At 71.3% G+C, this 41,725-nt stretch carries 36 protein-coding genes and 1 tRNA gene; 15 read left to right on the top strand and 22 right to left on the bottom strand.

Annotated elements, in window-relative coordinates; translation table 11 throughout:
* The 9 genes from AOK03_RS02710 to galU all read right to left on the bottom strand — a co-directional run.
* Positions 1-956, bottom strand: a 956-nt coding sequence (locus AOK03_RS02710; RefSeq protein ID WP_055563489.1) for a sensor histidine kinase, incomplete at its 3' end; no start/stop codon positions are given.
* Between the two features lie 16 nt (positions 957-972).
* The gene (locus AOK03_RS02705) at positions 973-1,434 is read right to left on the bottom strand and encodes a hypothetical protein (protein WP_157868840.1); all 462 of its coding nucleotides are present in this window, start codon (positions 1,432-1,434) and stop codon (positions 973-975) included.
* A gap of 106 nt (positions 1,435-1,540) precedes the next feature.
* Positions 1,541-1,614, bottom strand: a tRNA-Ala gene (locus AOK03_RS02700).
* A gap of 85 nt (positions 1,615-1,699) precedes the next feature.
* Positions 1,700-2,980 (bottom strand): divisome protein SepX/GlpR, encoded by a 1,281-nt coding sequence (gene sepX, locus AOK03_RS02695; RefSeq protein ID WP_055563487.1) that lies wholly within the window; start codon positions 2,978-2,980, stop codon positions 1,700-1,702.
* Positions 2,981-3,198: 218 nt separating this feature from the next.
* The gene (locus AOK03_RS02690; RefSeq protein WP_279616299.1) at positions 3,199-3,822 is read right to left on the bottom strand and encodes a GNAT family N-acetyltransferase; all 624 of its coding nucleotides are present in this window, start codon (positions 3,820-3,822) and stop codon (positions 3,199-3,201) included.
* Positions 3,819-4,358: a MogA/MoaB family molybdenum cofactor biosynthesis protein gene (locus AOK03_RS02685; protein ID WP_055563485.1), complete on the bottom strand. Its 540-nt coding sequence runs from the start codon at positions 4,356-4,358 to the stop codon at positions 3,819-3,821. The genes AOK03_RS02690 and AOK03_RS02685 overlap by 4 nt, the downstream gene beginning before the upstream one ends.
* Positions 4,355-4,879 carry a cyclic pyranopterin monophosphate synthase MoaC gene (gene moaC, locus AOK03_RS02680; protein WP_055563484.1) on the bottom strand — a complete coding sequence of 175 codons (525 nt, stop codon included), beginning with the start codon at positions 4,877-4,879 and terminating at the stop codon, positions 4,355-4,357. The genes AOK03_RS02685 and moaC overlap by 4 nt, the downstream gene beginning before the upstream one ends.
* Positions 4,880-4,963: 84 nt before the next feature.
* The gene (gene glp / locus AOK03_RS02675) at positions 4,964-6,310 is read right to left on the bottom strand and encodes a molybdotransferase-like divisome protein Glp (protein ID WP_055563483.1); all 1,347 of its coding nucleotides are present in this window, start codon (positions 6,308-6,310) and stop codon (positions 4,964-4,966) included.
* A gap of 4 nt (positions 6,311-6,314) precedes the next feature.
* Positions 6,315-7,226 carry a UTP--glucose-1-phosphate uridylyltransferase GalU gene (galU, locus tag AOK03_RS02670; RefSeq protein ID WP_055563482.1) on the bottom strand — a complete coding sequence of 304 codons (912 nt, stop codon included), beginning with the start codon at positions 7,224-7,226 and terminating at the stop codon, positions 6,315-6,317.
* A gap of 140 nt (positions 7,227-7,366) precedes the next feature.
* Between galU and AOK03_RS02665 the strand changes: the two genes are divergently transcribed.
* Positions 7,367-7,942 carry a 5-formyltetrahydrofolate cyclo-ligase gene (locus AOK03_RS02665; RefSeq protein WP_107097906.1) on the top strand — a complete coding sequence of 192 codons (576 nt, stop codon included), beginning with the start codon at positions 7,367-7,369 and terminating at the stop codon, positions 7,940-7,942.
* A gap of 98 nt (positions 7,943-8,040) precedes the next feature.
* Here AOK03_RS02665 and AOK03_RS02660 read toward each other — a convergent pair whose 3' ends face one another.
* Positions 8,041-10,893 carry a penicillin acylase family protein gene (locus AOK03_RS02660; RefSeq protein WP_055563480.1) on the bottom strand — a complete coding sequence of 951 codons (2,853 nt, stop codon included), beginning with the start codon at positions 10,891-10,893 and terminating at the stop codon, positions 8,041-8,043.
* Positions 10,894-11,131: 238 nt separating this feature from the next.
* Between AOK03_RS02660 and AOK03_RS02655 the strand changes: the two genes are divergently transcribed.
* The 6 genes from AOK03_RS02655 (at position 11,132) to mscL (ending at position 16,958) form a co-directional block, all read left to right on the top strand.
* A complete protein-coding gene (locus AOK03_RS02655) occupies positions 11,132-12,637 on the top strand; it encodes a potassium/proton antiporter (protein ID WP_079074428.1) in 1,506 nt (501 codons plus the stop codon).
* A gap of 224 nt (positions 12,638-12,861) precedes the next feature.
* A complete protein-coding gene (locus tag AOK03_RS02650) occupies positions 12,862-14,133 on the top strand; it encodes an MFS transporter (protein ID WP_055563478.1) in 1,272 nt (423 codons plus the stop codon).
* Positions 14,134-14,200: 67 nt separating this feature from the next.
* On the top strand, positions 14,201-14,548 hold the full coding sequence (locus AOK03_RS02645; protein ID WP_055563477.1) for an FmdB family zinc ribbon protein: 348 nt from the start codon (positions 14,201-14,203) through the stop codon (positions 14,546-14,548).
* Between the two features lie 152 nt (positions 14,549-14,700).
* Positions 14,701-15,555, top strand: a complete 855-nt coding sequence (locus AOK03_RS02640; RefSeq protein WP_055563476.1) for an S-methyl-5'-thioadenosine phosphorylase — start codon at positions 14,701-14,703, stop codon at positions 15,553-15,555.
* Positions 15,556-15,872: 317 nt separating this feature from the next.
* The gene (locus AOK03_RS02635) at positions 15,873-16,343 is read left to right on the top strand and encodes an RcpC/CpaB family pilus assembly protein (protein ID WP_055563475.1); all 471 of its coding nucleotides are present in this window, start codon (positions 15,873-15,875) and stop codon (positions 16,341-16,343) included.
* A gap of 135 nt (positions 16,344-16,478) precedes the next feature.
* Positions 16,479-16,958, top strand: coding sequence for a large conductance mechanosensitive channel protein MscL (gene mscL / locus AOK03_RS02630; RefSeq protein ID WP_055563474.1), 480 nt, complete (start codon positions 16,479-16,481; stop codon positions 16,956-16,958).
* Between the two features lie 7 nt (positions 16,959-16,965).
* On the opposite strand, the gene AOK03_RS02625 is transcribed toward mscL, so the two are convergent.
* The 5 genes from AOK03_RS02625 to nirB form a co-directional block, all read right to left on the bottom strand.
* On the bottom strand, positions 16,966-17,169 hold the full coding sequence (locus AOK03_RS02625) for a hypothetical protein (RefSeq protein WP_055563473.1): 204 nt from the start codon (positions 17,167-17,169) through the stop codon (positions 16,966-16,968).
* Positions 17,170-17,206: 37 nt separating this feature from the next.
* Complete coding sequence (gene pflA, locus AOK03_RS02620; RefSeq protein WP_079074427.1) at positions 17,207-18,028, bottom strand: pyruvate formate-lyase-activating protein; 822 nt, start codon at positions 18,026-18,028, stop codon at positions 17,207-17,209.
* 132 nt (positions 18,029-18,160) lie between these two features.
* Positions 18,161-20,431 carry a formate C-acetyltransferase gene (gene pflB / locus AOK03_RS02615; protein ID WP_055563472.1) on the bottom strand — a complete coding sequence of 757 codons (2,271 nt, stop codon included), beginning with the start codon at positions 20,429-20,431 and terminating at the stop codon, positions 18,161-18,163.
* Between the two features lie 252 nt (positions 20,432-20,683).
* Positions 20,684-22,117: a NarK family nitrate/nitrite MFS transporter gene (locus AOK03_RS02610; RefSeq protein ID WP_079074426.1), complete on the bottom strand. Its 1,434-nt coding sequence runs from the start codon at positions 22,115-22,117 to the stop codon at positions 20,684-20,686.
* A gap of 135 nt (positions 22,118-22,252) precedes the next feature.
* Positions 22,253-25,093 carry a nitrite reductase large subunit NirB gene (gene nirB / locus AOK03_RS02605; RefSeq protein ID WP_079074425.1) on the bottom strand — a complete coding sequence of 947 codons (2,841 nt, stop codon included), beginning with the start codon at positions 25,091-25,093 and terminating at the stop codon, positions 22,253-22,255.
* Between the two features lie 359 nt (positions 25,094-25,452).
* Here nirB and AOK03_RS02600 point away from each other — a divergent pair, with 359 nt between their 5' ends.
* From AOK03_RS02600 to AOK03_RS02580, 5 genes are all read left to right on the top strand, one after another.
* Positions 25,453-26,163, top strand: coding sequence for a sirohydrochlorin chelatase (locus AOK03_RS02600; RefSeq protein WP_167355567.1), 711 nt, complete (start codon positions 25,453-25,455; stop codon positions 26,161-26,163).
* Positions 26,164-26,195: 32 nt separating this feature from the next.
* Complete coding sequence (locus AOK03_RS02595; protein ID WP_079074423.1) at positions 26,196-27,461, top strand: low temperature requirement protein A; 1,266 nt, start codon at positions 26,196-26,198, stop codon at positions 27,459-27,461.
* A 25-nt stretch (positions 27,462-27,486) separates the two neighbouring features.
* Positions 27,487-28,593, top strand: a complete 1,107-nt coding sequence (locus tag AOK03_RS02590) for a P1 family peptidase (protein WP_079074422.1) — start codon at positions 27,487-27,489, stop codon at positions 28,591-28,593.
* 142 nt (positions 28,594-28,735) lie between these two features.
* Positions 28,736-29,968 (top strand): L,D-transpeptidase, encoded by a 1,233-nt coding sequence (locus AOK03_RS02585; protein ID WP_107097904.1) that lies wholly within the window; start codon positions 28,736-28,738, stop codon positions 29,966-29,968.
* A gap of 226 nt (positions 29,969-30,194) precedes the next feature.
* Positions 30,195-30,971, top strand: coding sequence for a DUF6227 family protein (locus AOK03_RS02580; RefSeq protein WP_055563467.1), 777 nt, complete (start codon positions 30,195-30,197; stop codon positions 30,969-30,971).
* 24 nt (positions 30,972-30,995) lie between these two features.
* Here the strand turns inward: AOK03_RS02580 and AOK03_RS02575 are convergent, their stop codons facing one another.
* The 5 genes from AOK03_RS02575 to AOK03_RS02555 all read right to left on the bottom strand — a co-directional run bounded on the left by AOK03_RS02575 (position 30,996) and on the right by AOK03_RS02555 (position 36,062).
* A complete protein-coding gene (locus AOK03_RS02575; protein WP_055563466.1) occupies positions 30,996-31,250 on the bottom strand; it encodes a hypothetical protein in 255 nt (84 codons plus the stop codon).
* Positions 31,251-31,391: 141 nt separating this feature from the next.
* Positions 31,392-33,431, bottom strand: coding sequence for a PTS fructose transporter subunit IIABC (locus AOK03_RS02570; RefSeq protein WP_055563465.1), 2,040 nt, complete (start codon positions 33,429-33,431; stop codon positions 31,392-31,394).
* A gap of 67 nt (positions 33,432-33,498) precedes the next feature.
* Entirely contained in the window at positions 33,499-34,446 is a 948-nt protein-coding gene (gene pfkB, locus AOK03_RS02565) for a 1-phosphofructokinase (RefSeq protein ID WP_055563464.1), read from the bottom strand.
* Positions 34,447-34,469: 23 nt separating this feature from the next.
* Entirely contained in the window at positions 34,470-35,231 is a 762-nt protein-coding gene (locus AOK03_RS02560) for a DeoR/GlpR family DNA-binding transcription regulator (RefSeq protein WP_055563463.1), read from the bottom strand.
* A 174-nt stretch (positions 35,232-35,405) separates the two neighbouring features.
* Positions 35,406-36,062 (bottom strand): TetR/AcrR family transcriptional regulator, encoded by a 657-nt coding sequence (locus AOK03_RS02555; protein WP_055563462.1) that lies wholly within the window; start codon positions 36,060-36,062, stop codon positions 35,406-35,408.
* A 155-nt stretch (positions 36,063-36,217) separates the two neighbouring features.
* Here AOK03_RS02555 and AOK03_RS02550 point away from each other — a divergent pair, with 155 nt between their 5' ends.
* On the top strand, positions 36,218-37,471 hold the full coding sequence (locus AOK03_RS02550; RefSeq protein WP_055563461.1) for an extracellular solute-binding protein: 1,254 nt from the start codon (positions 36,218-36,220) through the stop codon (positions 37,469-37,471).
* A gap of 116 nt (positions 37,472-37,587) precedes the next feature.
* On the opposite strand, the gene AOK03_RS02545 is transcribed toward AOK03_RS02550, so the two are convergent.
* The gene (locus AOK03_RS02545) at positions 37,588-39,117 is read right to left on the bottom strand and encodes an MFS transporter (protein WP_055563460.1); all 1,530 of its coding nucleotides are present in this window, start codon (positions 39,115-39,117) and stop codon (positions 37,588-37,590) included.
* A gap of 62 nt (positions 39,118-39,179) precedes the next feature.
* Here AOK03_RS02545 and AOK03_RS02540 point away from each other — a divergent pair, with 62 nt between their 5' ends.
* Positions 39,180-40,187 (top strand): helix-turn-helix transcriptional regulator, encoded by a 1,008-nt coding sequence (locus AOK03_RS02540; RefSeq protein ID WP_055563459.1) that lies wholly within the window; start codon positions 39,180-39,182, stop codon positions 40,185-40,187.
* 48 nt (positions 40,188-40,235) lie between these two features.
* On the opposite strand, the gene AOK03_RS02535 is transcribed toward AOK03_RS02540, so the two are convergent.
* Positions 40,236-41,237 carry a sigma-70 family RNA polymerase sigma factor gene (locus AOK03_RS02535; protein ID WP_055563458.1) on the bottom strand — a complete coding sequence of 334 codons (1,002 nt, stop codon included), beginning with the start codon at positions 41,235-41,237 and terminating at the stop codon, positions 40,236-40,238.
* Between the two features lie 202 nt (positions 41,238-41,439).
* Between AOK03_RS02535 and AOK03_RS44965 the strand changes: the two genes are divergently transcribed.
* Positions 41,440-41,583: a GNAT family N-acetyltransferase gene (locus AOK03_RS44965; protein WP_157868838.1), complete on the top strand. Its 144-nt coding sequence runs from the start codon at positions 41,440-41,442 to the stop codon at positions 41,581-41,583.
* Positions 41,584-41,725 lie beyond the last annotated feature (142 nt).

The raw sequence follows: 41,725 nt of genomic DNA, 5'->3' as shown, positions 1-41,725 counted from the left end.
GCCCCGTGCCGCAGCGCGTTGCTGACGAGGTTGGCGACCACCCGCTCCACCCGCCGCGGATCCGTCACCACCTCCACGTCCCGCACCACGTCGACCGTCACGCCCGCCGCGCCCGCGGCCCCCGCGGCGGCCGACCTGCGCACCAGCGCGCCCAGTTCGCACGTCTCGGCGGCGACCTGCTCCCCCGCCGCGTCGAGCCGCGCCACCTCTATGACGTCGTCGACGAGCTCCCGCAGCCGCCCCGCGGACTCCCGCACCAGTTCGGCGGGGCGCCCCGGTGGCAGCAGCCCGGCCGCCGTCACCATGCCGGCCACCGGGGTGCGCAGTTCGTGCGCGATGTTCGCCGTCACCTCGCGCTCGGCCTGCAGCCGGGCGGCGAGCGCGTCGGCCATGGTGTTCACGGCGGCGGCGAGCTGGGTGATCTCGTCCTTGCCATGCAGCGGCAGCCGCGCCGTCAGATCCCCGTCCGCGATGCGCTGCGCCGCCCCGGCCTTCGTCCTGAGACGCCGCCCGAGCCGGGTGGCGACGAGCAGCCCGGCCACACAGGCGAGCGCCGTCCCGAAGCCGCCCGAGATCCACAGCACCCGGTCCAGATCCCGTACGGTCGCCACCTCCCTGTCGTACGGCCGCTTCAGCGCGACGATCTCCTTGCCGTACTTGCTCGCCGCCCACAGCTGCGGAATGCGCCCGCTCCGGTCCAGATAGACGCCCCACTGCCCGTTCGCCACGGCCCCGGCGAGCGGCCCCGGCAGATCGACGGGGTCGATGAGAGTGCGGTCCCCGTCGACCCCGGCCGCGTGGTCCTGCACGGCGGTCTGCAGCCGGTCCCCGATCTGACTGCGCGCGCCCGCGTACTGCGCGTCGACGGTGCGATGGTGCACGAGCAGCCCCATCACCACGGACACCAGCGCCGCGGTGCCCGCGATGGCGATACCGATCTTGGTACGCAGTCCCATGCCGCTCCCCGCGCCCTCAGAGATCCGGGACCGACAGCCGGATCCCCTGGAACTGCACGTTCACCGCCGCCGCGGGGAGGTCCGTCGGCTGCTTCGGCTCGACGGTGGCCCGCCGGTAGTACGCCAAGCGCTCCTGCTGCTCCAGGCCGCTGAGCGTCAGCGTCGCGTCGTAGGGCTCGCCGGAGCACTTGGGGCGGCACCACGGGCCGCCGAGCTTCCCGGTGGCCCGCGCGGTCGGCCCGCCCCAGTCCCGCCAGCTCAACTCCGAGAGCACGACGTCCTCGGTGAGCTGCGCCGACGTCGGCTGCTGCAGCGCCAGTCCGGCGGCGTCGGCCAGATAGACGGGCCCGGCCGCCCGCGAGGGCTGCAGCGCGGGCCCCTCCACCCGCAGCCCCCGGGGCTCCGCGGCACACCCGCCCGCCAGCACGGCGGCCAGCACGGCGCCGCAGCACACGGCAACCCTCAACGGAGACGACATAGATCAAATGTATCCAGAGCAGCGCACATCACACATGGAGAGCGACTGCTCGGGCACAGCAAAGATCCCGCCCGGTTCAGTGAACCGGACGGGATCTCATGTGCAGTGGACCTGTGGGGATTTGAACCCCAGACCCCCTCGATGCGAACGAGGTGCGCTACCAGACTGCGCCACAGGCCCTTGCAACGAGTGAAACTCTAGCATCCCGATCGGGGTGCTCGGAAATCCGGTCCTGGCTGGTCAGCCAGGGAGACCTCACGGTCCCTCACTCGTTCGCCGCGCGCGGCCGTCCGCCGTCCTCGTACTGGTCGAAGAGCGGCGTGCGGCCGCGCTCGCGGGCACGCCGCGCGGACGCCGCCCGGCGCTTGTCGCTGCGACCGCCCCCGGCGTCGGCACCCTCGGCCCCGTCGATGTCACCGGAGCCCTCGGCCGACCGTTCCCGCTCGGCCCGCTCGGCCCGCTCGGCCCGCTCGGCCCGCTCGGACACGGGGTCGGCGGTCGGCTCCGCCGTGCTCGACCGCGCCGAGCTCCAGGCGTCGGGCGCGCCCAGGTCGACGCCGCCGGTGGCGCGCGGGGCGACCGGCGCCGTCACGTAGGTCGGCAGCGGGACCGGGACCGGGTCCCAGCTGTCGCCGCGGCCCGGACCGTGCTGCCGCTCGCGCTGCTGGTCGACCCACTCCGCGTGGTCGGTCTGCTCGACGAGGGCGCGGCGGTCGGCGGCGAGCGCGGAGAGCCCGGTCTCCGTCTCGGGCGCGGGGCCCTCTTCCATCGGCTCGTCGGCGACCGGCTCCGCGCTCGCGGGCCTGCGCCGCGGCTGGCGCTCGCGCAGCCGCTGCGCCGCGTCCTCGGCCCTGCGCCGGTCCATCGTGTAGGTGAAGCGGCGCCGTTCCTGGCCGCGCAGATAGACGATGTACGCGCTCAGGAGCACGGCGGGCGCGGCGGGCGCCCACAGGAAGGCGAGCCCGCCGATCGCGGCGACGATCGCGCCGATGGTGAAGGCGACGAAGAGGAGGACCGTCGTACGGCGGCGTCGGGCGAGCACCTTGCTGCGCCGGGCGCGCGCGGCGGCCTCGGCCGACGCGGCGCGCTGCGCGGGCGTCGCATGGGCCGACGGCTTGACCGGTGCCTTGGCGGATGCCTTGCCCGGCACCTTGGCCGCCGCCCTGACCGGCGCCTTGGCCCGGGGAGCGGGCGCGGGGTGGCGTTCCCGTTCCCGGTCGGGTTCGCGCTCCCGTTCGGGCTCGCGCTCCCGCTCGCGTTCGGGTTCGCGCTCGGACGGGGGCGCGACGAAGGACCGGACGTCCACCGAGCCGGTGATGCCGTCCGGGTCGTCGAGCGACTCCCCGTCCTCGGGCGAGCGCGCTTGCAGGTCCTTGGCGTATCGGCGCTCCATGCCCGCCCGTCCGGACAGCAGCCGGATGGCGGTGCTGAAGCGTTCCGTCGGACGGGCTTCGTTCAGCTCGTCCTGCCTACGGAGCCACATCGGCACCAAGTAGGCGGCCCAGGCCCCGACGATGACTGCGTAGATGAGGCCGCTGCTGCTCACGCTCACACGGTAGAGGGGTTTGCGTGAGGCCATCTGCCAATTGGGCCGGTGTGTCGCACGATCTGGCTGATATCTCGAACTTTTTTTGTGACTGGTGCGATCAACGGGCCGCCGAGAGCGTGAATTTAATGCCTGAGACAAGTCTCATACGCGCCTCAGACGGTCGTTCGGTGCTCAATTTCGAACACGTATTTCATTTCCGTGGATCGAGAACCGGCCTAGGCAGTGTTCCGAGGTCGGGCCTGGTGCCAGCGGCGCAACAACCCTTCCGGTACCTCTTCGGTCGTGAGCGCGAAGACGAGATGATCCCGCCACGCCCCGTCGATGTGCAGATACCGCGGGCGAAGCCCCTCCTCGCGGAATCCGAGTTTCTCCACGACCCGTCGGCTCGGCGCGTTCTCGGGACGAATACAGACCTCGATGCGGTGCAGCCCCACCGAGCGGAAGCAGTGGTCGACGGCGAGCGCGACGGCCGTGGGCATGACCCCGCGGCCCGCCACGGACCGGTCGACCCAGTAGCCGACGTGGCCCGAGCACATCGAGCCCCAGGTGATCCCGGCGACCGTCAACTGTCCGACGAGGCGGCCCTGGTACTCGATGACGAAGGGCAGCATCCGGCCCGCGTTGGCCTCCGCGCGCAGATGACGGACCATCTGCCGGTACGTGGGACGGTGCACGATCGGACCGCTCGGGGTGGGCGGCGGGATCGTGGCCTCCCAGGGGCGCAGCCAGTCCCGGTTGCGCCGGTTGACCTCGCGCCAGGCCCGCTGGTCGCGCATCTTTATGGGACGGAGGGCGACATCGCCGTCCGTCAGCTCGACGGGCCAGGAGGAGCCGTTCAGCTCGCACCCCCCGGCGGACCGGGGTGGTCACCGCCGCGCAGCTGGTCGACGGCGTGCCTCAGCAGCGGCTCCAGAACGGCGAGACCGTCGCGTACGCCTCCGGAGGAGCCCGGCAGGTTCACGATGAGGGTCCGGCCCACGACTCCGGCGAGTCCCCGGGAGAGCGCGGCCGTGGGGACCTTGTCCCTGCCGTACGCGCGGATCGCCTCCGCGATGCCCGGCACTTCGTGGCCGATGACGCGGCGGGTGGCCTCGGGGGTGCGGTCGGTGGGCGAGATGCCGGTGCCGCCGGTGGTGAGGATGACGTCGTAGCCCGCCTCGGCGCCCGCGCGCAGGGCCTGTTCGACGGGGTCGCCGTCGGGGACGACCTGCGGCCCGTCGACGGCGAAGCCGAGCGCGGTGAGGCCCTCGGCGAGGATCGGGCCGCCCTTGTCGGCGTAGACCCCGGCGGCGGCGCGGTTCGAGGCGGTCACGACGAGCGCGCGGTACGGCGCGGGAAGCGCGCCGCCGGTCGACGCGTCCGGGTCCTGGCTCATGCGCGCTCCTCTTCGCGGTGCCAGTGCCCGGACTTGCCGCCCGTCTTCTCCTCGACGCGTACGTCCGTGATGACGGCACCCTTGTCGACGGCCTTGATCATGTCGACGACCGTGAGGGCCGCCACGCTCACCGCGGTCAGGGCCTCCATCTCGACGCCCGTGCGGTCGGTCGTCTTCACCGTGGCGAGGATCTCCACGGCGTCGTCCGCCACGGAGAGGTCGAGCTTCACTCCGGAGACGGCCAGCGGGTGGCAGAGCGGGATCAGGTCCGGGGTGCGCTTGGCCCCCATGATCCCCGCGATCCGCGCGGTCGCCAGGGCGTCCCCCTTGGGCACTCCCTCGCCGCGCAGCAGCTCGATCACGCGTGGCGAGACCAGCACGCGGCCGCTGGCGCGGGCGGTGCGCGCCGTGACGTCCTTGGCGGACACGTCGACCATGCGGGCGGCGCCCGACTCGTCGATGTGGGTCAGTCGCTGCTGCTCAGGGGCTCCGGGGGTGTCCCCCCGGGAAATCGCGGTCATGTGCTTGGCGCTCCCGGTCCGGGCCCCGCGCGGTGCGGCGCGCGGGCCTGTTGTGCGCGACACGGTACCGCGCGGGGGGCCGTCTCAGCCGAGCAGGACCACCTCGACGTCCGCGCCGGGCTCCACCGACGTGGTGTCCTCGGGGATGACGATCAGCGCGTCCGCGTGCGCGAGAGCGGCGATCAGATGCGAGCCGGAGCCGCCGACGGGCGTCACGCGGCCCGCCTCGGCGTCGTACCTCCCGCGCAGGAACTGACGGCGTCCCGCGGGCGAGCCGAGCGCCTTGTCCGCGAGCAGCTCCGCGCGCGCGGTGGGCCGGTGCACCTCGGGCAGGCCCATGAGGGTGCGGATCGCGGGGCGCACGAAGAGCTCGAAGGAGACGTACGAGGAGACGGGGTTGCCCGGCAGTGCGAGCAGCGGCGTGTGGTCGGGGCCGATGGAGCCGAAGCCCTGGGGCTTGCCGGGCTGCATCGCGATCTTGCGGAACTCCACCCCGCCGCCCGCGCCGATGCCCTCCTCCTCGTCCGGGTCGCCGATGGCGGACAGGGCCTCCTTCACGACGTCGTACGCGCCCACGCTCACGCCGCCCGTGGTGACGATCAGGTCGGCGCGGATCAGCTGGTCCTCGATGGTGGAGCGCAGCGTCTCGGCGTCGTCGGCGACGGCGCCCACGCGGTAGGCGATGGCTCCGGCGTCGCGGGCCGCGGCGGTGAGGGCGAAGCTGTTGGAGTCGTAGATCTGGCCGTCCGCCAACTGTTCGCCCGGCTGGATCAGTTCGCTGCCGGTGGACATGACGACCACGCGCGGGCGGGGGCGGACCTTCACCGTGCCGCGGCCGATCGCGGCGAGCAGGGCGATCTGCGGGGGGCCGAGGACGGCGCCCGCGGCCAGGGCGCGGTCGCCCGCCCGGACGTCGCTGCCCCGCGCCCGCACGTGCGCGCGGGCCTCGGCCGGGCGGTGCACGCGGACCTCGCCCGACGCGCCCTCAGGGGCGGCGCTGTGGGCGCGCATGCCGGAGACGGGGCCCTCGCCCAGGCCTCCGTCGGTCCACTCCACGGGGACGACGGCCTCGGCGCCGGGCGGCAGCGGGGCGCCGGTCATGATGCGGGCGGCCTGGCCGGGGCCGACGGTGGGCTGCTCGCCCGCGCCCGCGGCCACGTCGCCGATGACCGTGAGGACGGCGGGGAACTCCTCGCTGACGCCCGCGACATCGGCGACCCGCACCGCGTACCCGTCCATGGAGCTGTTGTCGAAGGGCGGCAGCGAGACGGGCACCGTGACGTCCTCGACCAGGACGCAGCCCTGGGCGTCGAGGAGTTGGAGCTCGATGGGTTCGAGCGGGCGGACGGCGTCGAGGATGTCGTCCAGATGCTCTTCCACCGACCAGAAGGGGTTCTGGCCGGTGGTCGGTGTCGTCGTGCTGCTGCTCAAAGTGCTACATCTCCTCGGTGACGTAACTGCGAAGCCAGGCCTGGAAGTCCGGGCCCAGATCTTCACGTTCGCACGCGAGTCTGACAATGGCACGCAGATAGTCGCCCCGGTCGCCGGTGTCATAGCGGCGGCCCTTGAAGACCACGCCGTGCACCGGACCGCCCACCTTCTCGTCGGCGGCGAGCTGCTGCAGGGCGTCGGTGAGCTGGATCTCGCCGCCGCGGCCCGGCTCGGTCTTGCGCAGTATGCCGAAGATGTGGGGGTCGAGGACATAGCGGCCGATGATCGCGTAGTTCGACGGGGCGTCCGCGGTGTCGGGCTTCTCGACCAGGTCGGTGACCTTGACGACGTCGCCGTCGTCGGTGGCGTCGACGGCCGCGCAGCCGTAGAGGTGGATCTGCTCGGGGGCCACCTCCATGAGGGCGATGACGCTGCCGCCGTGCCGCTCCTGGACCTCGACCATACGGGCGAGGAGCGGGTCGCGCGGGTCGATCAGGTCGTCGCCGAGGAGCACGGCGAACGGCTCGTGGCCGACGTGCGGAGCGGCACACAGGACGGCGTGACCGAGCCCCTTGGGGTCGCCCTGGCGGACGTAGTGCATCGTCGCGAGGTCGCTGGACTCCTGGACCTTGGCGAGGCGCGCCTCGTCGCCCTTCTTCAGGAGGGCCGATTCGAGTTCGTAGTTGCGGTCGAAGTGGTCCTCCAGCGGGCGCTTGTTGCGCCCCGTGATCATGAGGACGTCGTCGAGACCCGCGGACACGGCCTCCTCGACCACGTACTGGATCGCCGGCTTGTCGACGACCGGCAGCATCTCCTTGGGCGTGGCCTTCGTGGCCGGCAGGAAGCGCGTACCGAGACCTGCGGCAGGGATGACCGCCTTGGTGATCCGGGCGTGGGGGGGGTGAGACTCAGTCATGGCGCCACCATATCCGGTGCGTATGTGCGGAATCTGTGGGTCCGGATTATTCGTCGGCTATGGGCCGACCAGGAAGGAATTGTGAGATCCCCATGAGCGGAACCAGCGGTACCGAAGCCGACGGCCAGCCAACCAAGCGCATGTTGCGGCGAGGCTTCCTCGCGGTGAGAAGCGGGTTGACTGAGGATGACGCACGGAAGGCGACGGCGGTTCTCGCCGACCGCGCGCTGGACCTGCCCGAGCTCGCCGACGCGCGGACCGTCGCCGCGTACGTCTCCATGGGCAGCGAGCCCGGTACGCACGCCCTGCTCGACGCCCTGCACGCGCGCGGGACCCGCGTCCTGCTGCCGGTGCTGCTCGCGGACAACGACCTGGACTGGGGCGCGTACGACGGGCCCGGCTCCCTCGTCCGCGTACAACACCCCGGGAAAATCGACCTCTTGGAGCCGTCGGGCGCACACCTGGGGCCGGACGTCGTCCTGGAGGCGGACGCCGTGCTGCTGCCGGGTCTCGCCGTGGACGCGCGCGGGATGCGGCTCGGGCGGGGCGGCGGATCGTACGACCGGGTCCTCTCCCGGCTGGAGCGCGCGGACGCCCATCCCGCTCTCGTGGTGCTTCTGTACGACTCCGAAGTGGTCGCGCACCTCCCCGAAGAGGCGCACGACCGGCCCGTGCACGCCGTCGTGACGCCGTCGGGGGCCCGCCGCTTCCGCTGACCTCCGCCGAGGAGCCCGGGATGCCGAAAGGGCCCTCCACGCGTGCGTGGAGGGCCCTTTCGGACCGATGCCTGTTCAGGCCGGGTCGTGCGCGGCCGTCATGGGCGCAGCACCAGCTTGTCGCTCGTGCTGTCCTCGACCGCCTTGTCCGAGAAGGCCCACGGCAGGAGCTCGCCCTTGGCCCACTTGTTCGTCTGGTCGGTGTAGTGGTCGTTGTACGCGTGGCCCGAAGCGCCGGTGAGGTTGATCCACTTGGACTTGTCGAGGTCCTTGAGGTTCACCACCATCCGCATCGAAGGCACCCACACCACTCCGTAGCCGCCCGCCGCGTTCCAGCCGGTCGCGTTGACCGCGGCCTCGCCGCCGCCGAGGTTCCACGGGCCGCGGTTCAGCACGAACTGCAGCCAGCCGGGACCCTCGGTGCCGAGCGTCTGGTTCTTCAGCGTGAGCCGGTGCAGACGGCCCCAGCTCCAGGTGTCGACGTCCTTGCCGAGCTTGGCCGTCAGGTCCCAGCGCGCGTCCTCCAGGGCCCGCTTGAACAGCTGGTCGCGGGTCTTGGTCTCCTCGTCCGTGCGGGTCGCCGGCGACTTCCACCAGTCGTTGGTCTCGTCGTCGATGATCTTGCGGATCACCTCGTAGTAGCGGTCGCCGCCGTCCGGCTGGGCCGAGTCGGCGTCGCGCTCACCGCACTCACGGACCTTCTTGCCCTCGTCGGCGGGGCCGGTGTTGCCCGCCGGCTCCACACTCAGGCACTGACCCTTGACGCGCAGCTCCTTGGGGAGCTTGTTGCCGATGGCCAGCTTGAGGATGTTGCGCCAGACAGAGTTGAAGTACGCGGCGGCCGCCGAGTCGGCGTCCTGGGTGTAGTCCCAGCCCTCGAGGAGCTTCTGCGCCTCGCGGACGTACTTGTCCTTGACGTCGATCTTCAGGAGCTTGGGCACGAGCAGCTTGGCGATCTCGCTGCTGTTGTCGATCTGCATGAGGCGCATGTCCTCGGTCGAGATCTTGCCGCCGTTCTTGATCTTCGACTGGATGAGATCGTCGATCCGCTGGCTGCGCGCTCCGTAGCCCCAGTCCGAGGTGAGCTTGTACGGGTAGTCGGCCTGGTCGCGGTCGTCGATCACGGCCTGGTTGGCGGTGACGATGTAGCCGCGCTTCGGGTTGTACTCGTAGGGCAGCGCATCCTGCGGGATGTAGCCGGTCCAGCGGTAGGCGCGGTCCCAGCCCGGGGCCGGGAGCGAGCCGTCGCCCTTGCCGCGGGTGGGGATCTTGCCCGGCGCCTGGTAGCCGATGTTGCCCTCGGTGTCGGCGTAGATCAGGTTCTGGGACGGCACTTCAAAAGAAGCGGCCGCCTTGCGGAACTCCGTGAAGTTCTTCGCCTTGTTGAGCTCGAAGACGGCGTCCATGGACTTGCCGGGGGTCAGCGCGGTCCAGCGCAGGGCCACTCCGTAGCCGTCGCCCCGGTCGGGGGCCGCGGTGTCCACGCCGGCCTTCTTGCCGACCTTCACCAGTTCGTCGTCGCGGTCGGAGATCAGCGGTCCGTTGTTGGTCTCGCGGACCGTGATCTTCTTGTCCTTGCCGCCCGCGACCTTGATGGTCTCCTCGCGGGAGGTGAAGGGCAGCACCTTGTCGTCGTACTGGTAGCCGTCCCCGGTGAACTTCTCCAGGTACAGGTCCGTGACGTCGGCGCCGAGGTTCGTCATGCCCCAGGCGATGTCCTGGTTGTGGCCGATGACCACGCCCGGCATGCCGGAGAAGGTGTAGCCCGAGACGTCGTACTGGCACTTCGAGGAGACCGACCGGCAGTGCAGGCCCATCTGGTACCAGACGGAGGGCAGCTGCGGCGCCAGGTGCGGGTCGTTCGCGAGGAGCGGCTTGCCGGTGATCGTGTGCTTGCCGGAGACGACCCAGGAGTTCGAGCCGATGCCGTTGCCGTTCGGGCCCAGGATGGCCGGGACCTCGTCCAGGGCTCCGGAGAGGCCGTTGAGCTGCGACTGCAGCCCGTTGGGCGCCTCCGTGCCGCCCGCGAGGCCCGTACCGGCCGTGCCGCCGGTGCCGGTGCCGGTTCCGCCGGTCCCGGTGCCGGTCCCCGTGCCGGTGCCGCCCGTCCCCGTACCGCCGGTGCCGACGCCGGTGCCCGTGCCGCCGGACTGGGTGCCGGTGGCCTTGGCCTCGGGGTCGTACTCCTTGGTGACGCTGTTGTAGGCGCCCTCCCGCACGACGGGCTTGTTCCGCTTGTACGGGTACTCGGGGTACAGGTCCTTGATCTGCGACGGGCCGAGGCGGCTCGTCATCAGCGAACGGTCGATCTCGTCCTGCATGTTGCCGCGCAGGTCCCAGGCCATGGCCTTGAGCCAGGCCACGGAGTCGACGGGGGTCCACTCCTGCGGCTTGTAGTCGTTCTCGAAGCCCAGCGCCGCGTACTCGACGGAGATGTCCTTGCCGTCCTTGCCGGCGAGGTAGGCGTTGACTCCCTTGGCGTACGCCTGGAGGTACTTCTTCGTCTCCGGCGAGAGCTTGGAGTCGTACTCCTTCTTCGCCACCCGGTGCCAGCCGAGTGTGCGCAGGAACTCATCGGTCTTGACCTGGCTCTTCCCGAACATCTCGGAGAGCCGCCCGGAGGTCATATGACGGCGGACGTCCATCTCCCAGAAGCGGTCCTGCGCCTGGACGAAGCCCTGGGCCATGAAGAGGTCCGCGTCGGACTCGGCGTAGATCTGCGGGATTCCGTTCCCGTCCCGCTTCACGTCGACGGGACCGGCCAGGCCGTCGATCTTGATCGTTCCCTTGGTCTGCGGGAAGGAGGCGCGCACGGTGCTGACGCTCCAGTACGCGCCGAAGCCGATGCCTCCGACGATGGCCAGGACCAGGACGATCACGACGAGTCGGGCTCGGCGCCCCTTCTTCTTGCCGGACTTATGACCGGAAGAGGCGTTGGTGTTGGAGGGCATCGCTGTCCTTGCTGTCCTTACGCGAGCGGCAGGGCGGGCTGTGCTGTCGACTGGGCGACTCTGGGAGCGCAGGAGCAACCATAGGCGCAGGGCGTTGCGGCTCCGGACGCGGAGTCAGGTACCCGACCCCCCTTGAGATCGAATAGTCATTCGACGGCGTCAAGAAAGCGTTAACAATTAGGTAAGGTAACGAAGTACTCCTACGCAGTACTCGGCTTCACGGAGGAAGGAACGGCCCCTGACTGTCCACCACCTCAACCAGCTCCTGCTCGTCTGCTCGCTCGTTCTGCTCGTCGCTGTGGCGGCGGTCCGGATCTCGTCGCGCAGCGGGCTCCCCAGCCTGCTGCTGTACCTGGGCATCGGCATCGCCATGGGCCAGGACGGCGTCGGCGACGTCCACTTCAACAATGCCGAACTGACGCAGGTCATCGGCTACGCCGCCCTGGTCGTGATCCTCGCGGAGGGCGGCCTCGGGACGAAGTGGAAAGAGATCAAACCCGCCCTGCCCATGGCAGCGATCCTGTCGACCGTCGGCGTCGCGGTGAGCGTCGGCGTCACGGCGGCAGGAGCCCACTATCTGGTGGGCCTCGAATGGCGGCAGGCGCTGATCATCGGCGCGGTGGTCTCGTCGACGGACGCGGCTGCGGTGTTCTCGGTGCTGCGGAAGGTGCCGCTCCCCTCCCGTGTGACGGGTGTCCTGGAAGCGGAATCGGGGTTCAACGACGCCCCTGTGGTGATCCTCGTCGTGGCCTTCTCCACGGCGGGACCGGTGGACGACTGGTACGTACTGCTCGGCAAGATCTCCCTGGAGCTGGCGATCGGCGCCGCGATAGGCCTGGCGGTCGGCTGGCTCGGCGCCTACGGCCTGCGGCACGTGGCCCTGCCCGCCTCCGGCCTCTACCCCATCGCCGTCATGGCCATCGCCGTCGCCGCGTACGCCGCGGGCGCCATGGCACACGGCAGTGGATTCCTCGCCGTCTACCTCGCCTCGATGGTGCTCGGCAACGCGAGGCTGCCGCACTGGCCGGCCACCCGCGGCTTCGCCGAAGGCCTCGGCTGGCTCGCCCAGATCGGCATGTTCGTCCTGCTCGGCCTGCTGGTCACGCCGCACGACCTGCTCGACGACACCTGGCCCGCAATCGTCATCGGCCTGGTCCTGACCGTGGTGGCACGCCCCCTAGAGGTCGTCCTCAGCCTGCTGCCGTTTCGCCTGCCGTGGCAGGAGAAGGCCCTGCTGTCCTGGGCCGGACTGCGCGGCGCCGTGCCCATCATCCTGGCGACGATCCCCATGGTGAGCGACGTCGAGGACAGCCAGCGGATCTTCAACATCGTCTTCGTCCTGGTCGTCGTCTACACCCTCATCCAGGGCCCCACGCTGCCCTGGCTGGCCAGGAAGCTGCGCCTCGGCGACTCCTCGGAGGCCGCCGACCTCGGCATCGAGTCCGCGCCCCTGGAGCGGCTGCAGGGCCATCTGCTGTCCGTGGCCATCCCCAAGGAATCCCGCATGCACGGCGTCGAGGTCGGCGAGCTGCGGCTGCCCCCGGGCTCGGCCGTCACGCTGGTCGTCCGCGACGGCGAATCGTTCGTGCCGATGCCGACGACCGTGCTGCGGCGCGGGGACGAGCTCCTGGTGGTGGCGACCGATCCGGTGCGGGACGCCGCCGAGAAGCGACTGCGCGCGGTCGGCCACGGCGGAAAGCTGGCCGGCTGGCTGGGAACCGACGGAGAAAAGCACCAATCGTAGGTGGCGGGGGTCTCATCGGCTGCAATCACAGGTGCTGATGGGACTCTCCCCTGTACGATAAAGGCACCTGATCGAACCAACTCTGCCTGAAGCAGAGCTGGCGCGACCGTATGGCGGTCGAGGAGCCCTCGCAGTGGCACCCGGCATCTACCGCAGTTCCGCGCAAGAGGACAGCTCTCGGCGCCCCCGCACGGGCGCTACCAGGCGGCAGAAAGGCACGGGCCGTGGCATCCACGGTCACCGAATCCCGCCCGGGCTACGGACAGCTCCTGCGCACCCCTCGCGCCTGGACGTTCCTCCTCCCCGGCTTCGCGGCGCGACAGCCGTTCGCGATGCTGACGATCTCCATCGTCCTGCTGGTCCAGCACACCACCGGCTCGTACGGTGCCGCGGGCGCCGTCTCGGCCGCCACCGGCGTCTCCATGGCGCTGTTCGCCCCCTTCGGCGGCAAGCTCGCCGACCGTTTCGGACAGCGCGCCGTCCTGCTGCCCGGCGTGCTGATCCACTCCGCGTCGGTCGTCACCCTGACGGTGCTCGCGCTCTCCGACGCCCCCTTGTGGACGCTCTTCGTGGCCGCCGTGCCCGCGGGCGCCTCCACCCCGCAGATCGGCCCCATGGTGCGCGCCCGCTGGGGCGCCAAGCTGCAGGACTCCCCCCTGGCCACCACCGCGGCCGCCTTCGAGTCGGTCACCGACGAGCTGACCTTCGTCCTCGGCCCGCTCCTCGCCACCGCGCTGTGCACCACCATCGACCCCTCCGCCGGACTCCTCACCGAGGCCGGACTCACACTGGTCGGCGGCCTCCTGTTCGCCGCGCAGAAGAGCACCCAGCCCAAGCCGTCCGCACACCACGACGAGCACGCGCGCGTGGAGCACGTTTCCGCGCTGCGCATCCCCGGAGTGCGGGTCCTGATGGTCACGTTCCTCGGCATCGGCGCCGTCTTCGGCGGCATGCAGGTCTCGCTGGCCGCGTTCACCGAGTCGATCGGCGAGCCCGGCCTGAACGGCGTCCTGTACGGCACGTTCGCGGCGGGCAACATGCTCTCCGGCATCATCTGCGGCGCCATCGCCTGGAAGGTCTCCCCGCAGCGACGCCTCCTGGTCGGCTACACGGCACTGACCCTGATGGCCTCCGGCCTCTGGGCGGCGCACTCCGTGCTGCTCCTCGCCGGACTCGGCCTGCTGGTCGGCGTCTGCATCGCGCCCGCACTGATCACCGGCTACACCCTGGTCGACAAGCTGGTCCCGCCGACCGGCCGCACGGAGGCCTTCACCTGGCTGACCGGCGCGGTCGCGCTCGGTCAGGCGGCGGCCGTGACGGTCGCCGGACAGCTGGAGGACCGCTTCTGGGACGGGGCCGGATTCCTCGTCCCGCTGGGCGGCACGGCACTGGCTCTCGCGGTCCTCGTGACGCTGCGTTCGAGGCTCGTTCCCAGGGCCCCGGGCCGCACCGTGGCGCGTGGCGTCGGTCACCGCGTGCCGGTGGCGGTGGACTGATCCCGCGGAATACGTCACTATGGACCGTCGTTAGCACTCATCGAGTGAGAGTGCCAGGAGGAAGCAAGTGCCGACGTACCAGTACCAGTGCACCGAGTGCGGCGAGGGCCTCGAGGCGGTGCAGAAGTTCACCGATGACGCCCTGACCGTGTGCCCCAGCTGCGACGGACGCCTCAAGAAGGTGTTCTCGGCGGTCGGCATCGTCTTCAAGGGCTCCGGCTTCTACCGCAACGACAGCCGCGGCTCGTCGTCGAGCAGCACGCCGGCGAACGCCTCGTCGAAGTCGGCGTCCGGTTCCTCGTCGGGCGGCTCGTCCACGTCGGACTCGAAGGCTGCTTCGTCCTCCTCGTCCTCGGACTCCAAGTCGTCCGGCTCCTCCTCGACGTCCACGTCGTCGTCGAGCTCGGCCGCGTAGGACTTCCCACACGCTGTTCCGACGACCCCGCCGTCATGTGACGGCGGGGTCGTCGGCGTGCGATGGCGGGGTCGTCGGCGTGTGACGGCAGAGGCGCTGGCGCGTGACGGCGGGCTCGTCGGCGGGTGCCGCCCCGGCTACTGTGTCGGGCCATGGTGAACACGGTGAACGCCGCGCGGGCCGAGATCGGTGTCATTGGCGGCTCCGGCTTCTACTCCTTCCTCGACGACGTGACCGAGGTACCGGTCGACACCCCCTACGGAGCTCCGAGCGACTCCCTCTTCCTCGGCACGATCGCCGGGCGCCGGGTCGCCTTCCTGCCCCGGCACGGCCGCGGCCACCATCTGCCGCCGCACCGCATCAACTACCGCGCCAACCTGTGGGCGTTGCGCTCCGTGGGCGTGCGCCAGGTGCTGGGCCCGTGTGCGGTCGGCGGGCTGCGGGCCGAGTACGGGCCCGGGACGCTGCTGGTGCCGGACCAGCTCGTGGACCGCACACAGGCACGCGCCCAGACGTACTTCGACGGAGTGCCGCTCCCCGACGGCGGCGTGCCGAACGTCGTCCACGTCTCGCTCGCCGACCCCTACTGCCCCGTGGGCCGCGGCGCGGCCCTCAAGGCGGCCCGCGGCCGCGGCTGGGAGCCGGCCGACGGCGGGACGCTCGTCGTGATCGAAGGGCCGCGCTTCTCCACCCGGGCGGAGTCGCGCTGGTACGCGGCACAGGGCTGGTCGGTGGTGGGCATGACCGGACACCCCGAGGCGGCGCTCGCCCGCGAACTCGAACTCTGCTACACGTCGTTGAACCTGGTCACGGATCTGGACGCGGGCGCGGAGACCGGCGAGGGCGTCTCGCACGACGAGGTCCTGCGGGTGTTCGCCGCCAATGTGGACCGACTGCGGGGCGTGCTGTTCGACGCGGTGGCGGGGCTGCCGGAGGGCGGCACGGACCGCGAGTGCCTGTGCGCGAGGGCGCTGGGCGGCGTGGATCCGGGGATCCGGCTGCCGTGAGAGGAGCTGAGTCGCCCTGCGCCGCCCTGAGCTACCTTGACGCCCTGAGCCGCCTTGACGCCCTGAGACGTCTGTGAGCGGGCGGAAGTCCACGTGTGCCAGCGGGCGGAAGTCCACGTTCGGATGAGGGAGTTGTCCACAACCGGCGGGTAGTCCACGGGGCTCAGCGGGGATCGGCGCGGGCCTGCATCGTGAGAGCGGAAGCCGAGCTCCTCGCATCGCAGGCGGTGGTTGTCGTGACGCACGTCCCTTCGCAGACCCGACCGGAAGACCGGGCACGCCCGTCCGAGGGCTGCCCGGTTCCTCCCTTCCCGCCCGTGCGGGTGGGCGCGGGACATCCGCGGCTGCGCCGGCTGCTGCGGCACAGACGACGGGCCGTGGCCGTGGGACTCGCGATGACCGCCGCGGCCCTCGCGAGCACGGCCCCTCGGGAGGCGGCCCCGCGGGAGCCCGTCCCGGCGCACGGGGTCGCGGCCGCGGCGGAGCGTTCCGCGGCAGGGGCGGGCGTGACGGCGGCGGTGACCGCCCCCGTGCGGATCGCGGACGCGGACACGGTGCGCCTGCTCCGCCCCGGCGACCGGGTCGACGTGATCGCTGCCGACGGATCGCCCGCGGGCGGGGCCGAGCCGCGCGTGGTGGCGTCGGGAGCCCGGGTCTCCGCGGTGCCCGAGCCCGGGGAAGGACCCGCCGAGAGCGGCGCGTTGGTGGTGCTCTCCGTCCCGAGGGACACGGCGGCGCGGCTGGCCGGGGCCGGGGCGAGCGCGCGTCTGGCGGTGACCCTCCGATGAAGCGGAACGTTCACGATCGCACTGGAGGGCTGTCAAGTAGCTCGTTCGTGCGAGTCAATTGGACAGGGCGGCCATGGCCTCACGTAGGTTGCGAAGTTGTTTGTTCCACAACCCGCACGTGCAACGAAAGGCCTCGTGGTGAGCGAGAAGAAGGAACCGGGCGTCTGGGAGGGCTTCAAGGCCTTCCTGATGCGCGGCAATGTCGTCGACCTGGCGGTCGCGGTCGTCATCGGAGCCGCCTTCACGAACATCGTGAACTCGGTGGTGAAGGGCGTCATCAACCCGCTCGTCGGCGCCTTCGGGACGAAGGACCTCGATCACTACAGCTCGTGCCTGAAGGCCCCCTGCAAGACGAACGACGCGGGCGAGGTCGTCTCGGGCATCCCGATCATGTGGGGCCCCGTGCTCAGCGCGGTCCTCAGCTTCGTGATCACCGCGGCCGTCGTGTACTTCCTGATGGTGCTGCCCATGGCCAAGTACCTGGCGCGGGCCGCCGCCAAGAAGGCCGAGAAGGAGGGGACGCAGGAGGTCATCGAGATCTCCGAGCTGGAGGTCCTCAAGGAGATCCGCGACGCCCTGGTGGCGCAGCGCGGCTCGGGCCCCCGCGAGGAGTAGCCCGGGCTCAGATGTGGTGGGGCGGCTTCTCGTCGAGGAAGCGCGCGAGGTCGGCGGCGCTGTCGCCGCGGGTCTCGGCCCGCTCGCCCCACCCCCGGTCCGTGTCGTCCGACGACTGCTGCGCCAGCGGGTCGTCGAAGACCAGCGCGTTCTTCGCCTTGGGCTTCGGCTCGTCCGGATCGCGCGGTTCGGGGGCGGGGGCGGTGCTCATGCCTCCAGGGTACGTCGGGCGGGACCGGCCGCCGGATTCATACGGCCTTGAGGCCCTGAGCTGCGAAGATCTCCTTGGCGGCGGCCACCTGGTCCGGGGTGGGCGAGGGGGTGTCGCGCAGCGTGAAGTCCTTGCCGAGCGCGTCCCACTTCCCCTCGCCCAGCTTGTGGAAGGGCAGCACGTCGACGCGCGAGATGTTGCCGAGCGAGGCGGCGAAGCGGGCGACGCCCTCGATGTTCGCCGGGTCGTCGGTCAGGCCGGGGACGAGGACGAAGCGCACCCAGGTCTCCTGGCCGAGGTCGGCCAGGCGGTGGGCGAAGTCGAGGGTGGGCCGCAGGGGACGGCCGGTGACCGTCCGGTAGGTCTCGGGGTCCCAGGACTTGATGTCGAGCAGGACCAGGTCGACGTCGCGGAGCAGGGCGTCGGTGGCGCGTGCGCCGAGGTAGCCCGACGTGTCGAGCGCGGTGTGCAGACCCAGCTCGTGCTTGAGGCGGTGCAGGAGTTCGCCGGTGAAGACGGGCTGCAGGAGCGGCTCGCCGCCGCTGACGGTGGCCCCGCCCCCGGCCGCGGAGATGAACCTCGTGTACTTGGCGGCTTCCGCGATCACGTCGTCCGCCGTGGTCCGCTTGCCGTCCCGCATCCGCCAGGTGTCGGGGTTGTGGCAGTACAGACAGCTCAGGGGGCAACCGGCGAGGAAGGTGACGAAGCGCGACCCCGGCCCGTCGACGCCGGTCGACAGGTCCCAGGAGTGGATCGAGCCGGTGACGGGGCGGTGGGTGGCGGCGGCCGCGGGGGTGACCGCGTCCTCATCGGTCGTGCGGGGGCGCACGGGAATGTCGGTACCGAGCAGGACAGCCATGGCGTAACTCCCGGACTACTGGCAGGACACGGTGTGCGCGGCGCCCGGGGCCGGGGTGAGGGCCCGGCCCCGGGGCCGCGGTTCGGGGGTGGCTCCCCGGAGGGAGCCGGTGGCTCGGAGGGAGCCGGTGGCTCAGAGCGAGCCGTGGAAGGTGCGGTTGATGACGTCGAGCTGCTGGTCGCGGGTGAGCCGGATGAAGTTGACCGCGTATCCGGAGACCCGGATGGTCAGCTGCGGGTAGTTCTCCGGGTGCTCCATGGCGTCCTGGAGGGTCGCCTTGTTGAGCACGTTGACGTTCATGTGGAAGCCGTCGCTGGCCATGAAGCCGTCCAGGACTCCGGCGAGGTTCGCGACGCGCTCCTCGGGGGTGCGGCCGAGCGCGTCCGGAGTGATGGTGTTGGTCAGCGAGATGCCGTCCTCGGCGTCGTCGTAGGGCAGCTTGGCGACCGACATCGCCGAGGCGATGTAGCCGTGCTCGTCGCGGCCGTTCATCGGGTTGGCACCCGGGGCGAAGGGCATGCCCGCGCGGCGGCCGTCGGGGGTGTTGCCGGTCTTCTTGCCGTAGACGACGTTCGAGGTGATGGTCAGCACCGACTGGGTGTGCACCGCGTCGCGGTAGGTGGGGTGCTTGCGGACCTTCTGCATGAAGTCGTGCACGATGCGCTTGGCGATGTCGTCGGCGCGGTCGTCGTTGTTGCCGTAGGCGGGGTAGTCGCCCTCGATCTCGTAGTCGACGGCGAGACCCGTCTCGTCGCGGATCACCTTGACCCTGGCGTGCTTGATCGCCGAGAGCGAGTCGGCGGCGACCGAGAGGCCCGCGATGCCGCACGCCATGGTGCGCAGGATCTCCTGGTCGTGCAGCGCCATCTCGATGCGCTCGTAGGCGTACTTGTCGTGCATGTAGTGGATGACGTTGAGCGCGTGGACGTACGTCTTGGCGAGCCAGTCGAGCATCGCGTCGTACTGCCGCACGACGGTCCCGTAGTCCAGGTAGTCGCCCTCGATGGGCGTGAAGCCCTGCACGACGGTCTTGCCGGACTTCTCGTCGCGGCCGCCGTTGATCGCGTAGAGGAGCGCCTTGGCGACGTTCACACGGGCGCCGAAGAACTGCATCTGCTTGCCGACGGCCATCGCGGAGACGCAGCAGGCGATCGCGGTGTCGTCGCCGTACTTGGGGCGCATCAGCTCGTCGGACTCGAACTGGATGGCCGAGGTGTCGATGGCGACCTTGGAGGCGAACTCCTTGAAGCCCTGCGGAAGCCGCTGCGACCAGAAGACCGTCAGGTTCGGCTCGGGGGCCGGGCCGAGGTTGTAGAGGGTCTGCAGGGCGCGGAAGGTGGTGCGCGAGACCAGCGGGCGGCCGTCCTCGCCGATGCCGGCCATCGACCAGGTGACCCAGGTCGGGTCGCCGGAGAAGCCCTCGTTGTACTCGGGAGTGCGCAGGAAGCGGACGATGCGGAGCTTGATGACGAAGTCGTCGATGAACTCCTGGGCCTCGGCCTCGGTGATGCGGCCCGCGTCGATGTCGCGCTGCAGGTAGATGTCGAGGAAGTTGTCGATGCGGCCGATCGACATGGCCGCGCCGTTCTGCTCCTTCACGGCGGCAAGGTAGGCGAAGTACAGCCACTGGATGGCCTCGCGGCCGGTGGTGGCGGGCCGCGCGATGTCGTAGCCGTACGACAGCGCCATGGCCTTGAGCTCCTTGAGGGCCTTGATCTGCTCGGAGATCTCCTCGCGGCCGCGGATGACGTCCTCGGTCGCCCACTCCTCGCCGAGTGCGGCCCTGTCGGCCTCCTTCGCGGCGATCAGCCGGTCGACGCCGTAGAGGGCGACGCGTCGGTAGTCGCCGATGATGCGGCCGCGGCCGTAGGCGTCGGGCAGGCCGGTGATGATGCCGGAGGAGCGGCAGGCGCGGATCTCGGGCGTGTAGGCGTCGAAGACGCCCTCGTTGTGGGTCTTGCGCAGGTTCGTGTAGATATCCCGGACCTCGGGGTCGGCCTCGTAGCCGTAGGCGTTGAGGGCGCCTTCGACCATCCGCCAGCCGCCGTTGGGCATGATGGCGCGCCTGAGCGGGGCGTCGGTCTGCAGGCCGACGATCAGGTCCTTGTGGTCGGCGGCGGTCCCGTCGATGTAGCCGGGCCTGAAGGCGTCGATGCGGGAGGGAGTCTTCACGTCCACGTCGTAGATGCCGCGCTCGATCTCCGTGGGGAACATCGAGAGGAGCTTCTGCCAGACCTCGGTGGTGCGTTCGGTCGGCCCGGCCAGGAAGGTGTCGTCACCTTCGTACGGGGCGTAGTTCTGCTGCACGAAGTCGCGGACGTCGATGGCGTCCCGCCACAGACCGCCCTTGAAGCCGTCCCAGGCCTCACCGTTCACAGTCGCTTCCGCAGGAGTGGCAGTCATGACCCGCACCTTCCGTATCGCTTCTTCGCTACGCCTCCATTCCACTCCTTTCTGATCGATCAAAGGGTCAGCAATGGTCCTCGATCCGGGACCGGAAGTCCCCTTTCTGCGCACAAAAATCACCTCCCACTACCTCTGAGCTGGGATTTCCATCGGGACTTTGGACCTAAGTTCGCTTGTGAATGCATTCACAAGAAATTCCCGGCCGCCCCGTGGTACGGGACGGCCGGGAATTGCGGATGGTGCGGGATGTCAGCTCGGCGACTCCGCGCCCTTGCGGGCGTAGAACCACCAGGCGACCGCGATGCAGCTGACGTAGAAGCCCACGAAGCCCCACATCGCGCTGGTGGCCGCGAAGTTGGCGAACATCGCCGGGATGAAGAAGAAGCCGTACGCCGCGATGGCGGAGGTGAAGCCGGTGACGGCGCCCGCCTCCATCTCCGACTGCTTCAGCGCCTTCGCGTACTCGGGCGTGCCCTCGGTCAGGCCCTTCAGGTGCTGGTTGCGGAAGATCACCGGAATCTGGCGGAACGTGGAGCCGTTGCCGATCCCCGAGAAGAAGAACGCCAGCAGGAAGCAGGCGAAGAAGCCCCAGAAGTTGCCGTCGTCGCCGCCGGAGGGGAGGAAGTTGATGACGCCGATGATCGAGAGCGCCATGCCGACGAACGAGATGATGGTGACCCTCGCGCCGCCGATCTTGTCGGCGATCCAGCCGCCGGCCCAGCGGGCGAGCGCGCCCACGGCCGGGCCCATCCAGGCGTAGGTTGCCGCGGAGTAGGCCGCGTCGATCGGGGTGAACGTGGTCTTGATCAGCATCGGCAGGGCCGCGGCGAAGCCGATGAAGGAGCCGAACGTACCGACGTAGAGCCAGGTCATCAACCAGTTGTGCTTGCGCTTGAAGATGACCTTCTGCTGGCTGAACGGGGTGGACGCGACCTTGAGGTCGTTCTGGCCGAACCATGCGACGACGGCCAGGATCACCAGGACCGGCACCCACAGGAACGCCGCGTTCTGCAGCCAGACCGGTGTGCCGTCGGCCTTGTGCTGGGCCGAGCCGACCGCGATGACCGAGCTGGTGATGACGATCGGGGTGAGCAGCTGGACGACGGAGACGCCCAGGTTGCCGAGGCCGCCGTTGATGCCGGTCGCGTTGCCCTTGTCCTTCTTGGGGAAGAAGAAGCCGATGTTGGCGAGCGACGAGGCGAAGTTGGCGCCGCCGATGCCGCAGAGGGCCGCGATGGCGATCATCACGCCGTACGAGGTGTCGGGGTTCTGGACCGCGATGCCGAGCCAGATCAGCGGGATGACCAGGACGACCGTGGAGAGCGCGGTGAAGCGGCGCTGGCCGATCATCGGGCCGAGGAAGGTGTAGAAGATGCGGGCCGTGCCGCCCGTCAGACCCGGGACCGCCGTCAGCCAGAACAGCTGGGAGGTGGAGAACCCGAAGCCGACGTCCTTGAGGTTGGTCGCCGTGACCGACCACACCTGCCAGACCACGAACGCGACCAGCAGCGCGGGGACCGCGATCCACAGGTTGCGGGCGGCGACCTTCTTGCCCGTGGACTTCCAGAAGAGGTCGTTCTCCGGCTCCCAGTCGGTGATGGTCTTGCCGGGCCGGTGCTGCGCGGGGTCGTACGACGTGCCCGAGGGCGCGGTTGGCGCTGCTTGAGCGGCAGGCGATCTCATGATGGTTCCCAGTTCGCTCAGGGTCCCGACCTTGCTACGGGGCCTGACGTATCCACCTTCCGGCGCGCGGGCGATCGAAAGCAGAGGCGTAGGACACCTCCCGACCGGGCCGAAGTCCGGGAATGCGAAGGGACTTCAGACCTCGTGCACCGGCAGCACGACCGACGGGTCGTCCAGGCACTCGCCGGTCCGCAGGTCGAACTCCTGCTTGTGCATCGGCGAGGCCACGACGGTGCGGCCGCCACGGGTGCCGAGGATGCCGTGGGCGATCACGTCGGCCCCGGAGAACGGGTCCCGGTTGCCGACGGCGTAGACCCGCCCCGCACCGTCCTTGAAGAGGGCCGCCTCGGTGCCGTCGGGCAGCACCGCCGCCCGCCCGCGGCCCGGCTCCAGGAACTCGGGAGACGGCTGCGCGAGGTGCTGCTCGAAGCGCGCCAAGGCCTGCGGGTCCTCCAGGACCGCCTGCCACTCGTCGCGGTAGGCCGCCGCGTGGCGGTCCATCTGGGCCTCCAGCTCGGCGCAGATGCCGAGCGAGTCGTCGATCAGGACGGACTTCAGGTGGTCGAGGCCGCCGATGCGCTCGAACCACGGAGCGGTCCGCTCCAGACGCTCGCCGGTCCGCAGGTAGTACATGAGGAAACGGTCGACGAGGCTGAGGAGTTCGGTGGTCGACAGGTCGGCGGCGAGGAGGTCGGCGTGGCGCGGCCGGGCGCCGCCGTTGCCGCAGACGTAGAGGTTCCAGCCGTTGGCCGTGGCGATGACGCCGATGTCCTTGCCGCGGGCCTCGGCGCACTCGCGCAGACATCCGGAGACGCCGCCCTTGATCTTGTGCGGGGTGCGCAGGCCGCGGTAGCGCAGTTCCAGGTCGATCGCGAGCCGCACGGAGTCGCCCTGTCCGAACCGGCAGAACTTCGCCCCGACACAGGACTTCACCGTGCGCAGCGATTTGCCGTAGGCGTGGCCGGACTCCAGGCCGACGGCGACCAGGCGGCGCCAGATCGCGGGGAGTTGGTCCGCGCGGGCGCCGGAGAGGTCGATGCGCTGGCCGCCGGTGATCTTCGTGTAGAGGTCGAAGTCGCGGGCGACCTCGCCGATCGCGATGAGCTGGGCGGGGGTGATCTCGCCGCCGGGGACGCGCGGGACGACGGAGTAGGTGCCGTCCTTCTGGAGGTTGGCGAGGAAGAGGTCGTTGGAGTCCTGGAGGGCGGCCTGCTCACCGTCCAGGACGTGGCCGAGGCCCAGTTCGGGGGCGAGGGTGCCGAGGACGTTCCCGACGACGGGCTTGCAGACGGCGCAGCCCTCGCCGCCCAGGCCGTGCTTCGTCATCAGCTCGGTGAAGGAGCGGATGCGCTCGGTGCGGACCGTCTCGTAGATCTCGGCCCGCGTCAGGGCGAAGTGTTCGCACAGGCCCTTCGGGCGCTCGACTCCGGCGGCGGCGAGCTCCGCGTCGAGCACGGACTGCAGCGTGGCGAGGCAGCCGCCGCAGCCCGTCCCTGCCTTGGTGCAGCGCTTGATGCCACCGATGTCGGTGAGGGAGTTCTCGGCGACGGCGGTGCGGACGGCTCCCTTGGTGACGTTGTGGCAGCTGCAGACGACGGCGTCGTCGGGGAGGGCGTCGGCGCCCGGGAGTTCGATGTCCGAGGCGGGCAGGACGTAGGCCTGAGGAGGCGCGGGCAGCGGGCGTCCGGCGTGCGGCACCAGGGTGCCGTAGGCCTCGGCGTCGCCGACGAGGATGCCGCCGAGCAGCTGTCCCTCCGGCCCGAGCAGCAGTTTCTTGTAGACGCCTTCGCGGCTGTCGGAGAAGACAACGGAGACGGCGCCGCCCTCCGCGCCCTCGGGCGCGAACGGGTCGCCGAAGGAGGCGACGTCGGCGCCCATCAGCTTCAGCTTCGTGGAGGTGTCGGCCCCGGTGAAGACGGCGGTGCCGTCCCCCGCCAAGGCATCGGCGGCCGCCTCGGCCATCTGGTAGCCGGGGGCGACCAGGCCGTAGACGCGGCCGTCGGCCCCCTGGGCGCACTCGCCGATCGCGTAGACGTAGGGGTCGGTGGTGCGGCAGTGCGCGTCGACGACGATGCCGCCCCGGTCCCCCACGACCAGCCCCGCCTCGCGGGCAAGGCGGTCCCGGGGACGTACGCCGGCGGAGAAGACCACGACATCGACGTCGAGGGTGCGGCCGTCGCTCAGGCACAGCGCGCGCACGGCTCCCTCGTCGTCCGCGTCGACCCGGCTCGCCCCGACCCCCGTGTGCACGGACACGCCCATCGACTCGATGGTGGCGCGCAGGGCCGCGGCGCCTCCGTCGTCGACCTGGAGCGGCATCAGCCGGGGTGCGAACTCGACGACGTGGGTGCGCAGTCCCAGGGTGCGCAGTGCGCCCGCGGCCTCCAGGCCGAGGAGTCCGCCGCCGATGACGACGCCGGTGGTGCGGCCTTCTTCGGAGGCGTACGCGGAGAGGGTCTCGACGTCGTACAGGGTGCGGTAGGTGAAGCAGCCGGGGGCGTCGGCGCCCGGGATGGGCGGCACGAAGGGGTAGGAGCCGGTGGCGATGACCAGGGCGTCGTAGGGGACGGTGGCGCCGGAGGTCGTGGCGACCGTGCGGGCCGCGGTGTCGATGTGCTCGGCCGGGTCGGACAGGCGCAGGTCGATGCCGTGGCGGGCGAGGAAGTCGTCGTCGCACAGGGTCAGTTCGGCGTCGGTCGCGCCGGTGAACGCGGAGGAGAGGTGGACCCGGTCGTACGCGGGCCTGTCCTCCTCGGCGAGCACGGTCACCCGCCAGCCGGGACCGCCCGGCGCCGCGGGGTCGGCGAGGGCGCCACGCTCCGCGAGCGTCTCCAGGAAACGGTGGCCCACCATTCCGTGGCCGATGAGCACCAGGGTCTGGGTCATGGGAGTCACACTCCGTCGCGCTGGGGGAATCCCCCGCCGAGCCGCTGCGGGAGGGAGATCTTCCCTCTGACGGTAGGCCGGGCGCGGCATGGCGTCGGACCGCTAAGGGCCCTTCCGCGGGGGCCCAACGACCCATGTGGTCAGGCCTTTTGGCGGGCGTTCCCCGGCGGGAGCGGGCGTAGCGTCGTGGGCGACGGGCTGCTCCCCGACCACGACGGCAGCCCGGTGCGGTGCGGTTTCCGGGGCGGGAGTGCGGCGACACCACTGTCCCGTCCCGGACCCGCTCGCACAGAGCGTGGGTTCTCCGGCTTCGGGTGGGGTGGACAGTGCGGCCTCTGGAAGAGCGACGTCTGGAGCGGCGACCTTTGGAAGGCCTGTCCCGGGAAGAGCGGCCTCTGGAAGAGCAGCCCCTGGACAGGGGTTCGGCAGCTCCGCCCCTCGTACTCGTCGTGCACGGCAGCGCCCTGCCCGGCGCCGCCCTCACCCTGCGGCGGCTCTGCGACCAGGTCGAGGGGCTCGGCGGGGTGCGGCCCGCCCTGGGCCACCTCGACCATCCCTCCCCTGCCGCCCCCTCCCTCGCCGAAGCGCTGCGGGACGGCGCCGTCGTCGTGCCCCTCCTCCTCGGCGACGGTTACCACCGCACGGTCGACATCCCCGCCGTCGTCCGCGGCCATGACGGCCCCGGCCGCCGCGGGTGCGTGCTCACCGAAGGGCTCAGCGGCGACCGTGCCGTGGCGCTCGCCCTGCGCGACCGGCTGTACGAGGCGGAGCGGCAAGCGGGGGTGGAGGCCGACGCCGTGGTCCTCGCCGCGGCCGGATCGTCGCGGCCCGGGGGCAACGACGGGGCGCGGGTGGCCGTCCGGCAGTTGCGCGGGCTGCTGCGCGGGACTCCGGTGTGCGGGGCGTACTGCTCCTCGGCCGGGCCGACCGTCCCGGAGGCGGTGGCGCGGCTGCGGGGCGCCGGGTACCGGAGGGTGGCCGTGGCCGCGCATCTGCTGGCGCCGGGGCGGTTCACGGTGGCGCTCGCCGAGGCCGGTGCCGATGCGGTGGCCGACCCGATCGCCGACCACCCGGACATCGCGGCGCTGGTCCTGCGCCGGTACGAGACTGCCTTGCGTCGCCCGGGTGGCCCTGCCGTGCCGCTCGGTGCCGCAGCCTGACTCGGCGTACGCCTTCTGCTGTCCTGGAGGGCATGACGACCTCTCCCGACTCCCCCACCCCACCAGGCCCATCCAGCCCGTCAGACTCACTCGTCTCACCCGCCTCACCTACCTCAGCCACCTCACCGGATTCCTCCTTCAGCAGCCCGTTGCGGCCGCTCCTGGCCCGGGGCCGCGACGAGGAGCACCGCGCCGCGACCCCGCTGGAGCTCTTCTTCGACCTGTGCTTCGTCGTGGCGGTCGCACAGGCCGGTGCAGAGCTGGTGCATGCCGTCGCAGAGGGGCACCCGGGCGAGGGCGTCCTCAACTACGCGATGGTCTTCTTCGCGATGTTCTGGGCGTGGGTCAACTTCTCCTGGTTCTCCTCGGCGTACGACAACGACGACGCGCTGTACCGCGTGGTCACGCTGATCCAGATCGCCGGTGTGCTCGTCTTCGCCGCCGGGGTCTCCAAGGGCTTCGAGGACCACGACTTCCTCCTGGTCTGGCTCGGCTACCTGATCATGCGGGTCGCCCTCACCACGCAGTGGCTGCGCGTCGCCAGGGCGTCGACGGGCGCCGAGCGCGGGACGGCCCTGCGGTATGCGGCGGGCGTGCTGATCTGCCAGGTCGGCTGGTCGGGGCTGCTGTTCCTGCCGGAGGGCGCCCGGCCCTGGCTGTTCCTCGTGATGGCGATCGCGGAGATGTGCGTGCCGGTGATCGCGGAGCGCGCGTACACGACGGCGTGGCACCCGCACCACATCTCCGAGCGGTACGGCCTGTTCACGATCATCGTGCTCGGCGAGACCATCGCGGCGGCGACCGTGGCGGTGAAGTCGGGCATGGAAGAGCACGACGCGCTGGACGAGTTGCTGCCCATCGCCGCGGGCGGCCTCCTCGTCGTGTTCGCCGCGTGGTGGATCTACTTCGTCGTGCCCATCCACGGCCGGCTGAGGAGCAACCGTCAGGCGTTCCTGTGGGGTTACGGCCACTACGTGATCCTCGGCTCGGCCGCGGCGATCGGGGCCGGGATCGAGGTGGCGGTCGAACAGGCCGTCGGCAAGGCGCACATCTCGACGGTGGCGGCGTCCGCCGCGGTGACCGTGCCGACGGCGCTCTATCTGGTCACGGTGTGGGCGCTGCACTCCCGCTACTACAAGGTGGGGGTGGCGCAGCAACTGGTGTTGCCGGTGAGCGCGTTGGCGGTGCTGGCCAGTACGTTCGCGGGCCGCTGGGCGGTGCTGGTGGCGGGGCTGGTCGCCGCGGCGACCGTCGCGACGGGGGTGACGCTCACCACCCGGATGGCGCGGCGCCCGTGACCGGCCCGCGTGGTACGCCTTCTTCATGACACCTGCTTCCGCTGATCCCGCCGGAGCCGACGGTTCCACCGGAGCCACCGATCCCGCCGCGGCCGCGCTCCGGCCGCTGTCCGGCTCTCTGACCGATGTCGCCGGCCTTCGGGTCGGTCATGCCACGTGGACCGGTGACGGCCGGCTCACCGGCACCACCGTGGTGCTCGCCCCCGAGGGCGGGGCCGTCGCGGCCGTGGACGTGCGCGGCGGCGGGCCCGGCACCCGCGAGACGGACGCCCTCGACCCGCGCAATCTGGTGCAGCGCGTCGAGGCGGTGGTCCTGACGGGCGGCAGTGCGTACGGACTGGACTCCGCGTCGGGTGTGGTGGCGTGGCTGGAGGAGCGGGGCCGGGGCGTGCGGGTCGGCCCCGACCCCTCCCACGTGGTGCCCGTCGTCCCGGCCGCCTGCGTCTTCGACCTGGGCCGGGGCGGCGACTTCGGGGCCCGCCCCGACGCGGCGACCGGCCGGGCAGCCGTCGAGGACGCCGCGCGCACCGAGCCGTTCACCCCGGTCGCGGAGGGGAACGTCGGGGCGGGCACCGGTGCGGTGGTCGGCAGGTTCAAGGGCGGCGTCGGCAGCGCGAGCGTCCGCCTCGATTCGGGGATCACGGTCGCCGTGCTGGCCGTAGCGAACGCCGCGGGCTCGGCGGTCGACCCGGGGACGGGGGCGCTGTACGGGCGGTACTTCGAGGGGAAGCGGGTGAGTTACCCGGCGCCCGAGGTCCACGAGGAGGCGACGCGGCGCCTCGCCGAGGCCGCCGTCGAGAACGGGCCGCCCCCGCTGAACACCACCCTCGCCGTGGTCGCCACCGACGCCGAACTGACCAAGGCGCAGGCACAGAAGCTGGCGGGCACGTCGCACGACGGCATGGCACGCGCGGTGCGGCCCGTCCACCTCCTCAACGACGGCGACACGGTCTTCGCCCTCGCCACCGGGGAGCACGCCCTGGCCGCCGGGAATCCGCTCGCCCTCAACGAGGTCCTCGCCGCGGGCGCGGACCTGGTGACGGCAGCGATCACGCGGGCGATGCTGGCGGCGGAGTCCGTGGAAACGCCGGGCGGAACCTTCCCTTCGTACCTGGAGCTCTACCACAAGTAGGGGACAGATAGGAGTATCGGCCTCAAATCGCCCCACCCGGGGGCGCGTTGGGGCCGAAAGGTGTGCTCACACTCACACTGTTCGGACGGAACCTCTCCGGGCACAAGGCCGCTCTTAACTCGTACTGAGTCAGAACACGTACTTGGAGCAGCCCGTGACAAGGTCGGTCATAGTCAACCCCCGGCGCCGTGCCCTGCTGGCCGCCACCGCGCTCGCCGCCGTGGGCGCGCTGACCCTGACGGCCTGCGGCGGCGACGCCGATGCCAAGGACGACAAGAACGGCGGCAGCTCCTCGGCCGCCAAGGGCGCCGACATCACCATCTCGTCGAAGGACGGCGCCACCGACGCCTCGATCAACGCCACCGGCGTCAAGGTCAAGGGCGGCAAGCTGACCAGCGTGAAGATGACGTCGGTGACGTCCGGCACCGCGGTCGAGGGCACCATCTCCGGTGACGGCTCCTCCTGGAAGCCCAAGGCGCAGCTGGAGCGCGGCACGAAGTACAAGGTGACCGCGGACGCCAAGGACGCCAAGGGCAACGCGGCGACCGAGAACGCGACGTTCACCACGATCTCCTCCGCCAACAGCTTCATCGGCACCTACGCGCCCGACGGCGGCGCCAAGGTCGGCGTCGGCATGCCGGTCTCCTTCAACTTCGACAAGGCGATCACGGAGAAGAAGGACGTCCAGTCCCACATCACCGTGACGACCAGCAGCGGCCAGAAGGTCGTCGGCCACTGGTTCGGCAACCAGCGCCTGGACTTCCGGCCCGAGGACTACTGGAAGGCCGGTTCCAAGGTCACGATGAAGATCGACCTGGACGGCGTGAAGGGCGCGGACGGCGTCACCGGCGTGCAGAACAAGACGGTCACCTTCGACATCGGCCGCGCGCAGGTCTCCACGGTCGACGTGCAGGCCAAGAAGATGACGGTCGAGCGGGACGGCAAGGTCATCAAGTCCGTCCCGATCTCCGCGGGCAGCCCGTCGAACCCGACGTACAACGGCAAGATGGTCATCTCTGAGAAGTTCACCCAGACCCGGATGAACGGTGACACGGTCGGCTTCGGTGGGGAGTACGACATCAAGGACGTGCCGCACGCCATGCGGCTGTCCTCGTCGGGCACCTTCATCCACGGCAACTACTGGGGCTCGCCCTCGATCTTCGGCAGCGCCAACACCAGCCACGGCTGCGTCGGCCTGCAGGACGCGCGCGGCGCCGGCGACCCGAGCACCCAGGGCGCCTGGTTCTACAACAACTCCCTGATCGGCGACGTCGTGACGGTCAAGGGCTCCCCCGACAAGACCATCGCCCCGGACAACGGCCTCAACGGCTGGAACATGTCCTGGAGCGAGTGGACGGCGGGCAGCGCGAGCTGACGCACGCGCCCGCGGCGGCCGCCTCCGCCGCACCCCACAACTGAGCGAGCCACGCGGGAACTTCCCGCGTGGCTCGCGCGTTTTCTGGTTCCCGGGCTTCGTGCCCGCGCGTTTTCCGATTCCCGGGCTTCACGCCCGCGCGTTTTCCGGTTCACGGGCATGATGTCGGACCCAGGGACTACGGTATGCACTCACCAGGTGACATGTAGCAACGCCGGGAGAAGCCTTGAGCGTTCCGTACGACACTGCGTACGAGCCACCCGAGTCGCCCGAGCCACACTCTCCGGAGGAGCATCTCGAGCGACTCCTCGGCCGCGCCCTGAACTCCTTCGATCTGCCGGACGAGGTGCTGACCCGCCTCGGCTCCGCCCTCGCCCACGACACCTCGCTGCACTCCGCGCACCACAGCTCGGGGCTGCACCGGGAGACGTTCAGACACACCTGGCTGCTCACCGACGCGTCCGTGCTCACGCTCTGGGAGCTGGTCCACAACACCGCGCCGGGCAACACCCCGACGCACGAGCTCTATGCGGACGAGGAGGAGGCGGGCGTCGCCACCTCGCGGCTGCCGCTGCCGCCCGACCCGCCGGCGTGCGGCCGACCGGTCGTGCTCCAGCTCCCGGCCGACACCGAGCCGCGCCATGCGTACGTTCCGGACGATTCCGCGGACCACGCGCGCAGGCTCCTGCGCCGCGCGGAGAACCCCGACGGCGGCCGGCCGGGCAAGAGCGTCGCGCGGCTGCTGCGCGCCGCGTTCGCGCACCAGATCACCCAGGCCTTCGGCCGTCCGCGGCTGGCCGGTGAAATGCGCATGTGCTTCTCGCTCTACGAGCACGCGTTCCTGCTCTTCGACGGCGGCGAGACCAGCCTGTGGGAGGTCGAGCACACGCTCACGCCCGACGGGCGGCACATGTGCGAGGTGTACGACACCGAGGAGGCGGCCCGCGCCGCGATGGAGCGCAGGGCCCGCGCCTGGACCCGGGAGGGCCGGACGCGCGGCTAGCGCTTCAGGGGCCAGGGACGGGCTTCAGGAGCGGCCCTCGCCGAACTGCCGTACGAGACCGGCGAACGCGGCCCGCTCGTCCGCGGTGAGCTCCACGGCCTCCGTGCGCGGCGGGCCCTGCTGGGTCGGCAGCGCACGGAGCGACGGAGCCTGGCGCCACGCCTCCACGTCGAAACGTTCCTTGCGCATGACCCGCACCAGGCCGACGGCCCAGACGACGGTCGCCACGGCGAGAACGGCCACGCCTATCTGCTGAACGATCGAGACATCCTGGAGCATGCGGCCCAGTAGACAACAGGCGTGGGGTCTTTCGACAGGGGGCAATGGGACTTAGGTCCCGAAGTGACGCAAGTCGCACACTCCGGGACCCGTTGCCCTTCAGGGACGTTCCGATTACGTCCAGGGGGCAGGACGTCCGGACTAGACAGCCGCCGTCGCCTTCGCCGTCACCGGCTCCTCGGCGGGTGCCGTCTCCTCCGCCGCGCCCGAAGGCGTCGTCTTCCGGGTGCCCTTGAGCAGGACCACCACGGCCGTCGAGACGCAGACACCGGCGGCGATCGCGACCAGGTAGAGCAGGGGCCGGCCGATCAGCGGGACCACGAAGGCACCGCCGTGCGGGGCGCGCAGCGTGCAGCCGAAGGCCATCGACAGGGCGCCGGTGACCGCGCCGCCCGCCATCGACGCGGGGATCACGCGCAGCGGGTCGGCCGCGGCGAACGGGATCGCGCCCTCCGTGATGAAGGAGGCGCCGAGGAACCAGGCCGCCTTGCCGTTCTCCCGCTCGGTCTTGGTGAAGAGGCTTCCGCGGACCGTCGTGGCGAGGGCCATCGCGAGCGGCGGAACCATGCCCGCCGCCATCGCCGCGGCCATCACCTTGAGGCTGCCGTCGGTCGGGTGGGTGAGGCCGCCGATCGCGAAGGCGTACGCCACCTTGTTCAGCGGACCGCCGAGGTCGAAGCACATCATCAGGCCGAGAATGACGCCCAGGATGACAGCGTTGGCCCCGGAGAGACCCTCCAGCCAATCGGTCAGCGCGCTCTGCAGCGAGGCGATGGGCTTGCCGACCACGAGGAACATCAGGAAGCCGACCACCGCCGACGAGATCAGCGGAATCACCACGACCGGCATGATGCCGCGCAGCACGGACGGGATCCGGACCCGTTGGATGCCCATGACGACGGCGCCCGCGAGCAGGCCCGCGGCGAGACCGCCGAGGAAGCCCGCGTTGATCGTGACGGCGACCGAACCGCCGACGAAGCCGGGGACCAGGCCCGGCCGGTCGGCCATGCCGTACGCGATGTAGCCCGCGAGGACCGGGACGAGGAAGGCGAAGGCGAGCCCGCCGATCTGGAAGAGCAGCGCGGCCCAGCTGGTGTGGTCCGTCCAGATGAAGTGCTCGGCGACCGACGGCGCCTTGTCGATCTTCCAGCCGCCGATGGCGAAGCCGAGGGCGATGAGGAGGCCGCCCGCGGCCACGAACGGGACCATGTAACTCACGCCGGACATCAGCCACTTGCGCAGCTTGGTGCCGTAGCCGTCGCCGTCGGCCCCGGCGCCCTCCACCGGGGTGGGGCCGGTGGCAGGGGCGGTGGTCTCGCCCCGGGCCGCCTTCTCCCGCACCTCGGCGATGAGTTCGGCGGGGCGGTTGATACCGGCCTTGACGCCCACGTCGACGGTGGGCTTTCCGGCGAAACGGTCCTTGTCGCGTACGGGGACGTCGTGGGCGAACACGACGGCGTCCGCCGCGGCGACGACCGCGGGGTCGAGACGGGTGAAGCCCGCCGACCCCTGCGTCTCGACCGTGATCTCCACGCCCGCCTCACGGGCCGCGTTCTCCAGGGACTCCGCCGCCATGTAGGTGTGGGCGATGCCCGTGGGACAGGAGGTGACGGCGACGATACGGAAGGGCTCTTCCGCGGCGGAACCGCTGTCGGGAGCGACGGGTTCGGCGTCCCCAGCGGCAGGTTCACCGTCCCCGGCCGCCGCTTCGCCGTCCCCAGCAGCCGCTTCCGCGTCCTCGCCGCTGATCAGCGCCGCCGCCTCCGCCGCCGTCGAGGCGGACCGCAGCGCCCCCGTGAACCCCGCGTCCATCAGCTGCCGCGCCAGCGACGACAGGATCGTCAGATGGGCGTCGTCCGCACCCGCCGGGGCCGCGATCAGGAAGATCAGGTCCGCCGGGCCGTCCGGCGCGCCGAAGTCGATGCCCCGCGCCGAGCGGCCGAAGGCCAGGGTCGGCTCGGTGACGTGCGCGCTGCGGCAGTGCGGGATGCCGATGCCGCCGTCCAGGCCGGTCGGCATCTGCGCCTCGCGGGCCGCCACGTCGGCGAGGAACCCCGCCAGGTCGGTCACCCGGCCCAGGGCCACCATCCGTTCGGCGAGCGCGCGGGACGCCGCTTCCTTGCTGTCGGCGGACAGGTCGAGTTCGAGGTCGACCAGGTCCGCGGTGATCATGTCGGTCATCGCGGGCTCCTTCGCACGCGTATCGCCCGGCGGGCGGCGGCTGTTGGGGGGACGGCGGCAGGAGGGTTCATGCGGCGGGCTCCGTCAGTACGCGGTCCAGCGGCACGTCGGCCGTCACGGTGACCGCGTCCGGCGCCAGGTCCGAGGGGGACGGCATCACGCTGCCCGGCAGCTGGACGGCGGCGGCGCCGTGGGCCACGGCCGAGGCGAGCGCGGCCGGTCCGGTGCCGCCCGCGATCAGGAAGCCCGCCAGGGAGGAGTCGCCCGCGCCGACGTTGCTGCGCACGGCGTCGACGGGAGCACTCGCGAAGTGCGCGCCCGCGTCGTCGACCAGGAGCTGGCCGTCGGCGCCGAGACTCGCGAGGACGGCCCGCGCCCCCAGCTCCCGCAGCTCCTCGGCCGCCTTGACCGCGTCTCCGACCGTGGCGAGGGGGCGGCCGACGGCCTCGGCGAGCTCTTCGGCGTTCGGCTTGACGACGTCGGGGCGTTCGGCGAGGGCGGCGAGCAGGGCCGGGCCCGAGGTGTCCAGGGCGATGCGGGCACCGGCGGCGTGCGCGCGGGCCACGAGCTCCGCGTACCAGGAGGGCCGCAGGCCGCGCGGCAGGCTGCCGCAGCAGGCGATCCAGTCGGCGCCGGCCGAGCGCTCGCCGACGGTGGCGAGCAGCGACTTCTGCTCGCGCTCCGACAGTTCGGGTCCGGGGGCGTTGATCTTCGTGAGGGTGCCGTCGGGCTCCGCGACCGCGATGTTGGAGCGGGTCTGCCCGGTGACGGGGACCGGGGCGACCTCGATGCCCTGCCCGTCGAGGAGCTGCGCGACGAGCGCGCCGGGCGCGCCGCCCAGCGGCAGTACGGCGACGGTCCGCACGCCCGCGGCCGCGACGGCCCGCGAGACGTTGACGCCCTTGCCGCCCGGGTCCACGCGCTCGCCGGTGGCGCGGACGACCTCGCCGCGGTCGAGCGACGACACCTCGTAGGTGCGGTCGAGGGAGGGGTTCGGGGTGACGGTGAGGATCATGCGCGTACCGGCTGCTTCCTTGCTCATGCGCGTACTACTTCCGTGCCGCCGCGCTCGATGGCGGCCGCGTCGTCGTCGGTGAGGCCGGTGTCGGTGATCAGGAGGTCGACGTCGGCCAGGTCGCCGAAGCGTGCGAAGTGCTCCTGGCCGTGCTTGGCGGAGTCCGCGAGCAGGACGACCCGGCGGGCCGCCGCGACGGCCGCGCGCTTCACGGCAGCCTCGGCGAGGTCGGGGGTGGTCAGTCCGGCGTCGGCGGAGAAGCCGTTGGCGGCGAGGAAGAGGACGTCGGCGCGGATCTCGCCGTACGCCCGCAGCGCCCACGCGTCGACGGCCGCGCGCGTACGCTGCCTGACCCGGCCGCCGATGAGGTGGAGCTGGACGCCGGGGTGGTCGGCGAGGCGGGCCGCGGTGGGCAGCCCGTGCGTGACGACGGTGAGCGTCGACTCCAGCGGGAGCGCCGCAGCGAGCCGCGCGACGGTCGACCCGGCGTCGAGGACGATGCTGCCCTCCGCGGGCAGTTCGGCGAGGGCGGCGCGGGCGATGCGGTCCTTCTCGTCGGCCGCGGTGCCCTCGCGCTCGGCGAGGTCCGGCTCGAAGTCGAGCCGCCCGGCCGGTATGGCACCGCCGTGCACGCGGCGCACGAGTCCGGCCCGGTCGAGCGCCTTCAGGTCGCGCCGGATGGTCTCGGCGGTGACCTGGAACTCCTCGGCCAGCGACAGCACGTCGACGCGACCGCCGTCGCGTGCGAGGCGCAGGATCTCCTGCTGCCGCTCCGGTGCGTACATGTCCGTTTGCCTCCGTCGCATGCCCGATCCTGTGGTTTCACTCGGAGAGTACGGCCGGATTTCCGGAAAGTAAACAGGTTCGGGCCCGACTCGGACACAAACGGACTTTCACCTCTACGGATGCACCCCTTTGGACCATCGCCTCGGGCAGTCCCTTTGGCCCGCCCCTCGGGCCTACGGCCAGGGGAACGTCTCCAGCGCCGCAAGGCACCGCTCCGCCAGCCCCGCGGGCCCCGCGGGCGCCTCAGGACTCACGTCCCCCGCCGCCCACGTCTCCACCGCCACCCGCACCGCCACACTCGCGACGCCCGCCGCGAGGCGCAGCTCCAGGGGCGGCTCCGGGGGCCGCTCCGGGGACGACCCGGCGGAGGTCCCGCCCCCGGCCCGCTCCGCCAGGACCGCCAGCAGCGTCTGCTCCGACGCATGGCACGCGTCCGCCCACACCGCCCGCAGCGCCGGGCTCTCCGCCGACATGCGCAGCAGCGCGCGCACCCAGGCCAGGGACTCCGCCGCCCGCTCGGTGTCGACCGCGAGCGCATCCCTGACCGCGTGCCGCAGCGCGTCCGGCACGGAGAGGTCCGCCGGGGCGCGGCGCACCGCCTCCGCCCACTGCTGCGCACCCGCCGCGAAGAGCGGCGCGACCGACTCCTCCTTGGTCGGGAAGTAGCGGTAGAACGTGCGCGGCGCGACGCCCGCCGACCGCGCGATGTCCTCGGCGCGGGTGGCCCGCAGTCCGTCCGCGACGAAGAGCGCGGCCGCGGTGCGCGCGATGTCCAGGCGGGTCTCGTTCTTGCGTCGCTCCGTCAGCGAAACGGCAGGCATGTCAGGCATGTCAGGCAGGTTATGCCAGCTTCCGTACGACGGTTCGGAGCCGTCCTGAGGCACGCACTGCCCATGTGACAGAATCTGCCACCGTAAGCCGCGCCGGAGAGTGCGCGGAGGGCACGCGTACGGCACGCGGTGCGAGCTAGAGGTGGCAAACAGCGGTGCGTCGTCGGCAGTTCCTTCTCCACACGGCCGGTCTCACCGGCGCCACCGCGCTCGGCGCCACCGGCCTCAGCGCCTGCTCCGCGGAGACCGACACCCCGCTCAGGCTCCTCGTGGCCAGCTACGACAAGAGCGTGGGCTCCTCGCTCGGCGACCAGTGGGACAGCCTCATCGGCGCCTTCAAGAAGGCCCACCCGGGCATCGACGTCGACCTCGAACGCGTCCCCTTCGCCAAGCTCGACCGCACCCTGGCCCGGCGCGTGAAGGACGGCGACGCCCCCGACATCGCCCAGTCCAACCTGTTCGCGCCCTACGCCGAGGACGACAAGCTGTACGGCGCGTCGGACCTCTTCGACGTCCGTACCGAGGGCGACTTCATCCGCTCCTACGCGGAGGCGGGCATGGTCGACCGCGTCCAGTACGGGCTGCCCTTCCTGGCCAGCACCCCGCGGCTCTTCTACAACAAGGCGCTGTTCAAGCAGGCCCGCATCAAGGCGCCCCGCTCCTGGGCCGAACTGCGCGACGCGGCCGTGGCGTTGAAGGCGATCGGCGTGCCCACCCCGTACGGCCTGCAGCTCGGGCCGGAGGCCGCCGAGGACGAGGCGCTCGCCTGGCTGCTCGCGGACGGCGGCGGCTACGCGGCCCTCACCGGCTACGACTTCGCCACCCCCAGCAACATCGACACCCTCACCTGGCTGCGCGACAACCTCGTGGCGCGCGGCCTGGCGGGCGCCGACCCGAAGTCGCTGACGAGGACGGACGCGTACGCCCAGTTCCTGCGCGGCAAGATCGGCATGATGATCGCGCACCCGGTCCTGATGGGCGCCGCCGACCAGGCCAAGTTCCCCTACGCGCACGCCCCGTTCCCCCGCAAGCTCGGCGGCACGGCGCCGCCGGTGGGGCTCAACGACTGGCTGATGGCGTTCAAGCAGAACGGGCGGCGCGAGCAGTGCGGCACGTTCCTGAGCTATCTGTACGGGCGCAAGTCCGCCCTGGCGTACGGCGGGAGCCAGTCCGCCCTGCCGGTGACGAGCTCGGCGTCAAACGCCCTGCGCAAGGACCCGAAGCAGCGCCCGATGTGGGACTTCATCGACCAGATGCCGCAGGCGCAGTTCCAGCCGACGAACCTCGGCTCGTGGCCGGAGGTCAGGAGCGCGGTGCGCCGGCACATCGGCGAGGCGGTGGCCAAGGGCGGCAGCCCGAAGGCGGTCCTGGAGGCCCTGGACACGACGGCGGCCCAGGCGGAGCTGTGAGCGCTCCGCCGAGGGGCGGTTCGTACCCTCGCGACCTCCGGGTCCGTTGTGGCTGGTCGCGCAGTTCCCCGCGCCCCTGAGCTACCCGGCGCGGGGAACTGCGCGACCAGCGATCACTACGTCAGCGCCGGTTCCTTGTCCAGGGCGGTCGCGTCCGGCGCGTCCTCGGCTCCGCCACCCTCGACGTGCTGCTTCGGCTTGGCGGGCAGCGCGAACATCACCAGGAAGATGACGGCGAGCACGCCCGCCACCCACCACAGCGCGTTCTGGAACCCGTCCACGAACTCCGCGGGGATGCGGTCCGGCGTGACCCGCTCGTCGATGACCCCGAAGAAGACCACCGAGACCAGGCCGAGGCCGAGCGCGGTGCCCATCTGCTGCACGGTGTTGATGAGCCCCGATGCCGAACCCGCGTGCTCCTGCGGGACGTCCGAGAGGACCGCGTCCGTGAGCGGGGCCACGATCAGGCCCATGCCGACGCCCATCACGACCAGCGGGAGCGCCATCTGCCAGGGCGCGATGTCCGCCCCGTACCGCCCGGCCTCCCAGATGTAGATCAGCACGCCCGACGCCATCGCCAGGGCGCCCGCCTGCAGCACCTTGCGGCCGAAGCGGGGCACGAGCTTCTGCACGGAGATGCCCGCCGCCGCCGAGACGGCGATCGAGAACGGCACCCCGGTCAGTCCGGCGCGCAGCGCGCTCCAGCCGAGACCGACCTGCATGTAGAGCGTCCAGACCAGGAAGAAGATGCCCAGCGTGACGCCGAAGACCGTCTGCACCGCGATGCCCGCGGCGAAGCTCTTCACCTTGAACAGCGACAGCTCCACCAGCGGCGAACCGTCCTTCGCGGCCTTCCACTTCTCGTACGCGACGAGCGCGCCGAAGACGGCCAGGGACCCGGCCATCATCACGTACCCCCACACCGGCCAGCCCAGCTCGCGGCCGCGGGTCAGCGGGTAGAGCAGCATCAGCAGACCCGCGGTGACCAGGACGACGCCGACGAGGTCCAGCTTGAGGGCGCGCGGCGCCTTGGACTCGGAGATGAACTTCCGGCCGAGGACGATGCCCGCGATGCCGACCGGCAGGTTGATGAGGAAGATCGGCCGCCACTCGAGGCCGAAGATGTTCCACTCGGTGAGCAGCGCGCCGAGCAGTGGCCCGGAGACCGCGCCGAGGCCGACGATCATGCCGAAGAGGCCGAAGACCTTGCCGCGCTCGTGGGCCGGGAAGGTCGCGTGCACGATGGACAGCACCTGCGGCACCATCAGCGCGGCCATGCCGCCCTGCAGGATGCGCGAGGCGACCAGCATCTCCGGGTTCGCCGCGAAGCCGCAGAGCGCGGAGGCGACGGTGAACCCGGTGATGCCTATGAGGAAGATCCGCTTGCGGCCGTGGATGTCTCCGAGCCGCCCGCCGGTGACGAGCCCCGCGGCGAAGGCGAGCGAGTAGCCCGCGGTGATCCACTGGATCTGGCTGAACGTGGCGCCCGCGTCACGCTGGATGGACGGGATGGCGATGTTGACGATCGTGACGTCGACGAGGTCCATGAACGCGGCGGTCATCACGATCGCCAGGGCGAACCAACGCCGCCGGTCGCCGGGGGCCTCCGGCGGCACGGGAGCGGAAGTGGTGCTGGGTGAAGTCATGCCGCAAGGCTAGAGGCCATATAGGTCAGCTCATGTCCTAGTTCTCCGGCATCCTGGGCGACATGACGACGGACGGTACGACAGCGGCGGGCACGGACACCCCGGCCCGGCTCTTCCAGCTCCTCTCCCTGCTGCAGACGCCCCGCGAGTGGCCGGGCGCCGAGCTCTCCGAACGGCTCGGCGTCAGCAGGCGGACGGTGCGGCGGGACATCGACCGGCTGCGGGACCTCGGCTATCCGGTGCGGGCCAGCCAGGGCGCGGCCGGCGGCTACCGTCTGGTCGCGGGCAAGGCCATGCCGCCGCTGGTCCTGGACGACGAGGAGGCGGTGGCCATCGCGGTCGGGCTGCGGGCCGGGGCGGGGCACGCGGTGGAGGGCGTGGAGGAGGCGTCGGTGCGGGCGCTCGCCAAGCTGGAGCAGGTGCTGCCGGGGCGGCTGCGCCACCGGGTCTCCGCGCTGCAGATCGCGACGACGCCGCTGACCAGCGGGGACGGGGCGAGCATCGCGCCGGAGACGCTGACGGTGATGGCGTCCGCCGCGGCCGGGCACGAGCGGCTGCGGTTCGCCTATCGCGCGGGGGACGGCACGGCGTCGCGGCGGCTCACCGAGCCGTACCGGCTGGTCTCGACGGGGCGCCGCTGGTACCTCGTGGCGTACGACATCGACCGCGAGGACTGGCGGACCTTCCGGGTGGACCGGGTGTCCGAGCCGTTCGCGACGGGGGCGCGGTTCGTGCCGCGGGAGCTGCCGAAGGGCGACGCCGCGGCGTTCATCCGCGATTCGATGTGGCGCGGTCGGCCGACGTACGACCTCGATGTGACCTTCGCGGCGCCCGCGGAGTTCGTCACCGCGCGGCTGGCCGCCACGCTCGGTCCGGTGGAGGTCCTGGACGACCGCAGCTGTCGGCTGCGCTGCCGGGCGTCGGACTCGATCGAGTGGCTGGCGGTCCGCCTCGCGGTCATGGACTGCGACTTCACGGTGCACGGTCCGCGGGAACTGGTGGACTGCATCGGGGACATGAGCAAGCGTCTGTCCCGGTCGGTCTCCGGCGCGGAGCGATCGGAGAAATAGAGTCCCGGCGCCGGGGGGGATGGCGCCGGGACCCGGCCAGTGGGCCGCTCAGGCCGCCGCGTCGAAGCCGGTGTCCCGCGCCAGCTTCTTCAGCTCGAGGAGCGCGTGCTTCTCGATCTGGCGGATCCGCTCACGCGTCAGCCCGTGCTCCTTGCCGACCTCCGTCAGCGTCCGCTCGCGGCCGTCGTCGATGCCGTACCGCATCTTGATGATGGAGGCCGTGCGCTGGTCGAGGCGGCCGATCAGGCCGTCGAGCTCCTCGCTGCGGAGCAGCGAGAGGACGGACTGCTCGGGCGAGACGGCCGAGGTGTCCTCGAGGAGGTCGCCGAACTGGGTGTCGCCGTCGTCGTCCACGCCCATGTTCAGCGAGACGGGGTCGCGCGCCCAGTCCAGGACGTCCGTGACGCGCTCGGGGGTCGAGGACAGCTCCGCGGCGATCTCGGCGGGCTCGGGGTCGCGGCCGTTCTCCCGGTTGAACTCGCGCTGCACGCGGCGGATCCGGCCCAGCTCCTCCACCAGGTGGACGGGGAGGCGGATGGTGCGGGACTGGTCGGCGATGGAGCGGGTGATGGCCTGACGGATCCACCAGGTGGCATACGTGGAGAACTTGAAGCCCTTGGCGTAGTCGAACTTCTCGACGGCGCGGACCAGGCCCGCGTTCCCCTCCTGGATCAGGTCGAGGAGGGGGAGGCCGCTGCGCGGATAGCGGCGGGCGACCGCGACGACCAGGCGGAGGTTCGAGCGGATGAAGACGTCCTTGGCGCGCTCACCGTCGGCGACGAGGGCTTCGAGCTCCTCGCGGTCCGCGGTGACCTTGCTGTCCTCGACCTCGCCGTCCAGGATCTTCCGGGCATACACCCCGGCCTCGATGACCTGGGAGAGCTCCACTTCCTTGGCGGCGTCGAGGAGCGGCGTGCGCGCTATCTCGTCGAGGTACATGCCGACCAGGTCGCGGTCGGCGATCTCCCCGCCTACGGCGCGAACACTGCGTGCCGCGTCGGTCTCGCCGGAGGCGGCGGACTTACGACGGGCGACGGCACGGGTTGCCATGCGTGCTCCCTTGCGATGGTTGTCCTGGTCGGCCCATTTCTGGGGCCTCTGTGGTGGATGGCACACCCTCGGGTGCCCTGCATCCGTTGGAAACAACGACTGGAATCCGGACAGAATTCCCAAGCCGCACATCTTTTTTCCTGACGGTGCAGTACCCTGTGGCGCCACACGGGGCGGCCGGATGCCATCGGGTCGCTCAGAGGTGCAGGTCAGGCCGGGCGTCGAGGCCGGTCCCGAAGCCCTGACGGACCTCTGGAACCGCTCCGCGCGTGAGACGGCCGTCACCTTCGACGCCGTCGCCCACCTGCCGGAAGAGCGCCGCCGTTGGCTGCTCTCCCACCCCTGAAGACGGCCCGCGCCGCCCGTTGGTTGCTCAGGAGCACGATTCCGGTCTCCGCCCTGATCGTGTGCTCGGTCGCGCCACGAGTAGTCCTCCCTGATCGAAATCGGCTCGACGCCCGGCAGGAGCCGCCCCTCGGCCCCCGCCC

The sequence above is a fragment of the Streptomyces atriruber genome, from assembly GCF_001418325.1.
Taxonomy (GTDB): Bacteria; Actinomycetota; Actinomycetes; order Streptomycetales; family Streptomycetaceae; genus Streptomyces; species Streptomyces atriruber.
Note: the sequence above shows the minus strand (reverse complement) of the source record. Positions and strands in the feature narration are given on the sequence as shown.

Excerpts from the sequence above, each read along its gene's own strand:
- AOK03_RS02575 (WP_055563466.1), bottom strand. The coding sequence starts at position 31,250 with ATGCTCCAGGATGTCTCGATCGTTCAGCAGATAGGCGTGGCCGTTCTC.
- AOK03_RS02610 (WP_079074426.1), bottom strand. The coding sequence starts at position 22,117 with ATGAGATCGCCTGCCGCTCAAGCAGCGCCAACCGCGCCCTCGGGCACG.
- nirB (WP_079074425.1), bottom strand. The coding sequence starts at position 25,093 with ATGCCGCGCCCGGCCTACCGTCAGAGGGAAGATCTCCCTCCCGCAGCG.
- AOK03_RS02660 (WP_055563480.1), bottom strand. The coding sequence starts at position 10,893 with ATGCCCTCCAACACCAACGCCTCTTCCGGTCATAAGTCCGGCAAGAAG.
- AOK03_RS02705 (WP_157868840.1), bottom strand. The coding sequence starts at position 1,434 with ATGTCGTCTCCGTTGAGGGTTGCCGTGTGCTGCGGCGCCGTGCTGGCC.
- AOK03_RS02625 (WP_055563473.1), bottom strand. The coding sequence starts at position 17,169 with ATGAGCACCGCCCCCGCCCCCGAACCGCGCGATCCGGACGAGCCGAAG.
- AOK03_RS02590 (WP_079074422.1), top strand. The coding sequence starts at position 27,487 with ATGACACCTGCTTCCGCTGATCCCGCCGGAGCCGACGGTTCCACCGGA.
- AOK03_RS02595 (WP_079074423.1), top strand. The coding sequence starts at position 26,196 with ATGACGACCTCTCCCGACTCCCCCACCCCACCAGGCCCATCCAGCCCG.
- AOK03_RS02540 (WP_055563459.1), top strand. The coding sequence starts at position 39,180 with ATGACGACGGACGGTACGACAGCGGCGGGCACGGACACCCCGGCCCGG.
- pfkB (WP_055563464.1), bottom strand. The coding sequence starts at position 34,446 with ATGATCCTCACCGTCACCCCGAACCCCTCCCTCGACCGCACCTACGAG.
- AOK03_RS02555 (WP_055563462.1), bottom strand. The coding sequence starts at position 36,062 with ATGCCTGACATGCCTGCCGTTTCGCTGACGGAGCGACGCAAGAACGAG.
- AOK03_RS02685 (WP_055563485.1), bottom strand. The coding sequence starts at position 4,358 with ATGAGCCAGGACCCGGACGCGTCGACCGGCGGCGCGCTTCCCGCGCCG.
- AOK03_RS02535 (WP_055563458.1), bottom strand. The coding sequence starts at position 41,237 with ATGGCAACCCGTGCCGTCGCCCGTCGTAAGTCCGCCGCCTCCGGCGAG.
- AOK03_RS02570 (WP_055563465.1), bottom strand. The coding sequence starts at position 33,431 with ATGACCGACATGATCACCGCGGACCTGGTCGACCTCGAACTCGACCTG.
- galU (WP_055563482.1), bottom strand. The coding sequence starts at position 7,226 with ATGACTGAGTCTCACCCCCCCCACGCCCGGATCACCAAGGCGGTCATC.
- pflB (WP_055563472.1), bottom strand. The coding sequence starts at position 20,431 with ATGACTGCCACTCCTGCGGAAGCGACTGTGAACGGTGAGGCCTGGGAC.
- AOK03_RS02545 (WP_055563460.1), bottom strand. The coding sequence starts at position 39,117 with ATGACTTCACCCAGCACCACTTCCGCTCCCGTGCCGCCGGAGGCCCCC.
- moaC (WP_055563484.1), bottom strand. The coding sequence starts at position 4,879 with ATGACCGCGATTTCCCGGGGGGACACCCCCGGAGCCCCTGAGCAGCAG.
- AOK03_RS02665 (WP_107097906.1), top strand. The coding sequence starts at position 7,367 with ATGTTGCGGCGAGGCTTCCTCGCGGTGAGAAGCGGGTTGACTGAGGAT.
- pflA (WP_079074427.1), bottom strand. The coding sequence starts at position 18,028 with ATGGCTGTCCTGCTCGGTACCGACATTCCCGTGCGCCCCCGCACGACC.
- AOK03_RS02640 (WP_055563476.1), top strand. The coding sequence starts at position 14,701 with ATGGTGAACACGGTGAACGCCGCGCGGGCCGAGATCGGTGTCATTGGC.
- AOK03_RS02560 (WP_055563463.1), bottom strand. The coding sequence starts at position 35,231 with ATGTACGCACCGGAGCGGCAGCAGGAGATCCTGCGCCTCGCACGCGAC.